A 57,671-nucleotide genomic window follows, 5' to 3' on the forward strand; every position below is an offset into this window, starting at 1 on the left:
GCAACCACTCAGGCAATTACCAATGTAACCGTCGGGACATATTGGGTAGAGCTTAAAACAGGAGACTGTGTGGTAAAACAAGTCGTGACCGTATATCCTTCCGAGCAGCCTGTGATTACCAGTGTAGATATTTCAAATACAACTGTTACGGTGTATGCTAACGGAGGCACTGCCCCTTACCAATATTCCATCGACGGAATTCACTGGCAGACTTCCAATGAATTTAAAAATGTACCGAGAGGAGACAGCCAGATTTACATCAAAGATGCCTATAACTGCGACCCGATTACCATTACCATCGTAGTTCCGAACCTGATCAACGTGATCACGCCGAACGGAGACGGAGTAAATGATGCGATTGACTATTCTGCACTGGCCGGCAAAAAGAATTTAATATTCAATGTTTTCGACCGGTACGGAGCTAAAATCCATGAAGCCGACAAATCCAATAAATACCGTTGGGACGGTACAGTAGGCGGAAGAAAAATCCCAACAGGAAGCTACTGGTATTCTGTTTCATGGAATGAAAATGACAAGAAAAATACCCCGTTCACATATTCCGGCTGGGTACTTGTTAAAAACAGGGATTAAATATAAATAACCATTCCACATACTTAAAAGGATCACTCCAATAATCTGGAGTGATCCTTTTTTTCATGTTAATTTAGCGTAAGATATTTCGCTTTAACCTTATTTAATTCGTATTCTATTCTTAAATTTGTGATATGAAGAATTATTTAGAAGCGTTAAGCAGAAGATATTCCGTAAAGAAATTTAATCAGGAAACCGTTCCTCAGGAAGTCCTTTATAACATTCTTGAGTCAGGAAAATTATCTGCAAGCTCTCTGGGTCTTCAGCCTTACAAAATTCTGGTTGTGGAAAGTGAAGCGATGAAGCAGAAGCTGATTCCGGCCTTTTACAACCCGTCACAGATTTCCACCTGTTCCCATCTGATTGTTATTGTTTCAAAAAAAACAGTGGAAGAGCAGTATCTCAACGGATACTTCAGGCATATCTCGGAAGTAAGGGAAATGCCGCTGGAAAATTTAGACCCTTTCAGAAACAGCATTGATCAGCACATTCAGAAGAACCGCGACGATATTTTCAACTGGGCAGAAAAACAGTCGTATATCGTTCTCGCTAACCTGATGTATGCCGCCGCCATTGAAAATGTAGACACCTGCCCGATGGAAGGATTCCGCCAGGATGTTATTGAAGAAATCTTAGAAATCAATCCTGAAGTTGAAAAAGCAACTGTTACGCTGGCTTTAGGCTACCGTTCGGAGGAAGATCATTTCCAGCACCTGAAAAAAGTAAGAAAACCAGACGAAAAATTGTTTAAATTTATTTAATTTAGACGTTTGTACCTAAAGCAAGCATAATGATAAAAGCGGATGTATTAGTAATCGGTTCCGGGATTTCGGGACTTTCCTACGCCATAAAAATTTCTGAGCAGTTTCCGGATGCCAAAATAATTATCGTAACCAAGTCTGATGAAGATGAAAGCAATACCAAATATGCACAGGGCGGGCTTGCGGTAGTTACAGATTCTAAAAACGATCATTTCAACAAACATATTGAAGACACGATGCGTGCCGGAGACGGTGAAAGCAAACGCGACGTGGTGGAAATGGTGGTAAAGGAAGCTCCGGCCAGGTTTAATGAAATTGTGGAATGGGGTGCTAACTTCGATATGAAAAACGGAGAATTCGCTTTGGGAAGAGAAGGCGGACATACTGAAAACAGGATTGTCCACCATAAAGACATCACCGGTTTTGAAATTGAAAGAGCGTTGCTGGAAACAGCCAATAAAAGTGAAAATATTGAGATCCTGGACCATCATTATGTGATCGATATTATTACCCAGCACCATGTTCCGGGGAAAGAGCTCAACGAAGGAGACATCCATTGCTACGGTGCCTATATTTTAGATGAAAAATCTAAAAAAATCAAAAAGATTACTTCCAAAATAACAATGGTGGCCACAGGCGGAGCAGGCCATGTCTATAAAAATACCACCAACCCTACCATTGCAACCGGAGACGGCATCGCTTTCGTGGCAAGAGCAAAAGGAAAGGTTTCCAACATGCAGTATTACCAGTTCCATCCTACTGCACTGTACAGCAAGATAGACGGAATGCTGTTCTTGATTTCTGAAGCTGTACGCGGGGACGGCGCCAAGCTGAGAACAAAAAAAGGCGAAAAATTCATGCATAAATATGATGAGCGCGAAGAACTGGCCTCCCGCGACATTGTAGCAAGAGCAATTGATGCGGAAATGAAAGTGACCGGTGACGAATATGTAGGGCTGGACTGTAAAGAAATGGATCAGGAAAGATTCCTTGAACATTTTCCGAATATCTACAGGAAATGCAGGGATGAAGGGATTGACCCCTTCAAACAGCTGATCCCGGTGGTTCCGGCCTGCCATTATCTGATGGGCGGCATTGAAGTGGATAGGGACGGACAGTCTTCCATAAGAAATCTTTTTGCCGTTGGAGAGTGTACCAATTCCGGACTTCACGGAGCTAACCGACTGGCTTCAAATTCATTATTGGAAGGCCTGGTTTTCGGACACAATGCTGCAATGAAAACCGTGGCTCTCTTACATGAGAACAACTTCAACTTTGATGACCTGAAAGCCGTGCCGGAATGGAACGAAGAGGGTATGAAGATCATGGATGAAATGGTAATCATTTCTTATCTGAGAAAGCAGCTGCAGGAAATGATGAGTGACCTGGTGGGAATTGTAAGAAGCAACCGCCGTCTGAATATGGCTTTACAGAAGCATCAGGAAATTGCTGCTGCCGTGGATGAAATTTACCACTACTCAATCCTTTCCCCGCAGTTATCGGAATTGAGGAACCTAACAACCGTTGCCCACCTCATCATTATCCAGTCTATGGAAATGACAGAAAACAAGGGTGCATTTTACAATAAAGATTTAGTTTAAAAGCATACAATATGAAAAGACCGGCATACGTAACCGATAAAGTTTTAAAACAGTTCATCAAAAATGCTTTGGAAGAAGACATTCAGGATGGCGACCACTCTACCCTTTCCACCATTCCTAAAGATCTTGAACAGAGCGCAAAGCTTCTGGTAAAACAGGACTGTATTCTGGCCGGGTTAGAACTGGCTGAAATTATTTTTAAAACATTTGACAAAAACCTGAATGTTGAAACTTTCGTAAAAGACGGTGACGCAGTGAAGGTCGGAGACATTGCTTTTACCGTAACCGGAAGCGCGAGGTCTATCCTTTCCACAGAAAGGCTGGTACTGAACTGCATGCAGCGGATGAGCGGAATTGCCACCCTTACCCATGACTGGGATTCAAGACTGATAGGAACCAAAACCAAGCTTTTAGATACCAGAAAGACCACGCCTAATTTCAGGGTCTGTGAAAAATGGGCAGTGGCCATCGGAGGCGGAACCAATCACCGTTACGGGCTTTATGACATGATCATGCTGAAAGACAACCATATTGATTACAACGGAAGCATTACCAATGCCGTGAAAATGGCTAAAGATTATATCAAAAAAAATAAAAAGAAGCTGAAAATAGAAGTGGAAACCCGGAACCTGGAGGAAGTGGAAGAAGCGATGAAGGCAAAGGTAGACAGGATCATGCTGGACAATATGGATATCCCGACTATGGTAAAGGCCGTAAAGATGATCAACGGTTCATGTGAAACCGAAGCTTCCGGAGGAGTTACCCGCGAACACCTGAAAGCAATTGCTTCTACAGGCGTTACCTACATATCTGCAGGGGCACTAACGCATTCTGCCCATAATATGGATTTAAGCCTTAAGGCCGTTAAATAACGTTAGATTTTCAATAAAAATAAAGTGTTTTTGTTAAAAAATCAATAATGTGATTTTTTTCATATGAAATCTTAAATATTATTCAATGCATTGTAAATCAATTTATTGAACCTTATTAAGATTCTTTAAAAATTAACATAAAGTTAATATTAGTTAAAATTTATTTCCTCAATTTTGCAGAAAATTTAATCTAACTATTACTAACGATTATGAAATTAATCAACAAATCAATGCTAACTGCGATAATTACCTTATCCACAGCTAGTGTTTATTACGCACAACAGGTTCAGGATACTGCTGATACAAGATCAAGGGATATCGAACAAGTTGTAATTGCTGGAGTTGCTGATATCGCTAAAGACAGAAAAACTCCTGTTGCGGTTTCTACAATTAAAGAAGCACAGATTCAGGAAAGAATCGGTAACCAAGAACTTCCTGAGATTCTTAATACTACTCCATCAGTGTATGCTACAAAATCCGGAGGAGGTTTTGGAGATTCTAAAATCAACATTCGTGGTTTTGCTCAGGAAAACATTGCAGTAATGGTAAATGGTGTTCCTGTAAATGATATGGAAACGGGTGCAGTATACTGGTCTAACTGGTCTGGTCTGTCTGATGTAACCTCTGCCATGCAGGTACAAAGAGGTTTAGGATCTTCAAAATTAGCAATTGCATCTGTTGGAGGCACAATGAATTATATTACCAGAGCTGCAGATAAAAGACAAGGAGGAAAAGTATCTTTAGGTGTAGGTAATGAAGGCTTTTTAAAGACTGTATTTTCTTACAATACCGGTAAATCTGCTTCAGGATGGTCATCATCTTTCCTTATGGGAAGAACGGCTGGTGCCATGTATGCTAACGGTACAGATTTCGAAGGATACAACTATTATCTTGCTGTTGGTTACCAGCCAAATAAGAAACATGATTTCCAGTTTACTATTACCGGAGCTCCTCAATGGCACAACCAGAGAACAACCTCTTCAACAATTCAAAATTATATCCGATATAATAAAGATAACGACGGAACTCCTAACAGAAGATACAATGCAGATTGGGGCTTCAGAGATGGTGAGCAGTTATCAAATAGGGTAAACTATTATCATAAGCCTGTTCTGTCTCTTAACTGGGACTGGAATATGAGTGAGAAATCCAAATTAAACTCTGTAGTATATGCATCTTTTGGTAGAGGTGGCGGTACGGGAGATATAGGTAGGATCCGTACAGGTGTAGGAAATAATACCGCAGGTGTTACAGGTTTTGTAACTCCGGAAGGTCAGATTGATTATGATGCTATTTTCGCAGGAAATGCTGCCGTAAACGTAAATGCTCCTGCTACAGCAGCACAAAGTACATTGGTAAGAAGATCATCAATCAACTCTCATAACTGGTTTGGTGCAATCATCAGCTTTAATCACAAGATCAACGACAATATCAACTTTACAATCGGTACAGATAACAGATATTATTACGGATACCATTATCAGATAGTATCAGATCTTTACGGAGCTTCCGGATATAAAGACAATACTAATAAAAATTTCTTTACTGCCCCGAATAATATCTATACAGTTACGCCAAGAGTTGTCTCTAATGTATTCTCTCCAAGGCCAACAGGAAATCCTTTCGGGGGCAAGCTGAACAACAGCGAAGATAAAATCGGGTATGATAACGACGGTGAAGTACTATGGTACGGAGGATTTGGTCAAATTGAATATTCTAATGACAAGCTTTCAGCTTTCGTTTCAGGAGCACTTTCTAACCAGTCATTCCAAAGAATTGACCATTTCATTATTGACGGAGTTTCTTTATTGAACGGACAGCAGGCAGGTTACAGAAACACTTCTGCTACCAATAGCCCAATTGTACAGCCTACAGCTTCTAACCCAGCATTAAATACTAAAACTGGCTTTAAAGATATCTTAGGTTATAATGTAAAAGCAGGTGCTAACTATAACATCAATGATAATCATAATGTATATGCAAACATTGGTTATTATTCTAAGCAGCCGTTCCTGAACGCAGTATATCCAAACAACAAAAACTACTTGAACCCTAATTTAACAAACGAAAAAATATTCGGCATTGAAGCAGGTTATGGTTTCCGTTCTACGTTCGTAAATGCAAATCTTAATGTTTACAGAACATCTTGGGCAGACAGGTTCCAAAGAAGAGGCGGTCTTACACAGAACTATCCAGATCCTACAAATCCAGGGTCAACCATTACTACTAACCAGGCTTATTCAAACATTCAGGGAATTACAGAAATTCACCAGGGTGTTGAGTTAGAACTGACTGCTAAACCTCATAAAATGCTGGAAGTATTTGGTATGGTTTCATTAAACGATTACCATTATGAAGGAGATGCAGAAGGGAATATTTTTACAGAGAATAATGAGCAAATCGGTTCAGACTCTCAAAAACTTTTCTTAGACGGTGTAAAAGTTGGAGGTACAGCTCAGACAACATTAGCCGGAGGATTCAATTTTAGACCAACTGAATGGTTCTCTTTCGATGCAACATACAGAGGTGTTAAAGATTTATATGCAAACTTAAATGTGCTAAACTTCAGCAATGAAGTTTCACAAAACAGAGGTTCATTACTATTACCGTCATTCGGTTTGGTAGATTTGGGAGTTACTTTTAAAGTTAAACTAAAAAACCCTAGTCAATTCTTTACGCTTAGAGGTAATGTTTATAACTTGTTAGATAAAACATATATTGCAGAATCTAATACAAATATCCATGCTGATGTTTCTTCTAAAACAGAATATGCTGCTCTAAACCCTACTCGTACCCCTGCTCAGATTGATACTGATTATGCACTCTATCAGGCAGCAGGTAACTGGAATGGTATCAACCAGCAAAACCAGGTTTATTTCGGATTCGGAAGAACATGGTCTGCAACATTATCTTTCAACTTCTAATAAAAAACATTAGATTTTATTACATATCCATCCCGGCTTTTCGCCGGGATTTTTGTTATATTTGCGTATTAGAAAAAAAGAAAATAGATTATGGATTTTTACAAGATTTTACTGAATGCACATAAAGGAATCGGATATTTGGAAATTCTTTTGGTGACCTTATTTGTTATTGCCCTTTTAACAACCATGTTCGGGTTCAGCGGAAAAATAAATAAGTTCCTGAAAAAGATTACCCTTTTCACCATGATCTTCTTCCATGTTCAGTTTCTGGCCGGTATTGTTTTACTGCTGGTATCGCCGGGCGTAAAAGCAGCCCTGTCTTCCGGAACACTGATGAGTGACTCATATTCAAGGTTCCAGTATGTGGAACATCCGTTTTCTATGCTGATTGCTGCAATCCTGATGACTGTAGTTTACAAAAAAGTAAAAGTCAACCCTACCCTTTCTTTAACGGTAGTGATTATGGGACTGATTGCTGTCAGTTTATTCGCATATGCTTTCCCTTGGACCAGAGTCTTCGGGGCATAAATATATTAACATAAACAATTTTAATTATCAATGAAAGTAGCTGTAGTAGGTTCAACAGGAATGGTTGGCCAGGTTATGCTTAAAATTCTGGAAGAAAGAAACTTCCCTGTCACAGAACTGATTCCCGTAGCCTCCGAGAAATCCGTAGGTAAAAAGGTGAAGTATAAACAGGAAGAATTTACCATTGTAAGCATGAAAGACGCTATAGCTGCCAAACCTGATATTGCCATCTTTTCTGCAGGTGGATCAGCTTCACTGGAGTTCGCGCCGCTTTTTGCAGAAGCAGGCACCACTGTAATCGACAATTCTTCAGCCTGGAGAATGGATCCTGATAAAAAACTGGTGGTTCCCGAGATCAATGCCGATGTTTTAACCAAAGAAGATAAGATCATTGCCAACCCGAACTGCTCTACCATTCAGTTGGTTATGGTATTGGGGCCGTTAAACAAAAAATATGACCTTAAAAGAGTGATTGTCTCTACTTACCAGTCTGTAACAGGAACCGGTAAGGCGGCAGTAGACCAGCTGAACGCAGAAATCACCGGAGACGATTCCGTTTCCAAAGTGTATCCTTACCAGATTTTTAAAAATGCACTTCCGCACTGTGATGTTTTTGCTGACGATGATTACACGAAAGAAGAGATTAAACTGATGAAGGAACCTAAGAAGATCTTAGGTGACGATACATTCAATCTGACCGCCACTGCAGTAAGGGTTCCTGTGCAGGGAGGCCACTCGGAAAGTGTAAACATTGAATTTGAAAATGAATTCGACCTTGATGAGGTAAGAAAAATCCTATCTGAAACTCCGGGTGTCGTGGTGATGGACAATGTAAAAAATAATGAATACCCGATGCCGCTGTATTCCGAAGGAAAAGATGAAGTATTCGTCGGAAGGATCAGGCGGGACCTCTCACAGCCCAAGACCCTGAATCTCTGGATTGTGGCTGACAATCTGCGGAAAGGCGCCGCAACCAACGCGGTACAGATTGCAGAATACCTGGTAGCAAACAACTTAGTCTAAACTAACAAAAATAAAAAGAGTCTCAGCATTGAGATTCTTTTTTTTATCAAACCTTATGAACAGGCAGGAAACTCATAAAAAAGATAAAATAGGCTTTCAGAAACTGATTGCCGCATTCGGGATGATCCTCTTTGTCGGAAAGATCATCGCCTGGAAAATGACCGATTCTGATGCGGTATTTTCCGATGCAATGGAAAGCATCGTTAATGTCATCAGTGCCTTTATGGGGCTGTATTCCCTATATCTGGCTGCAAAGCCTAAAGATAAAGACCATCCGTACGGCCACGGAAAAGTAGAGTTTGTAACGTCCGGTATCGAAGGTGCCCTGATTGCCATTGCCGGCATTATGATCATCTATGAAGGCATCAACAGCCTTGTAGTGGGAAAAGTTTTAAGCCAGCTCGACTGGGGGATCGCCATTATTGCCGCCACAGCAGTTATCAATTACTTTTTAGGGTATATTTCCATAAGAAAAGGGGAACAGGAAAATTCGCTGGTGCTCATTTCATCCGGAAAACACCTTCAGTCGGATACCGTGACCACACTTGGAGTGGTAATCAGCCTTATTGTTGTTTATTTCACTAAAATCTATTGGCTGGATTCTGTAGTCGCACTGATCTTTGGGGTATATATCATATTTGTAGGCTATAAAATCGTCCGCAAATCACTGAGCGGGATTATGGATGAACAGGACCGCGACCTTTTAGACCAGATCATCAAAATCCTGGAAGAAAACAGGAGAACCGAATGGATTGACGTCCATAACATGAAAATCCAGCAGTTCGGTGCTTCCCTGCATATTGATGCCCATATTACCCTTCCCTGGTATTACAGCCTCCGCGATGCACACAATGAAATGGAAAAGATGATCCTTCTTCTGGCAAAAAACATCAACAGGAGTGTCGAGTTTAATTTCCACATGGATGACTGTAAGCCGATTTCCTGTGCGATCTGCAGGATTTCAGACTGCCCCGTCCGCGAACAGGATTTTGTAAAAAAAGTGATCTGGACACCGGAAAATGTTACCTACTGGGATAAGCATACGGCAGAGTAACAAAAAAATGTTACATTGGTTTAAAGGAAATTGCAGATCAGCTGAATGTCGACAGAGCAACCTATGCCAATTGGGAAAATCAAATGTTTGATACGAAATCCCAATATATTCCAAAGTTAGCAGATATTTTTGCTGTTGAAATTAAGGAATTATTTAAAGAGGAAAAGACTTTTCATATTTCAAACAGTACTTTCTATGATTGAGCAGGAATACTTGTTTTTTAATCTGTCAGACAGGAAAATAGCTTAAAAAATAAGTTCGAAGATCTTATTAAAACCTTGGCAAAATAATTAATAATTTGAGATTACGTTAATTACAAGCGTAAAATCTTAGGCATAAGCAATACTTATATCGGTTTTATTTAAGCATTAATGCTTTATCGGTTTCCAGAATATTATTACCGTAATCTTTGAAATTTGTTTGAAATTTCTTTACTATTGTTTTAGGACTTAAGGTAGAAACATTTCCTTTATCGTCGCCTATTACATATTTCATTCCACTGCTCTTCAGTTCATAAAAGGGATCATCATAATAATTCTGCATGATTTTTTGAAAATCCTGCCAACTTATTTTTTGTCCGGTGCGGGGAATAAAGAAATCACTTTTTATTACGTTTCTCAATTGCATTAAGTTAAAATCATAATCCAATTGTGCATCTGAGATTTTAACAATTAATCCGGGTAGTCCGTTGAAGATATAAGGTCCTTCATGTAGATCTACAGACTCTGCAAACCAAGCTGTCCAATGCCTTCCGCCGTAGTCTACTTCTGCCTTCTGACAATACAGATCACCAATCTTTTGTTTCTCATTTACAATTTTCCAATCCAGTTTGTCATCAATAGATATAAAAAATCTGCTTCTCATTGTCGAAGTAATAATTATTTTTTGAACGTCTCCGGTTTCTAAATTTTTTTTCACAAACAAATCTGTAATAAAAAACATATTCCGTCCTAATCCTAAACCTGATTTCTCTATTAGTGAATCTGATTTTCTTTCTAATTCCGATCTGAATATAGACTGTTTCCCATAAATATCTAAGTAAAAGGTATTGGACACCAAACTGTCTTTATTTTGATTCGGCCTGAATTTAAGTTCATATAAACAGGTTATATTCTGACCATACAGTACGTTACTTATCCATATTAATAACCCGAAGATGAGTTTTTTCATTTTACAAATTTTAATAAATATTTTTACTTAAATAACTGATACATGACATCAGTTATCTTTTACAGTCATTTCAGGCAAGCTGTCGTAATACTACCGTCTGGTCCTGTTGTCACACACATGCTACAGCTGAGGCCATACTGCTCGCAAACACCGTTCCCTGGTTTACAGGCATCTTCACAGCCTACTCCATAATCAGACTGAAGTTTGCTTCCTGCAATAACCCTAATGCTTTCTCTGGAAAGTTTTTTAAATGTTTCATAAACAAAGTTTAGATTGTTAACGTAACAAACCTAAATATTTTAAACAAACAACATTATAAAGATAATACAATAAATTTTGTCAGTTAATTTAATATTTAATCAACATAACCATTTATTATTCAAATAATTAAACAGATACTCCTTAAAATAAAAAAAAATTAAATAACCACTTTATTTTTTAAGAAAATATTTCTTTTCTTTTTGATTTATTCATTATTTCTGCATTATTTTTTTCCGGTAATAAAACATCGGAATAATCAGCAGTAAGATCAAAGGCTGGATGACAAACCTCCGCATGTAAAAGGAAAAAAGGTAACCGGTATCGAAACGGTCATAGATACAGTACAGGTAAATGGGTAAAGTGATGGCAAAGATAATCAGCATTAATACGGCACCTTGAATGGTCCATTGTTTATTTTTAAACCAGAAATGAAGGATCAAGCAGGAGAAAAATAAATTCAGGACAAACCTGAACAGATGGCCGGCGATTAATTTGCCCCATTCAAAATGCGGAAAAGGCATATTTTTATCTGCTTCATGAAAGTAGCTGAGGAAAGGATCATAGAAGATCCTGTATTCAAGTGCCCTTACCCCAATGAGTCCGAAAACTCCGGCGATGACCAGAAACCAGCTAAGAATTCTCATTTTTTAAGGCAAAAAATTTAATCCATACCAGCCAGAGAACCACTACGGTTCCATAAATAACAGCCGGGAAAACATAATCGTGGGAAACTTTACTGTAAGATTTATAATCTATCACTACGATATTAAGCCCGATAATTCTCAGTACATTCATCACATACAGCAAAATAAGCCCGGCCAGTACAAAAGCGAACGTTTTTTTTCCTTTATAAAAAGCAAAAACAAAAGCAACAAAAAGGATCATAACCGAAACGGCATTACAACCTTCTACCAGCCGGGTAGGATATTCTTTGTTCATATAAAAATAGACCTGTTCCCCTTTTACATCATCATACAGCTGGGTAGGATATCCCAAATAATTCTGAATATCCATCACCTGCGCAGCAATCGTTCTTGAAAAAGGATCCAGTCCCTCATGCTGAAAACGGTTCAGGTAAAACTGATATGCCAGAAGCAGCACCACATAAATGATGATAAAACGCAGCAAAATACCTAAAACAGGTTTGAAATCCTTTAACATATGGCAAAGATAAAGATTACAGCGTAAATTAGTATATTTGTTTCGTCTATGAATGCTGAAAACGCCAAACGATTTTTTGAATGCTCTACCGGTACAGAAACCTCTGAATGCATTACCTTAGCGCAAAGCGGCTCTGCAAGGGTTAATTTTCTGGCTGCAGCCGATGGCAAAAAATACATTATTACCTACAATGAGAATCTTCAGGAGAATGAAAGTTTTTTATATTATTCCGGAATTTTCTCAGATTTACACCTCAACACCCCCGGAATTATATCCATCTCCGACGACCGGAAAATGTACATTCAGGAATTTTTAGGAGCGCACACGCTTTCGGAAGTCATTGAAAGAGAAGGCCTGTCTGTTCATGTAAAGTCCCTGGTGAAGCAGACACTGGAAAAACTGTATCAGCTTCAGGCTTCAACGGAAAATAAAATAGATTTCAGCAAAACGTTTGAGTATGAAAGCTATGATGAGCTCCCGGTAACCCACGATCTGTATTACTTCAAAAATTTTATAGCCGATGTACTGGAACTTGAATACCATAAGTCTGCTTTACTGAAAGAATTCAAAGAAATTGTCAGCCTTATCGAAAACCTCAAACCAAAAGGAATCATGATCCGTGATTTTCAAGCCAGAAATATCATGGTGAATGAACAAAATGAAGTTTCCTTTATCGATTATCAGTCGGCCATGAAAGGCCCGCTGATGTATGATGTGGTTTCTTTTCTTTTTCAGGCGAAAGCCAACTTTCCTGAAGCCTTTAAAAATGAAATGCTGGAATTTTACATAAAACAGTTTGATCAGGAGGAAATTCAGCATCAACTAAGAAATTCGGTGGATCCGGTTAAAATGATGCGGTTCTTACAGGTGTTGGGCGCTTACGGTTTCAGAGGCCTTGTTCAGAAAAAACAGCATTTCCTGGCAAGCATTGAAAAAGGGATTGAAAATATTACAGAATTTATCCGGACATGGGAAAATATGAAAGATTATCCTGAACTGACAGGGATCATTCAACAGTTAAATCTGGAGAAAACAAAATTAAAAATTGAAGTAATTCTGAACCATTAAGATTATTTTAAGCTGTTAAGAATATTAAGATTTATGACCAAGAAAGAAGTTACACAATTATCTTATGTAATTACAGGCTTTGCAATCAAAGTCCATAAAGTGCTTGGTCCCGGTCTGCTTGAAAGCATATACGAAGAATGCTTAAAAATAGAACTAATTAAAAATGGTTATGATGTAAAACAGCAGCTTTATTTTCCAATAAATTATGAAGGCGTTGAAATAGAAACGAAATTAGTTGTTGATTTACTTGTAAACAATTGTATTATAATAGAGCTAAAAGCAGTTGAAGAAGTACTCCCTATTCATGAAGCTCAATTATTAACTTACATGAAAGTTTTGAAAAAGCCTCAAGGTTTATTGATCAATTTTTTCACAAATAATATCACAAAGTCTTTAAAACCTTTTATTAATGAATATTTTAAAGAACTTCCGGACTAAGATTTTGATTTATACTCTTAAAACTTAAATAAACCTCAACGGTTCAAAATAAAAACAACAGAATATGCTACACATCGACATACACAGTTTTTCATACAAGAAAGGAGGAATTCCAAAAGACGACACCGGGAACGGAGGCGGATTTACCTTTGACTGCCGCGGAATTTTAAACCCTGGAAGAGTGGAAGAATATAAGATCCAGACCGGAAATGATATCGGGGTCCAGGAATATCTGGAAACCAGAACCGATATGCCTAAATTTTTAGAGCTTATAAAAAGCCTGGTTTCTATCAATATCGATAACTACCTGGAAAGAGGGTTTGAAAACCTGCAGATCAATTTCGGATGTACGGGCGGCCAGCACAGATCGGTCTATTCCGCAATCAAAATCACGCACTTCATTGAGGAAAAATACGGTGACCGGGTGGAAATCAGCCTTCACCATGACGAACAGCATCAACTTAATCATAAGTAATAAGTAACAGGCAATACGTAATATTTTTAACTTCGTTAATTATTTTATTGTCTGTACATTATTACACATCACCAATTAATTACTTACCACCCATACTATATGAAGGCGCTTATTTTCGCAGCAGGAAAAGGAACCCGGCTGAAACCTTTTACCGATCATCATCCTAAAGCACTGGCTAAGGTGAATGACGTACCGCTTCTGGAAAGGAATATCAAATACCTGAAGAGTTTCGGGATTACAGATTTTGTAATTAATATCCACCACTTCGGAAACCAGATTACAGAATTCTTAAAGCATAATAATAATTTTGGGTGCCGGATAGAAATTTCAGATGAATCTGAAGAGCTGCTGGAGACCGGTGGCGGCCTGGTTTTTGCCAGAAGATTCCTGGATCACGGGGAAGATTTTCTGATCCTGAATGCTGATATTTTAACGGATCTTAATATCACAGACCTGGTTAATTATCATAAAAAGATAAAAGATTTCGCTACATTAGCCGTTTCGGACCGTGAAAGTTCGAGAAAACTCCTTTTCAATGATGATCTGGTTTTAAGAGGCTGGCTGAATGTACAGACAGGGGAACAGAGGCTTGCAGAATTCAACAAAGGTTTTAAACCGTTAGCTTTCAGTGGAATCCACTGTATAAACCCTGTTATTTTTGATAAGATAAAAAGGACGGGCAACTTTTCTGTCATGGAAGAATATCTGGACCTGATGCATACCGAACTTATCCACGGTTTTGTGCACGACAGTATTTTTATTGATGTAGGAAAGCCGGAATCCATCATAAAAGCCGAGCAATATTTTAAATAATTTTTACAATGGGAATGGAAGGAAGCAGAGACGAAAGTCTGGTAAATCCGGAACTTGAAAGCAATGAAATCAGACTGCATGACAGCCTGAGGCAGAAAACCTGGGATGAGACCATTATGAAAGACAGCTGGATGGTTTTCAAGGTAATGGCAGAGTTTGTAGACGGCTATGAAAAACTGGCTAAAATAGGCCCCTGTGTTTCCATTTTCGGTTCTGCAAGACTGCAGCCGGAAAGCAAGTATTATGAAATGGCTGTGGAAATTGCAGAAAAGATCACAAAAATCGGTTTCGGAATCATTACCGGCGGCGGGCCCGGAATTATGGAAGCAGGAAACAAAGGCGCTTTCAATGCACAGGGAAAATCCATCGGACTGAATATTGACCTTCCTTTTGAACAGCATTTTAATCCTTACATCAACCGGGCTTATTCTATGAACTTTGATTATTTTTTCGTGAGAAAAGTGATGTTCATTAAATATTCTCAGGGCTTTGTGGTGATGCCGGGCGGATTCGGGACGCTGGATGAGCTTACAGAAGCTTTAACGTTAATTCAAACCAATAAAATCGGGAAGTTCCCGATTGTCCTTGTCGGCTCGGAATTCTGGGGCGGACTGCTGGACTGGTTTAAGGCAACACTGCTTAAAGAAAAAATGATTAATGCCGATGATCTCAATCTTTACCGTGTGGTAGATACCGCAGATGAAGCGGTTGCCCATATCAAGGCTTTTTACGACAAGTATTCCGTTAATGTAAATTTTTAATGGCATGTTATTTGTCACTTCTAACTAAACAATCATGATTGTAAATCTATTATTTAAGATGAAAAAAATTTTATGTATCACAGGGATTTTAACACTTTTTGTGTTAATGAGTTTTGCATATGTAGACTTTTTCTCTTCAATGACCAAAGTGGATTATATTGACGGAAGCAAAACATTGAAGTTCACCACAAAAATGAATACCAGTCATATTTCCGATGCTATAAAGATCAATCCGAATACAGCCGGATTTGAGGCAGAAGTAAAAAGATACGTAAACAATAATTTTGATGTGTATGTCAATGGCTCGCCGAAAACAATGACCTTCACCGGCAGTCAGGTAAGCGGAGAAACTGTATGGGTATATTTTGAAACAGGAGGTGTTTCGGATATCAATACCTTAAAAATTAAAAATACCATCCTCCTCAGTTCTTTTCCCAAGCAGATTAACCTCGTTAATATTGCCTATAAAGGCAGCCAGAAAACAATGAATTTCCAAAGGGGAAAAGAAGTAAACGAAGCTTCTTTCTAAAAAAGTTTAACAGATTATAGAAACCACTGCTGACGCGGTGGTTTTTTTATTTATTGCTGTAAAAATAAACGGGCTGCCTAAAAAAGACAGCCTGTTTATTTTGTATAGAGAATCTGCAGATTAATTTGCAGAAATATAAAAGCAACACCATCTGAATACCAATGACTTATTGGACCTAAATTAGGAGAGGCAGGCAAATAATGATCTGATCCGTTTTTAGCTTTATCGTTATAGACAGAAATTCTGCCAACACCACTTTCTTTAAATGCATAGAAGGCTACTCCCATATACACGTTCCAGTAAGATGACGGCTGTAAACTACTTGCTCAGGTATATATTCTCTTAAATATCATTACAACCACACACAATAAATAAAAAGGGTGAGAAAAATCTCACCCTATAAATTGTTTGTTGAAAAGCTGGCCGCTATTAATAGGCAGTGTCTCACTAACTATGTAAGTTAAAAAGTTATTCTCACCGAATCACCAACCATTTCAGCACGTTACTGTATTTTGGATATTTAAAGCTTTTTATTGAATCTGAATATTGTCTAACTGGACAGTAGTGGTAACCCCGCTTCCGCTTCCGGTATATTCAAATAAAATAAATCCGTTACCTGTCAGTGTAGGGGGAATAATGTATGTTCCTGCCGGAGCTAATGTTCCGTAACCACTAGCAGGAACTTGAGGAATTGTAAATGCTGATGTAATATCTGTTTTTGTAGCCTGGGTAACATCTCCCAGAGGAGTATAGTTGGTAGTATAATATACTTTTAACGCATTCCCGTTCCAGAACCCAACATTAACGTCAAATTTCAAAGTATTTGCTGCAGTAAAATCAACAGGAACAGCGAAATAAGTCACATATTGTCCAGTCCCTGAATTAGCACCTAACTGAATATACTTATTATTGTTAAATGTCTTTAGCTGCCAATATCTGTTCCCTAATATGGGATCATTTACATATTTGGGATATAATTCCAGATTGGCAGGTGAAGCTGGATAACTTTCAAAGTTTTCAAGGAAAGAACCTGTATAGGTAATTGCTGTACCGCCTTTTGGAGGTGTTGCATCTACTCTTGTTCCCGTAAATTTAATATCAGAAAGGCTTCTGATCAACATTTGCCAAGTAGAGTTATACCTGCTCACTACAAATGTAACATTTCCGTTTCCTGCAGGCAATAACTCTCCTCCTGTCTTAAAGAATCCGGAATTTCTGATAACAGCAGTGTTCCCTAATTTATCTTCAATATTTCTGTCTGTATCTAAGCCTTGTCCGCCTGCATCATAATCTAGGAACTTTTTAACAGTAGGATAAATTTCCGCCAAATTAAACTGTACATCCGGAACTGTAACCAATGTATTAATAAGATTGGGATTTTTTGCATCAGCCAGCGAAGCAAGCTGGGTAGGAACAATAGTCTGGATATCAAGACCATTTCCACCACATACACCGGAAACATATCTCCCTACAAGGGACTGGGGAATTCTGCCGATGGCAAAAACCGGATCCACAGATCCTAGTTTAACAGTTCCTCTGTCAATTCCTAATCGCAGGCCTTTAGCATTAATCCTGATATGAGATCCAACCGGAAAATCCGCAAAATTACTTGCTTTGTCAACCTCTATTTGTAAGCCTACTGTAGGATTTACAGTTTTATCCTGAAAAGAAATAGTTTTATAGAAATTACCCTGTTCATCTGAAGAAATAATATACCCGTCAAAGATCTGATCCGTAGTAATAAGCTTAAATCCTGTGCTCGGAACCTGAGCGGCAAAGTCTGCCATAGACATCGTAGGTTCAGGAAATTTATTGGAGCATTCGAAAGGCGGTGTTTCCCACTCGTCATTCTTCACACATGAAGACATTACAGACAGTATTCCTGCTGCCAAAAATGTTGTTTTTAAAAAGTTAATGATATTTTTCATATGAATTTTATTTTTATTAGAATCTGAATTGCATGTTTACAAAATAAGAACGTCCCTGCGTATACCAGTATTTCGGCCCGAAAGACGGTGTCGGACTATAGTAATCAGTAGCAAAATCAACTGCTTTTGTTTCTCTGGTCTGCTCAAATCCTCCTGTAATGTATCTTCTGTTATTCAAAATATTATTAACAGATGCTGTTATTAATATATAATATTTACCGAATACGAAAGACTTTCCTGCATTAGCATTCAGGAAAAATGCTGAAGGAAGTTTTACAGGCTTCAGCATATCCCTTACACTATCTTCCGTAAGTCCGACATAAGGAGCATTCGTATTTGGATTCGTGATGAAATTTTGAGTTCTAAGAGCCGGCGCCGGATCCAGGAAGTTATCATCAAGATAATTCCAGTTCGCTCCTACCCACCAATACTTCGGATTATTATAACGCATTCCCAGTGAAAATGCCTGTTGCGGGGTTCCGCCTTGTTTATAGTTTTTAATATAAGCTTTTCCGAATGAAGTAACGCTGCTGCCTGAAGCATCAGATACCAGATAGACATCCGGGTTATTACGATATACAAATTGTCCGTAGCTGGCTAAACCCTGTACAGACAATGTAGGTAAAACTTTTACATCAACACCCAGTTCCGCTCCCATATTTCTTTTCTCAACATTAGACATCACCTGGGTTACAAATGCACTTTGGACCTGAGAGACCGTTCCATCCGGATTTGTATTATTGAGCTGAATACCATCTGCAAAGAATCTCTGAACATTGGTTTCATTTTGCGTATCAACCAAATAGCCTGTAGCCCTTAATTTAATAAAAGGCGTACTTATCACATAGCTTAAATCATTTGCGGTGTAAACCGTACTTTTAATATTAGGATTAACCAAAGCATTAACCCTCGGGTTGATAAACAAATCTTCTAAAAAAGGTGCCTGATTATACATTGCTCCGTTATATACAAGGAAGTTTCTTCCGTTGATACGGTATACAACCTGCCCTTTTAAACCGAAATTCCAGAAGTTGAAATCTTTGCTTTTTCCATAAGAGTTTTCATATAGATAATGCTTAAATAAACCTTCTCTGTCTGAGGAAGAATATCCTGCCAATGCTGATACAAATACATCAAAGTTTCCTGTTGAAAATTTCAATCCCGGATTTACTTTTGCTTCCTGCCTTCTAAGGATATAATTATACGTCATACGCTCACCAACGTCAACACGAACATCAGAATCGAGGGTATTATAATATCCGTTGGAACCTGGCTTAGCCGATTCTTTAAAAGGATCAACATTGATGGCAAAGTCACCCCCTAACAGATCTTTCATTTCGCGATAAAGCTCAGATTTGTAATTCTGATAAGAAAGATTAAGAATAAATTTGGTACGGTCATTAAAGTTATAAGTATAGTGAGTTCCTGCATTAAAAATTTTATCATCACTTACATCATCCACTAAATATACCAATGAGCGGTTACCATTTAACCCATAAAGACGGAGCGTTTCATCTCTTCTGTTTATATCAAATTTCCGGTTATTGTCATAAAGCCTATTCCAGTTAATTTGAGTAACATTCGGATCTCCGTTTACCCAGGCATTTAACTTTACATTATAATCATCAATTAAAGAATTGAATTCGCTGGGGTCAACTTGTGGATTGTTAGTACTGTTGTAAATAATACTATTAACAGAGAAACTTGGTAAATTTCTGTAATAGGTTGGAGAAGGGTTTGTAACACCATTCCAGTCTAAACGGGATCCTTTATCTTTACCGAACTGATAAGATGCAGTAGTCCATAAACTGGAATTTTTATTAATTTTCCAGAAATCCTGAAGCTGAAAAATCGGCTGAAAACCCCTTCTTACTCTTTCACTTCTCTTTTCACCATCTTGCCAGCCCCAATATGAATTATAATGGACCCCTCTGTAATCATATACTTCCTGAGTACTTGGGCTAGCAGTTGATCTTCTGTAAGGAGAACCTATAAAGTTCAGAGTCATGGTATGCCGGTCACTGAATTTTTTTTCAATTCCTAAATATGTACCATAAGCATCATAAAAGGTACCTTCCTGAATTCCTTCTTCTGCCCATCTTCTTGCTGCCATTGCTGTAAATGCCCATCCTTTTTTACTCATTCCAGAGCTGTATCTTAAAGATGTTCTGTATGAATAATTCCTGTTTGTTAAGGATTGTGTGAACTGAAATCCTTTTCGGTAATCACTGGCTTTTGTATTCTTATAAATGACACCGCTGTTGCCGCCAAAAGCATATTCGGAAGGAGAATGGTTAGATGCAATTTCCGGATATCTTGTAATTTCATTAAGCCCTCCCCAATTAGAAAAATCAACGTTTCCATTGTCAGATTTCACCATAGATACACCGTTCATCATCGTCTCTCCGGATCTGCCATCAATGCCTCTCGGCCTGAACCAATAAAATCCAAGATCGAATGCTGCGATTCTACTGAATACATCCTGAGAAGATTGTAGCAATCCAACCGTAGAAACCTGACTTCCTGCTTCATCGTCATCCCCGTCACTATCAATAATTGCCAAGCCCTGATCTGCGCTTGTCAATGCAGAATAAAGAGTAATGGTCCCTAAATCCTTTCTTTTCTCATTGTCCAATACGTCGAACTCCGTTACCTTGGTCTCGTAATTCGGTTTCGTAATCACAATCTGATAATGCCCCGGCATCAGGTCTACGAACTGGAAATATCCGATTTTGTCAGCCGTTACATCATTGTCTTTCCCTTTAAGATCTACTTCTGCCCGTTCAACAGGCTTGCCGTCCGCATCCTTAAGATATGCAGAGACGGTAGTCTGTGCAAAATAATAAGAGGCTGGAAGCAAAGTAAATAAAGAGACTAATGATAGTTTTTTAATCATGAGTTATATTTATTTTTAAACACTTTTTGTCGTTAATTCTCAACAGTTTAAAAGTTGGGGAGGCAAATTTAGGCAAAATTTGGAATTTACAACCTCTTTAACATTATTTTTTCTTAACATTGCAAACTTTTAAGAATGATTATGTAAAAATAACCATCTACCATACTTTAAATTTACAAATATTTAAAATGAGATAAATTAAAAAAGGGTAAATTTGCAGATTAAATAATATTAATACAACTCTAAGATAATGAAGAGATTTTCGGGTCTATTTGCCGTCCTTTTTTCGGTAATGGCATTTGCGCAACAGCAGGGAAAACTGAGAAAAGTAGCCACAGTAGGTTTTTTAAATGTAGAAAACCTTTGGGATACCATCCGCTCTGCAGATTATATTGACGGCACTAAAGATATAAACAATCCTGCCTTCCACAGAAGCATTCCTATGGATTCAATTAAATTTCTGGAAGCTGAGAAACATGACGGTCCATGGAGTGACGGAGCCTTAAAAGATAAAAAAGCAGTGAGATACCAAAGCGGATCGGAAGAGTTTACTCCGAAGAGTGCAAAAAACTACAATACAAAGATTTACAAGGCAAAACTTGCTAATGAAGCCAAAGTAATCTCTGAAATGGGCGCCCAGTATACCAAAACAGCTCCTGCCGTTGTCGGATTAATTGAGGTTGAAAACAGACAGGTAATTGAAGACCTGATTAAAGAGCCGGCCCTTAAAAAATACGATTACGGAATTATCCATTATAATTCTTATGATTACAGGGGAATTGATGTTGCCTTGATCTATCAGAAAAGAAGATTTACTCCGACACACTCTTTAAAAAAGGAACTTAAAGTTTTTGGTGATGACGGAAGAAGGGAATACACAAGGGATATCCTGGTAGTAACCGGTTTTCTCGATAATGAAAAGGTAGCTTTCTTCATGAATCACTGGCCTTCGAGAAGAGGCGGTGAAGCAGCATCCCTTCCTAAAAGAAATGCAGCCGCAGCTTTATTGAAACAACAGATGGACAGTGTAAGAGCAGCAGATCCCACAACAAAACTGTTTGCAATGGGTGACTTTAATGATGACCCGGTAAGCTCAAGTTTAAAAAATCATTTAAAAGCCCAGGCAAGCCCGAAAGATTTAAGTGATGTAAATCCTTATCTTAATCTGATGTATCCTTTATATAAGAAAGGCGTAGCTTCACTGGCTTATCAGGATGCACCGAACTTATTTGACCAGATTATTGTTTCTAAGAATTTAGTTTCAGATCAGGTAACAAAAGAATATTCTGTGTATAAAGCAGAGGTTTTTGCCCCGGCCTATCTGGTGAATAAAGAAGGGAATTATAAAGGCTATCCTTTCAGATCCTGGAATGGCGACCAGTTTACCGGCGGTTACAGCGACCACTTTCCGGCATTTGTCGTTCTTCAGAAAGAACCATAAATTTAAGGCACTCATTTTGAGTGTCTTTTTATATAAATTTATGCGTATGAAAAATTTAATCTTATTGCTGGTGGTTTCTTTTTTATCCTTCAGCTGTACGGCACAGACTGTACCGGCTCCTAAAGCTGACCAGGAGAAATCCGAGATGAAGCCTTCAAAAAATGAAGACGGCGAATGGGACCTTACGGTTATTGACACCCAGTTTGATTATTTTCTGAATGCCGTTGCCAAGCCGGTAAGCCAGTATTCCGAATCTTTTCTGAGAAGCAGAAATACGTTACTGGTCACCGAATGGAACTCCTATTATTCTTCCGGACGGTACAGGAATGTGATTGAATCATCCATAGATTACAATCCGAGAGAAAACTATGGTTTGAAATTCGAATATAAGCTGTACCAGGTTTTTGCCTATGTGAACTGGAAATACGGCTTAAGGATGAACGGGCTTTCCGGAAGCGATACAACACGATACTAAAAAAAGGTTCAGAATATTCTGAACCTTTTTAATTTTTTATAACTGTATAAAAACTATTTGTTAAATAATTCCTCTACTTTATCCCAGTTTACCACATCGAAAAATGCAGCTACGTAATCAGGTCTTCTGTTCTGATAGTTTAAGTAATAAGCGTGCTCCCAAACATCCAATCCTAAAACAGGCGTTCCTTTAGCATCCGCTACAGGCATTAACGGGTTGTCCTGGTTTGGTGTAGACGTTACAGCTACAGAACCGTCACTGTTCTTTACCAGCCATGCCCATCCTGAACCGAATCTTGTTTTGGCAGCTTCAGAGAAATCAGCTTTGAATTTCTCAAGACCTCCGTAATTTTCAAGAGCCGCTTTTACATTTCCTACAGGCTCTTTACTTCCGCCAGGCGTCAGGATTTCCCAGAATAGAGAGTGGTTGAAATGACCGCCTCCGTTATTTCTTACAGCAGGCTTATCAGTACCGGTCTGGCAGATTTCTTCAATGGTTTTCCCTTCTAATTCTGTTCCTTCAATGGCTTTATTTAAATTGTCGATATAGGCCTGGTGATGTTTTGTATGGTGGATTTCCATTGTTTTCGCATCTATTGTCGGCTCTAATGCATCGTAAGCATATTCTAGTTTTGGTAGTTCGAATGACATAATTTTATTTTTAATGTTATTACTCAAATTTAGCCATATTTTAACCGAAACTCAAAGAATGTGTATTATTTTAATAAATCTTTAACATAGAAAGATTAAGTATTTTGAAAAACTCAACATGAATACGGAAGATAAGCTAACGACCAGCAGGTATAATGCTATACGATCTGTTCACAGTGAAATTTATATTCTAGGCCATTGGAAAATAAATGTACTTATTCAATTCCAAATCTTTCCAATAAAAAAAGCGCGGACTGGTAAGTCTGCGCTTTTTATTTAACAAAATTAAATCAATTATTTATTCATAGACATCAGGAACTCTTCGTTATTGAGTGTTCCCCTGATGTTTTTATTTACAAACTCCATGGCTTCAATAGGATTCATTTCAGAAAGGTATTTTCTTAAAATCCACATTCTCTGGGAGGTTACTTCATCTAAAAGAAGATCGTCTCTACGCGTACTGGAAGCGACCAGGTCAATAGCAGGATAAATTCTCCTGTTGGCAATCTTACGGTCTAACTGAAGTTCCATGTTACCCGTTCCTTTGAATTCTTCAAAGATTACTTCGTCCATTTTAGAACCCGTATCGATAAGCGCCGTTGCAATAATCGTCAGAGATCCTCCTCCTTCAATTTTTCTTGCTGCCCCGAAGAACCTTTTAGGTTTATGAAGCGCGTTAGCATCCACACCACCGGAAAGTACTTTCCCGGATGCCGGTGTTACGGTATTATAAGCTCTGGCCAATCTCGTGATAGAATCCAGCAAAATCACCACATCATGGCCGCATTCTACCATTCTCTGGGCTTTTGCAAGCACAAGGTTGGCTACTTTTACGTGTTTATCTGCTGCCTCATCAAAGGTAGAGGCGATAACCTCTGCATTGACGCTTCTTTCCATATCGGTAACCTCCTCAGGACGTTCGTCGATAAGAAGCACCATCATATATACTTCAGGGTGGTTTGCTGCAATAGAGTTGGCGATATCCTTCAGCAACATGGTCTTACCCGTTTTAGGCTGGGCTACGATCATGGCTCTCTGCCCTTTTCCTATCGGTGCTATCAAATCAACGATTCTTGTTGACATCGTAGCATTATTTCCTGTCAGGTTAAATTTTTCTTCAGGGAAAAGCGGTGTTAGATATTCAAAAGCAACACGGTCTTTGATGAATGCAAGATCCCGTCCGTTTACTTCCGTAGGTTTCAGTAAAGAAAAATATTTCTCTCCTTCTTTCGGAAGCCTTACAATTCCTCTTACCGTATCCCCGGTTTTTAGGCTGTAATTCCTGATTTGCGCCGTGGAAACATACACGTCATCAGGTGAAGAGATATAACTGAAATCTGATGAACGTAAAAATCCGTAATTATCAGGCAATATTTCCAAAACACCTTCAATGCTCACCATTCCATCAAAACTGAACTCTTTTTTCTGTTCCTGATGCTGGTTTTGATTTTGATTTTGGTTTGGGTTGTGATTCTGATTCTGTTCCTCACCTCTTTCAGAATGCTGCTGTTGCTGCTTATTCTGATTGGGATTTTGGTTCTGGTTGGGATTCTGATTTCTGTTCTGGTTTCCGTTGTTATGCGGATTGTTGTGCTGCGTTCTTTGAGGCCTTGCCTGAGGCTGGGGAGTATTCGGCTTCTCTTCTGCAGGAGCAGATTCCTGGGATTCTGTATTTTTAGGAGCTTCTGTTTTCTCCTGTGGAGCTTCAGGGTTTCCTGTGTTTGGAGGAGAAACTCTTTTCCTTTTTCTTTTGGCAGCCGCTGCTGAATCTTCTGCAGCTGCAGCCGGTTCTGCTTTCGTATCCTCTGCTTTCGGTGCTTCAGCAACAGGTTCTTTTACTTCCTCTGCTTTTTCCTCTGTCTCCGTTTTCTGCTCTGCCGGAGCTTTCGTTTCTGTCTTTGGCCGGGGAGCCGCTTTTCTAGGAGCCGCTTTTTTAACAGGAGCCTTTACAGGTTTTTCTGCAGGGGCTTCCTCAGTACTGGTACTGGTTTCGGTTGTGCTGAAATAATCTTTGGCAACCTTGGGATTTGAAGCCTGAAAGTCAAGAACCGCAAAGATTTTATCATTCTCATTGCTGTTTCTTGCAACTTTAACGCCCAAATCCTTTAAGATTTTAGTCAGTTCCGTTACGGATTTTGACCTTAACGTTTCAATGTTAAACATATGTATGTAAAAAATGTAATTAATTGTGAGTAAGAAAAGTAAGTCCGGTGACTTTTATTTTCAAGTACATTGTATAATGCAAATCTACACTTATTTTTGAATTGTGCAAAATTTATGCTACTTTTGCCTAGATTAAATATTCAATGTTACAAAGAATACAGACCATATGGATTTTTTTGGCAGTTTTGGCTGCCGTATTTCTGTTTGTCACAGGGCAGGATGTGATTATTTCTGATCAGTTCCCTGTTATGAATATCGCCTGTGTAGCACTTGTTTTAATTGGATTACTGAGCGTATTCAGTTACAGGAACAGAAAAAGACAAATTTTGCTGAATACCGTCAGCATCATTATAAACGTTTTGTTGATTGGTGTATTGGCGTACTGGTTACTTAACTTATCCGGAGGAATTGAGTTTCCTGAGAAGGGTATTGAGCCGGTTTTCCCATTGATTGCGGTGATTTGTTTGTGTATTGCAAACCTATACATCAAAAAAGATGAGAGGCTCGTAAAATCTGTAGACAGACTCCGATAGCCTTACAACGATTTTTTGAGTAAGAACAGCTTCTTTTAAGGAGCTGTTTTTTTGTTTTAAATTCCCGCAGATGTTTACAGGTGCTCATGTTATATTTTTAAATTTAAAAACTAAATATGCGTAATCATCCGTTAAATCAACATAATCGGCGGGAGAAAAAGGAAAAATAAAATTTCAGTGCAACATTTCCGTTAAAGATGCGACAGATTGTTTATAAATTTATCCAAATGAAAAAATTTACCTACCTTACATTTTCACTGTTCTCCGTTTTTGCTTTTTCACAGCAGGTTTCTGAAGAGAGAATTAAAACCGTACTTTCAACATTAGCTTCCGATGAAATGAAGGGCCGTGAAATCGGGACTGCGGAAAATGACAATGCCGCCAATTATATTGCTGTGCTTTTTAAAGAAAACAACCTGGAATACTGTACCGGAAATTCTTACCTGGTGCCGTTTGATTATAAAGGAAAAACAGTGTATAATGTCTGTGGGGTTAAGAAAGGAAAAACAGATAAATTCCTGGGGTTTTCAGGACATTTTGATCATATCGGGACAAGCAAAAAAAGCGGTGACAACATTTATAACGGAGCAGATGATGATGCCAGCGGAATTACCACGCTTACCGGGATCGCCGATTATTTCAGGAATCAACAGCCGGAATTTTCCATGGTATTCATGGCTTTTAACGGCGAGGAAAAAGGAATGCTGGGCTCAAGAGCAATCTCTAAAGATCAGAATTTAGATAAGATCTATAACAATATGACTGCCCTTTTTAATTTTGAAATGGTGGCTACAGAATCGGCTTTCGGGAAGAATGCTTTATATATGACCGGTGACGGGTTTTCTGATCTGGATGAGCTTTTTAACCAGAACGCTGCCAACGGCCTGAAAATCAACCCTGATCCTTATGTTGCCCAGCAGTTGTTTTACCGCTCGGATAATGTAAGCTTTGTAAAAAAGAAAATCATTGCCCACTCTTTTTCAACAGTTGATATGACGAATGCAAACCACTATCACAATGAAAGCGACGATATACATATTGTGGATTTTGCCAATATGACGCAGATCATCAATAATTTCGGTAAAACACTGGAAAAATTAACGCCAAAGAATTTTTCACCGAAGTATAACGATAAAGTAAAACTGGATTAGAAACGTCTGATCTATTAATTTTCCTTATTTTTGTCTGATTAATCTAAAATTTAATGAGTTATTATAAACGAGCGATAGACAACATATTACCTTACAAAAAATCTATTGCAGCCGGTATTTTCTTTAATATTCTTTACGCTTTATTCAACATTGTTGCCATGCTTTTTTTCATGCCTGTCTTGAATATCCTTTTTGATAAAGAAACTAAAAAAATTGAGTCCAAACCCGTTTATGAAGGGATTTCAGGCGCCGGCACATTTCTTAAAAACACTTTTAATTATACCATCCAGCAGCTGCAGATTGAAAAAGGCCCGGAATATATCCTTCTGATTACCTGTATATTATTCATCACCATGTTTTTTTTAAGAAACATTTTCAGTTACTTATCAGAATTTTACCTTACGTTTTCAAGAACCGGTGTTTCCCGGGATTTCAGGATCAAGCTGCATGATAAGATTTTAGAGCTGCCGGTATCATTTTTCACCAATTCCAGAAAGGGGGATGTGTTTGCGAGGATCACATCGGATGTCGGTGAGGTGGAGTCCAATATTTTAAACAGTTTAATTGATATCATCCGTTCGCCTATCGTTATCATTATTACGATGGGATACCTTTTATATTCCAATTTCCAGCTGACGATCTTTACATTAATTGTTTTCCCGATTATGGGGACCTTAATTTCGATTATCGGTAAAAGCCTGAAGAAAGACACCGGCGAAGCCCAGAATGAGCTTGGAAAAATGTATTCTTTTGTGGATGAAACGCTGGTAGGATTAAAAATCATTAAAATTTTTGATGCTTCCCCGCAGATTAAAAAAAGATTTGATGATGTCCTCAACAGAATCAGGCACCTTTCTTTACGCCTGTTTAAGAAAAAAGCCCTTGCTTCTCCTGTAAGTGAGCTTTTGGGAGCCATTACCATAGGGATGATCGTCTATTTCGGCGGTCGGCTTGCGATCCAGGGAAAAGGCCTGTCCGGAAGTGAATTCATAACGTACATCGCCTTATTCTACACTATTTTACAGCCTTTAAAAGCTTTGTCGTCCGCTATATCCAATCTTCAGAAGGGTGAAGTTTCCGCCAAAAGGATTTTTGAAATCCTGGATGCGGACTATCACATCAGGGAACTGAAAGATGCCAAAGAGATCAGAGGGTTCGAGAAAAATGTTGAATTTAAAAACATTACGTTCGGATATGAGGAAAGGGACATCCTTAAAAATTTCTCCCTGTCAATTCCCAAAGGCAAAACAGTTGCTTTAGTTGGGCAGAGCGGCAGCGGAAAAAGTACGATCACCAATCTTATTACCCGTTTTTACGATGTAAATGCCGGCGAAATCCTGGTAGACGGCGAAAACATAAAGAATATAAAGCTTTCGAACTACAGAAAGCTGTTCGGGTTGGTAACGCAGGATAATATCCTGTTTAATGATACCATCAGGAACAATATATCATTGGGTAAGCCGAATGCACCGCTGGAGGAAATCCAGGCTGCGGCTAAGGTGGCAAATGCACATGACTTTATCATGGACCTTCCGAACCAGTACGACACCAATATCGGAGATGCGGGCGGGAAACTGTCCGGCGGCCAGAAACAGAGGATTTCCATTGCAAGGGCGGTACTGAAAAACCCTCCGATCATGATCCTTGATGAAGCAACTTCTGCCCTGGATACGGAATCTGAACGATTTGTTCAGGACGCCCTGGAAAAAATGATGGAGAACAGGACTTCTTTAGTGATTGCCCACCGGTTGTCAACCATTCAGAAAGCCGACTGGATTGTGGTCATGGAAAAAGGAAAAATTGTAGAACAGGGAACCCACCATGAGCTGATTGCCACAAGAGGCATGTATCATAAACTGGTTGAACTGCAGAATTTCGATTAAAAGTTTTTAAAATAATCTGAGACAGGAGTATTCTAGAGGGTTAAAGCCTGACAGGAATACTCTTTTTTAGTAAAAAAGATTAGTACAAAGCAAAAATAAGCAAAACGGTTAAAACCGTTTATATACAATGTTTTATAAAACAGTAGTCTTAGTTTGGCGCTCGGTGTCTGATAGGTTTTGGTCTTAAAAGAACAAAAAGTGATATTCCATACCGCAAGGCACACATTTGGAACAATGTTTTTAACAGAAGGTGTTCCTCTGGAAAGCATGAATAAAATGATGGGGCATAAGAATATTTCGACGACGCAGATCTATGCGAAAATCACCCGTCAGAAAATTAGTAAGGATATGGAGTTGGTTTCCCAAAAATTTTCCGCTATGGAAAACGCATTTGTAACATGGCAATCAGAGCAGGATATTAAATCACAAGATTTGGTTTGTACAGACGACAAAATTGATATTGATTATCCTTTTTAATAACCTTGCAAGTATAATTTTTTAAAAACTGATATTTCAAGAGTAGAATTTATCTTTTCTGCTCTTGATTTCCCATTAACTATTTCTGATGTAATTAATCGAAAAACTCCAGACTATGTCAATTGAATGATTGTCTAAATTCCAACGGCGATTTATTGATTTTGCTCTTGAATAATTTGCTAAAGGATTGCGGATGTTCAAATCCTAATTGAAATGCTATCTCTTTGACTGTTAATTCTGTTGTGGTGAGAATATCTTTCGCTTCATCTATTATCCTATCTTGAATAATTTGTTGGGTGGTCTGACCGGTCAATTGTTTTAGGCAGTCACTTAGATATTTAGGAGACAAATTCATTTGCCTGGCAAGATTGGCGACATTTGGCAATCCATTTTCCGAACTGCATAGAATAGATTTTTCAAGGATATCACAGAATTTTATCAAAAGCTCGCTATTTATCGTTTTTCGGGTAATGAACTGACGATTATAATATCGATTGCAAAAGGTTAATAATAAATCCAGATATGATATTACGACATCCTGACTAAATAAATCTATCGCTCGATTATACTCCTTCTCTATCTCTGTAAATATCCCCTCCATACTTTGTTGTTCCTCTTCGGATAATATCAAAGCTTCATTTACTGCGTATTCAAAGTAACCATAATCTTTTATCTTCTGGCCCACAGCATATTGTCGAAAAAAATCGGGATGGACATACAACACCCAACCCGCCGTTGCAAACTTAAAATCCACATCAATAATGCTAATTTGCCGAGGTGCAAAACAAGAAATAACCCCCTCATTAAAATCAAATGTGTTCTGCCCATATTGTATTTTACACGGGTTTTCTGTTTTCAGTGTAATCTGATAAAAATCAGTAATTAGACGTGTTCTTTCTGAGATTTGTATTTCTGGAAAATCTTCGAAACGGATCACACAAAAATGAGGATGTTTTGGTTTTGCCATTCCCAAAAAATCGCAGATCTGAGTTATTGATTTTATGTAGAGGTTTCTTGGTTCCTGCATCTTGTAAATTTACAAATTATTACTTATCGTCTTACGGTAATTATTCCCAATCCACTTGGCAATCATTGCATTGGGTATCAGTGATGAGATTTTCATTCTAATTCGGTTTTTGTGTCCAGAAATAATAAAATGTTTTTTCTTCTCCAAAGCGCTTAAAGTCTCCTCAGCAACTTCTTCAGGTGTTTGCGATGAAGAATTACTATAGTTTGAACCCATAGCCTCCGATTTTCTATTGTCCAAACCTGCCGCACTGTTGAAATTGGTACGGGTGAGACCTGGACATACCAACATTACATGTATTCCGTAAGGTTTGTATTCCTCTGAGAGCGCTTGCGTAAACGACCTGACGAAAACTTTGCTGGCTGCGTAAGTCGCCATATAAGGGACTGGCATAAAAGCCGTCATTGATGAAATATTAATAAGATAACCTTTCCCATTTTTCTTCATTTCGGTTAAAAACACATGGGAAAGTGCAACCAACGAAGCAATATTAAGCTGGATTAGATTTAATTCTGTTTGCAGATTGATATCTGTAAATTCACCACTAGAACCAATCCCAGCAACATTAAACAGCATACCAATTTCCAGCTCTCGTTTCCGTGTTTCAGTAAAAATTTCTTGTCCGGAACCTATTAATGATAGATCTGCAGCGATGAATTGAACATCGACTTTATACCTTCCCATAAGCGACCGGGATAACTGGTCTAATTTCTCTGCATTGCGGGCTACCAGAACCAAGTTATGTTTTTTATAAGCCAATTTATTTGCCAGTGCCTCTCCAATTCCGCCAGATGCCCCTGTAATTAATACATGTTCCATAAGTACTCCATTATTTTTTACAAAGTTCAGTTAGAAAAATTTAAAATACGTGTTCAGATGTCGGGTGATTGTATGTGGATATCGGTTTTGTTATCGCATAGATCATTTCCTCAATGCCTTTTTTACGTGCTTCCACTACAGTTTTTATTCAAGAACCGGTATGCTGTTTTGTTCCATTTCAAGAGCAAAGGTATTTCCGTGTTCTTAACGCAGGAACCTTTTTATACGCGTGAAACGAAACAAAGCATACTCGGGCTCTTTAGACGAATAAATCAAGGGAAAATCAGAACAAAATTAATAACGCAAAAAAAGTAGAAATCATGAACATTACAGGAAGACTGAGTCTGCCAAAATTTGCGGTTTAATGTTCTTAAAAAAATCAATTTCTTGCTGCTCATCTGCAAATCTCACCTGCAACACCCTCGCTTTTACATCACACAGCATTTCTTTCAGAAAGAGGGTCATTTGGTATGCCTCATCCGCTGTTTGCACTATTTGAGAAGATAGTTTATCTTCCTGATGATTAATTTGTGATAATATTTTTTTCGACACAATTTCCATAGCATAGTCGTTTTAGGAGTTACCAGTATTTGTTTCGGCATTACACCTATTGTTGATGTGTCAAAATTTGTAAACAATATTATAACCAATATCACAGTTCCCTCCAGTGTGGGAAATTTTTTAAGAATTTTCTATTTGCAGTATTGATTTACAAGGTAATTGAATTAAAACAAATGCAATAAGCACCATTACTAAATCGTTACCAATAAAGTACCACACTCTTGTAAACTACTATTTATTAGGCACTTTTGGCAAAACTAATCTTTTTTATATAAAAGAAGCCTAGTCGTATGATATCATTTTATCTGACTCAACAGCATTGTTATTTTCCCTGATATTTTTCTGCATACTTTCCGTCATTTTCTTCATGCTGATGTCAATCTTCTCCCCTTTTTCATTTGCATTTACATAGCCTATATTCCTCGACTTTACTTCTGCATAGGGATCTTTATAAAAATCCATCTGTAGTTTTGTAAATATATCCCAGGTAATTTCTCTTTTGGGCTTAAGGTGAGGAATCCGGCTCAGGTTCTTTTTGATTCTGACCAGTTCAAAATTAAAATCATGGGCTGTATCTGAAATTTTAATAATCAAGCCAGGCAATCCGCTGAAAACATACGGCCCGTCCTGTATAGGAATTTCCTGAGTAAACCAGGCTGTCCAGTCTCTTCCTCCATATTTCAGTTCTGCTTTCTGACAGTTAAAATCACCTATTTTTAATTGATCATCGGTAATGTTCCAATCCGGGTTTCCTACCGGTAAAGAATAAATATCACTGAAAACAGGGGTGGAAATAATTCTAATCACTTTTCTTTCCTCTAATTTTTTCTGAGTGTAATACTGGTGATTATAAAATATTTTAAATCCCAGGCCATATCCCGTTTCCTGAATCAAAGAATCTGAACTTCTATCATATTCTGAACGGAAAACCGATTCCTTATCTGCAATATCAAGATGAAAAAGTTCATTTTTAAAATATGCTTTACCGGAATTCGGCCTGTATTTCATCTCATAGATAAAAGAGATATCCTGGGAAAAAACATGGCACACAGACAGATACAGACAGGTAATAAAAAGTATTTTTCTCATGGGTAATCCTGAAGCAAAATTATAATAATTAAATGCGGGATACATTACTGCATCCCGCATGGTATCAATATTTTTACAGCAGAGGAAAAGCTGTAAACAACATTTCATATATTGCTGTAAATTATTTCTTAATGATTTTATGGCTAAATTCTGTTCCTCCCTCCAAAAGGATGTTCAGCAGATAAGTTCCGGCAGGATAAGAGCTAAGATCAATTTTTGACTGATCCGTTTCAGCAATTTTTCGTCCGTCAACAGACAAAACGGTAACATGCTTCACTTTCTTTTCTCCTTTAATCATTACATAGTCAGTAGTAGGATTAGGATAAATAGAAACATCGGTGGTGGAAACATCTTTCACAGATAAGACCTGGCTCTGGCTCTGCATATACATGGAAAGTACAATTTCGCCACTCTGTCCATAAAATACCGCTGTAGGCACTTCATATTTAAGTGTATGGTTTCCTGCAGACAGGGAAGCTACGGAGAAGCTTCTGATAGGCACGGAATCTCCCGGGCACCAGTTGTTCCAGCTGGTCCACCATGCTGCGCTTTGTGCATTGTATCCGTATATCCCGTTTGGCTGGGTGTTGTACATCCTGTACGGCTCACAGGATTTTCCGCCCGGTGTAAAGTTCATCACCTGCGCATTATCTAAAGAAATAAGATTCTGTCTGCGTACATATTCTTCGCCGTTATTGCCTGCCCCGTGCGGACTGGTGACAATAAAAAACTTAGGATTGCCCGCCGTCTGTGTAAGGTTGAAATTAACCAGTCTAACAGTCTGCCCGGTAACATCTGTATTGTTATAATTGTTAAGTGTACTGGAATCAAGCAGGGGCAGTACGGTATTAAAGGTATTGCTGACAGCAGGGTCATTTGAGGTAACAAAAGTCAATGTTCCTGCAAAGACATCGTTTCTGTTGGCGCATCCTGCCACCTGCGTATTGGCAGCATACGGAACTCCGAATACGTCAAGCTCTACCCATATATCATAAGCACTTCTCAAGACAGTATTGCTGAAAACAGAATACAGGTTATTGACCTCATAAGTATACGGAACTTCAGTCGGCGTGATGTTCTTATTCATAAAAGGAGTGATATACCTGCCGATTTCAAATCTTTTGATCTGGGTGTCACTCATGGTATAAGAAGCCTGTCCTTTTGGTACTAAGGCAATATGTACGCCTCCGATCCTGTCATAATTGTCACACAGGGCTCCGATGGTTACATTCATCTGTATTTTATTCTGGAAGCTGTTCAGTTCTGCATCCGTCAGTTTCCTGGCGTACCTGGAATTGGCAAGCCTGATGACATTGGAAGGGACAGGCTGGGAAACGTTGGCTGCATACCCGTCATAAAAAACAATCTGTGAAAATACATTGATGCTGGTCTGTGCATTAAACAGGGATGAAGCAATAAATAAAGGAAGTAAAAGTTTTTTCATGGACAATTAATTTATATATTTTGTTTTAAAAAAGATAAATATATAAATTATCATTCAATTTACACCCATCAAGTCTAAAATATTCTTATACTTTTTACCGTTTATGTTAATTATCTATAATGTGTCATTTTGAGACAAAAAAAAGAACAGCATCTGCTGTTCTCTTATATGGTGTAAATTTATCTGATTTTAATCTTCCTTCATGCGTGCAATGATATCAAGCCCGCCTTTTGTAATATCTCCGATTTTGCAGACAATCTCCGTATCCAAAGGCAGGAAAACATCCATTCTTGAACCGAATTTAATAAATCCGAACTCATGTCCGGCCTTTGCATCATCCCCTTCATTACAGTAAAAGACAATTCTTCTGGCCACATAGCCTGCAATCTGCCTGAAGACCACTTTATGATGGGTTAAGCTTTCTACGGCTATGGTTGTCCTTTCATTATCCGTAGACGATTTTTCATGCCACGCCACCAGGTATTTTCCCGGATGGTACTTTTTATAAATCACTTTCCCGGAAATCGGATACCTGCAGATATGAACATTTAAAGGAGACATGAAAATGGAAACCTGAATTACCTTTTCTTTAAGGAATTCGTTTTCCTCAACTTCCTTAATCATCACCACCTTTCCGTCAACCGGAGCAATAACATTTTCTTTGTGCTCAAGAATATCACGGTTGGGAACCCTGAAAAACCAGAATACCAGGCTGTACACTACCAATAACGGCAGAATGATCATCAGCGACCACATTTCAAGAAAATAAATAGCCAGTGCCCCCACAATAATAAATAAAATAGTGGCAACGGTAATGGTTCCTTTTGATTCTCTGTGTAATTTCATGAGACGAGATTATATAAATTTTTCTAAAATAAAGTACAAATATACGACAGGCACGCAGATTAAAAAACTATCCAGACGGTCTAAAACACCTCCATGTCCCGGAAGGATATTTCCGCTGTCTTTTACTCCGAAGTTTCTTTTCAGCTGGCTTTCCACTAGATCCCCTGCAGGAGCGAATGCGGCAACCAGGAATCCTACCACCATCCAGTTTCCGCGCAGTTCAGGCTGATAATGTTCGATAAAATAAGATAAAACCAGGGTCAGGATAACGCCGCCGATATAACCTTCCCAGGTTTTCTTAGGCGAAATTTTAGGAGCCATTTTATGCTTTCCGAAGGATTTACCCGTAAGGTATGCAAAAGTATCACTGCTCCAGATCAGAATAAACAGGAACAGGACTTCCAGGGAAAACCGGTCATCAAAGCTTGAAAACTTAGGAAGACCCAGGGCAAAACTGAACGGAAGCGCTACATAAATAACGGTAAAAATAAGTTTCCCGCTGTCATAGTAGAGTTCGTTCGGATATTTAAAAAGCGTAACAACCGCAATAACAATTAAAAGAATGGCAAGAATTTCACTGATCCTGAAATCAAAGAAGAAATCAAAATGGAAATACCTTTTGGAAAAAACGTAAAAAATGAAGGCGATTAGAGGGAGAACGACCCATTTTTCGTAGCCGTCCCCGAATTTCATAATCTTAACACATTCCCAGGAACCGACGCCCAGCAGAAGTGTGATCAAACCGTAGTATAAATATTCCTGCTTTACAAGACCCGGAGAAATCCCGTTGATCAGTTGAGCTCCTATTGGAGTTGTGCAGAGAATAATGATGGCAACATACACAATTCCGGAAAGGGTTCTTTGAATAAGATTTTTGTCCAAGATATTAAATTTAGAGTTGATGCCTAATCTTCAAGCAGCAATAAAAAAAGTTTTGGGTTGGTGGTGGAAGAAGTATCCATTTTCGATTGTCCGCCGCTGATCGAAGTCAGGTTTTTGATATTTCCGTTTCTCTTTATTTTTCCCATGGCGTCATTCAGATTACTGACAATCTGTGAAACATTGGCCATGATGATAATTTTATTCGGCAGCCTTGAAGAATGGTAGTGAAGAATATTGTTATGGGAAAGCATAATCCTTCCGTCATAAGCAATCAGGTATTCACAGGTAATAAAGCTGGCATCGTTTGCACTCTGAAGCTCGGGAGAATACGGTGCTTTTACCACATTCAGAAAATTCTGAAGATCTTTATCCCAACAGAAAAGATTGCTGATCCCTTCTATCTTGATGATCTGGTTTAAAGTCTGCAGTGCCTCCGCTTCATCTGCACAGTAATTAAAAAAGCCTCCTGAATGCGTAAACAACTGCGCAAACTTATAGTCAAGATCCGCATTTTTCAGTGAATCCCCTAATTTTTCCAGACTTTGCTTTTCCTCTTCTTCAGACTGGCTGGTAAGTTTGCTTACAATTCTCTTGAATAAATTCAACTTAATTTATTTTTAATCATCTTTATACAAAAATATAAAAATTAATCAAAAAGGAATCTATAAACGTATGTATAAATATGAAAAAACCTGACAATTTAGAACTGTCAGGCTTAATACTATGTTTTAAAAGCGTTTTTAAAGCTGAGTCGGGCTGTCCGGAGCCTGAATTTCGCTTTCCCCTTCTTTACCTTTGATGATAATTTCTTCCTGGGGCTCTTTGGTAAGCGGAATGGTATTGGTTACCGGTTTCTCCGTTAATTCCGGATCCCAGGCTCTTTTCCCGAACACTTCTTCCAGATCTTCCCTGAAGATTACTTCTTTTTCAAGAAGCTTGGTGGCCAAAGCATCCAGTTTATCTTTATTATCCGCAAGGATCTGAACTGCCCGGTCATATTGGGTTTCAATAATTCCTTTAATCTCAATATCAATTCTCTTGGCCGTTTCTTCAGAATACGGTTTCCCGAAAGAATATTCAGACTGGCCTGAGCTGTCATAATAAGAGATATTTCCAATGTTCGGGCTTAATCCATAAATGGTAACCATAGCCTGGGCTCTCTTCGTTACGCTTTCAAGATCAGAAAGGGCACCTGTGGAAATATTATTGAAAATCACCTGCTCTGCCGCTCTTCCTCCTAATGTTGCACACATCTCGTCCAGCATCTGCTCTGTAGTCGTCAGCTGTCTTTCTTCCGGAAGATACCAGGCTGCACCTAATGAACGTCCTCTCGGAACAATTGTTACTTTTAAAAGCGGTGAAGCGTGTTCTACCAACCATGAGATCGTAGCATGCCCTGCTTCGTGATAAGCCACTCTTCTCTTTTCAGATGGTTTGATGGCTTTATTTTTCTTTTCAAGCCCTCCGATGATACGGTCTACCGCATCAAGGAAATCCTGCTTGTTTACTGACTCATGATTGTTTCTTGCTGCAATCAGTGCCGCCTCATTACATACGTTGGCAATATCTGCCCCGCTGAATCCAGGCGTCTGCTTGGCAAGGAACTCACGGTCTACGTTATCGCTCAGTTTGATTTTCTTTAAATGAACATCAAAAATCTGTCTTCTCTCATGTAATTCCGGAAGGTCTACATAAATTGAACGGTCAAAACGCCCGGCTCTCATTAAAGCTTTATCAAGGATATCGGCTCTGTTGGTTGCCGCCATAACAATTACGTTCGTATCTGTTCCGAAACCATCCATTTCAGTAAGGAGCTGGTTGAGGGTATTTTCTCTTTCATCGTTTCCGCCTGAAAAATTGTTTTTCCCTCTCGCCCTACCGATGGCATCAATCTCATCGATAAAAATAATAGCAGGAGATTTGGCTTTAGCCTGGGCGAAAAGGTCTCTTACCCTTGAAGCACCTACCCCTACGAACATTTCTACGAAATCAGAACCTGAAAGTGAGAAGAAAGGAACTTTAGCTTCACCCGCTACAGCTTTTGCCAATAACGTCTTACCGGTTCCCGGAGGCCCTACCAAAAGTACCCCTTTAGGAATTTTACCTCCCAGTTTGGTATATTTTTCTGAGTTCTTAAGGAAATCTACCACTTCCTGTACCTCTTCTTTAGCACCTTCCAATCCTGCCACATCTTTGAATGTCACCTGGATTCTTTCTTTTTCGTCAAACAGTTTGGCTTTGGATTTCCCAATAGAGAAAATCTGCCCTCCGGGACCGCCTCCGCTTCCCATTTTTCTGAAAAGAAGGAAATAGAACAATCCAAGAATTGCAATCCAAACCAATGCCTGAACAAGGAATCCCATTAAAGGGCTTTCCCCTTCTGCATAATCCTTAGCTGTTTTTACCGCAGGATTCTGCTGTTTCAAAGCATCAAATTTCTCCAGGAAAAGACGCAAATCCCCATATTTAAGGGTATAATCCGCCTTCGGAGTCATTGCCAGACCAGAAAACGGACTGGGTTTATCATCTTTTTTCACCGTAGCTGTTTTGGCAGCCTGTGTTAAAAATACGTCAGCCTTCTGGGCCTGTTTATCTATTAAAACTCTCTGGACCTTCCCCGCCTGCATCTCTCTGAAGAAACCGTCTTCATCTATAGATTTTGCATTGTTCTCACCCAAAAGGCTCGGAACAAAAAATAGCAAAAGCGCTATGATGGCAATCGGAAAAAACCAGTTAAATCCTTTATTGTTCATTGATCGTTTTTAAATTAATATTCATTTTCAATTTTGGTGATGACGGCGTCACCCCAAAGTTCTTCTATGTCATAATACTCACGGGTCTGCTTCTGGAAAATGTGCACCACAACGGAAACGTAGTCTACGAGAACCCACATGGCGTTTTCTGTACCTTCTACGTGCCAAGGCCGTTCCTTAAGCTCATTCCTCACTTTCTTTTCAATACTTCCGGCCAAAGCCGCAACCTGGGTGTTGGAATTCCCGCTACATATGACAAATGTCTCAGCTACAGAGTTTTCGATGTTGGAAAGATCAAATATCATGATATCTTCACCTTTTACATCTTGAATAGCTTCAACGATTTTATCTAATAATTCTTGTTTTTCTGCTGTTTTATTCATTAAAAAATACTATAATCTGCAAATTTATTGTTTTTCTTTTACTTTAGCCTTACTTTTAACCCCCGAAAGTCTTAAAGTTTTCTTAAATGAGTCAACTATTCTATATTAAAACATGTTCTTCTACTAATGACGAAATTTCAAAGGTTTTACTTTATGAAAATTCAGATTTTTTTGCAGTACATACATTTAATCAGACCGGAGGCCGGGGCCAGTATGGAAACGCCTGGTTATCAGCTGCCGAAAAAAATTTAGCGTATACGCTGGCGGCAAAGACTGAGAATTTTACACTGTCGGATTTTATGTTCAATTATTATACCGCAATCATCATCAGTGATTTCATTGCCAATCTGGCTGATACTGCCGTAAATATAAAATGGCCGAACGATATTATCCTTAAAAATAAAAAGATTGCCGGGATTTTAATTGAGAAGAAAAAGATCAGCGGGAACAACTATTTCATTATTGGTGCGGGTATCAATGTGCTTCAGGAAAAATTCAGTGAAATATCCAATGCCGGATCGCTGCTGACACAAACCGGGAAACCTTTCAGCCTTGAGGAAGTCGCGTCAGGCCTGAACCGCTTTTTAGTTGGAAAACTGAGGAATATCCCTTCAGAAAAAGAAATTATAACCCGTTTTAATTCAAATTTATTCCGCAAAGACCAGATCTCCGTTTTTGAACTCAATAAAACAAGACAGAATGGCATTATAAAAAATGCAGATGAAAAGGGTGAAATCTGGATTGATCTTGAAAATGACGGGCTGCGGTCTTTCTATCACAAAGAAATAAAGCTTCTCTACTGATTGGCTCTTCTGATATACAGATAGGCTGCAAGCGGAAAGAATACAATATTCGGGAACCACATTGCCAGTGCCGGAGACATGCTTTTGTTTTCTGAGACCACTTTTAAGGCTTCAAACGAGAATACAAAGACAAAGGCCAGTGAAATCCCCAAAGCCAGGTTAATCCCCAGTCCACCACGCTTTTTCTGCGAGGAAAGTGAAAGTGCCAGAAATGTCAGGATAACAATGGAAACAGGCATCGACGTCCTCTGATGAAGCTCATTTAAGTGAGCATTCAGGTTACTGTTTCCTTTTTCCGTTTCCCTGTTGATAAATTTTAAAAGTTCGGGCGTGGTTTTATTCTGTCCTAAAAGCTCATTGGGAAAGAGTTCATCAGGATCATGTTTATAGCTTTTCTTCAGGTCAAAACCGTTCGCTAATTTTTCGGTATCGTTTTTATTGATGGTCTTTTCCGTGTATGAATTCAGGACAAAATGTTTCTTAGCCTGGTCCCAGGATACATCAGAGGCTTTGAGTTCATACGTAAGCCTTCTGTTTTTATCGAACTTCTGATAAACGAATCCGGATCCTCTTTTCTCTCTTTTATTCCATGAATTGATAAAAATATATTCTGTTTTGCTCAGCTGTGCAGAAACGGGGGCCGTTCCTAAAACTTTTTCTTTATTGGCCGCATTGTAGGTATAAGCTTCCAGTTGGTTTTTCTGAATATTTGCCCATGGCAGAATAAAGTGATTGATCCCGAATGACAGGACAGCAATGAACAAAGAGGTAAGCAGATACGGCCTTGCAAAACGATGGAAACTGGCTCCGCTGCTGATAATGGCCACAATTTCCGTGTTATTCGCCATTCTTGAGGTAAAGTAAATGACTGAAATAAATACGAGAATGGAAAGAAAGGTCATGACCAGGTTAATGATCCAGAACGGATAGAAATGAACCAAGAAATACGTTAGGTTCAGTTTTGCATCAATCGCGGTTGCATTTTCAATTCTCGGGATTTTCTGCTGTACATCAATAACAAGCACGACTATAGACAGCAGGACCAGCATGAAACTGAATGTCCCAAGGTATTTCCTGACAATATAGCGGTCTACAATTTTCAGCATTATGCTTTATTTTGTGCGTTTTATTTTATTTATTTTACAGAATCCATTCTTCAGCAACTCCGTTATTTTAAAGCCTTTGACGGAGAACCGGCACTACGGACTTTTTCCATTCATAGAAATCACCTGCAATGATATGTTCCCTGGCTACTTTTACCAGTTCAAGATAAAATGCCAAGTTATGAATTGAAGCGATCTGTTTGGCCAGATATTCTTTGGAAACAAATAAATGCCTCAGATATGCCTTGGAATATTCTCTGTCTACAAAACTTGTTCCCAGTTCGTCCAGTGGCGAAAAATCTTTTTTCCACCTTTCATTCTTCATATTCATTACGCCTTTCCAGGTAAAGAGCATGGCATTCCTTGCATTTCTTGTCGGCATCACACAATCCATCATGTCAATTCCCAATCCGATAGATTCCAGAATATTCCATGGTGTACCCACGCCCATTAAATACCTCGGTTTTTCTTTCGGTAAGATATCCGTTACCTCATCGGTAATCCGGTACATTTCTTCTTCAGGCTCCCCTACGGAAAGTCCGCCGATGGCATTTCCTTCCGCTCCGGCTTCAGCAATAACCTCAGCAGAAATTTTTCTTAAATCCGAATACGTGGATCCCTGAACTATCGGGAAAAGCCTTTGTTTATGTCCGTATAGCTCCGGATTATTTTCTGTCCAGTCGATGCATCTTTTTAGCCAGCGGTGCGTAAGCTCCATGGACGTTTTTGCCTGGTTATATTCACATGGATAGGCTACACATTCATCAAAAGCCATGAAAATATCCGCACCGATCTGTCTCTGGATTTCCATTGACCTTTCCGGGGAAAACATGTGATAGCTTCCGTCAATATGAGACTTAAACCTTGCGCCTTCTTCAGACATTTTTCTGCTGCTCGCCAGCGAAAATACCTGAAAGCCTCCTGAATCGGTAAGAATGGGAAGATCCCAGTTCATAAATTTATGCAGACCTCCGGCTTCCTGCATCACATCCATCCCCGGGCGGAGATAAAGGTGATAGGTATTGCCTAAGATAATCTGGGCTTTTATATCGTCTTTCAACTCTCTCTGGTGAACGGTTTTTACACTGGCAACCGTTCCTACAGGCATAAAAATTGGGGTCTGGATCTTACCGTGGTCTGTGGTAAGCTCTCCGGCCCTTGCCTTTCCTTCCGAGGTTTTTTCTATATTAAAAAATTTCTGCATCTTACATTATCTTGCGAAACCCGGGACATTCCCGTCTTTCTTTAATTGATCCTTTACATATTGATCCGCCTTAGGATCTTTTTCCAATACGATTTCCTGTGCATCTTCAGCAATCCCGTTCATCTTTTCCGTAACGACATAATATTTGAAGCTTGCAATAAAGTCAGCGGGTTTTACCTTATGGGTTTTCAGGACATATCTTGTTCCGGCTTCCAGATTGGAATTCGGGTACATGAATGTGGCCTGGTCATTGATGGCAAGATCTGCCAAAATCTCAGCCATCTGGTCTTTAGGAACCAGATTTTCAGGCTTGTCAATATAGTTTCCTCCACAGGAAACCATAAAAATCAGAATGAAAACAAAGATTATTTTTTTCATAACCTGTTGATTATCGATTTCCATTTTAAATTTAACACTCCAAAAACGGCCTCATGGATAATGCCTCCGTTCATTTTGCTCTCTCCCAATATCCTGTTCGTAAAAATAATAGGAACCTCAACAATATTAAATCCTTTTTTAAAAGCACGGAATTTCATTTCAATCTGAAAACCGTAGCCTTTCAGCTTAACATTATCAAGCCCGATTTCTTCCAGAACGTTTCTCGAAAAGCAGACAAAACCTGCCGTTGTATCATGCGTGGGCAGTCCTAAGACAAACCGTACATATTTTGAGGCGAAATAAGAAAGCAGCACCCTGCCCATAGGCCAGTTTACTACGTTTACCCCTTTTGAATACCTCGAACCGACCGCCATATCCGCCTGTAAGCAGGCTTCATAAAGTTTAGGAAGGTCATTGGGATTATGGGAAAAATCGGCATCCATTTCAAAAATATAATCGTACTGGTATTCGATTGCCCATCTGAAACCGTGGATATAGGCTTTCCCCAAACCGTCTTTTACTTTCCTGACTGACAGGTGCAGGTGATGGGTAAATTTTTTCTGCAGATCCCTTACTAGGTCTGCCGTTCCGTCCGGAGACGAATCATCCACCACTAAAATATGAAAGTCATCTTCCAATGCAAAAACTGCGGAAATAATATTTTCTATATTTTCCTTTTCGTTGTAAGTAGGAATGATGACCAGCTTTTTCATTTCAGTGTGCAAAGATAGTTTATTTAACCTTTTTATTTTATACAAAATAATCTATAATTTTGCAAAAAATATTTCCGTTGCCACGATCACAACATTTTATCAACCAAATAAGAATCCCTGAAAATAACGACTGGGTCATCTTTATATTGCTGGGCTGTATCTTTCTGTATCTTTTTATGATGAACATCGTAGAAAGAGAGGCGAATATGAAAGATTTCCTGCTTCAAAAATATTTTGACGCCAGCAATAACCTGCCGAGCTGGGTAATTACCTCCTGCGTTATCTTTCTTACATTGTCGGTTTTACTCTCCCAATACATCCCTACGGTACCGAAATATGTAGCCGACCTGCAGATTCTGGGATATCAACTGAATAAATTCGGGTTCTGTTTACTTGCCGTTATGCTCTTTTATTTGATAAAATCTGGTCTTGGATTTTTATTTTTCCAAAGTATCGGTGACGGAAAAAAATGGACTGTTTTTTACTTTACCTCTACCAAATTTTACTTTATCCTGTCATTTTTATTACTCATTTTATGTGTAACCCACTATTATTTCCCGATCGACAGAAATAAAATGTTTTTATATTATTTAATGTTCTTTTCTATCGTGTTCATTTTCAAGGTTTTTTTCTATTTATTTCACAATAACAACATATTACCTGAAAAATGGTATTATAAATTTTTGTATATTTGCACGCTCCAAATAGCACCTCTTTTGATGCTTTGGAAATTATTATTTTTTTAATAAAGTCAATGATGAGAATAAAGTCTATTTTGGTATCTCAACCAGCACCTAGCGAGTCATCTCCGTATCTGGAAATTGCAAAGAAGGAAAAAATAAAGATTGATTTCCGTCCTTTCATCCATGTCGAAGGAGCTGACAACAAAGAACTCAGAACACAGAAAATTGATCTTACGCAGTATACCGGGATTATTTTCACGAGTAAGAATGCGATAGACCATTATTTCAGGTTAGCTGAGGAACTGCGTTTTGCGGTGCCTGATACAATGCGTTATATCTGCCAGTCTGAAGCAATTGCCAATTATCTGCAGAAACACATTGTGTACAGGAAAAGAAAGATCAGCTTCGGGGAAAAGAATTTCTCAGACCTGCTGCCTCTTTTTAAAAAATTCCCAAGTGAAAAATACCTGTTGCCGTCTTCGGATGTTTTGAGCCCGGATATTGTGAAAACCATGGAGGCCTCTAATGTAGACTGGAAAAGGGCAATTATGTACAGAACGGTATGCAGCGACCTGACGGATATCAACATTAAGGATTACGACATGCTGATTTTCTTCAGTCCGCAGGGCATCAAATCCTTACAGCAGAATTTCCCGGAATTTAAGCAGGAGGAAACAAAAATCGGTGTTTTCGGAACAACAACTTTAGCCGCAGCGGAAGAAGCCGGAGTAAAAGTGGATCTGATGGCACCAACAAAAGAAACCCCATCCATGACCATGGCACTGGAAAAATATCTTAAGACACTTCATAAGTAGTTTTAATTAAAATATATACTAACCGTCTTTTCATACAGGAAAGATGGTTTTTTTTTAATTAAATTTGAACAGAAATTAACAGGGAACGAAATGTCATAAGAACTTTTATTGATAAAGTATGATACAGACATTCGGTCCGGTTACCATAAAAATCTAAAATTCGGATGAAAGCTCCACAAGCAAAAAAAATAGAAAAAGTACTTGAAATACATGGCGACAGAAGGGTTGACCCTTATTTCTGGCTCAATGAAAGAGAAAATCCAGACGTCATCAAATATCTGGAAGAAGAAAATGCCTATGCAGATTTTGTAATGAAAGAGACGGAATCTTTTCAGGAAGAACTCTTCGAAGAAATGAAAGCCCGTTATAAAAAGGATGATGAATCTCTGCCTTATTTCTTTAACGGATACTGGTACATCGTGCGCTATGAAGAAGGAAAGGAATATCCTATTTTCTGCAGAAAGCACAAAAGTTTAGAAAATGAAGAAGAAATTATTCTCGATGTTAATGTACTGGCGGAAGGCGAGACCTATTTTGAAGTAGGAAGCGTAGCGGTGGCTCCCAATAACGAACTGTCCTCTTTCTCATCAGACAATGTAAGCCGGAGAATCTACACTATTAATTTTAAAAATTTATGGACCGGAGAGATCCTTCCTGATAAAATTGAGAACACGACCGGGAAAGCAGTCTGGGCCAATGACAACGAACATGTTTTCTACATCCGGAAAGATGAAAGCCTGCGTGCCTTCCAGGTATACAGACACAAACTCGGGACGGATACTTCTGAAGATGTCCTGATCTTCCATGAAGAAGATGATACTTTCGACTTAAATGTCTTCAAAACGAAATCCATGGAATATATTTTCCTGGCAAGTTCAAGCACCATTTCAGACGAGCACCGTTTTATCCCTTCTGATAATGTCTTTGCAGACTGGACGATTATTCAGCCGAGAATTGACGACCTTGAATATTCGGTAGAACATTACGAAGATGAATTTTATATTATCACGAATGCAGATGATGCGTTTAATTTTAAAATTGTAAAGACCAAAATCAACAATTGCGGAATGGAAAACTGGGTAGACGTTATCCCGCACCGTCCGGAAGTCCTGTTGGAAGGCTTTGAGATTTTTAAAAACTATCTGGTGCTGGAAGAACGGGAAGAAGGATTATTACAGATAAAAATTATCGATGAGAAAACCCAGGAATCTTATTACCTTCCGTTTTCAGATCCTACCTATACCGCTTACATTGGTGTTAACCTTGAATTTGATACGGAGATTCTACGTTATGGGTATACATCGCTGACACAGCCGAGCTCAACGTACGAATATAACATGAAGGAAAAAACCACCCAGCTCCTGAAACAGCAGGAAGTTTTAGGTGGGAAATTCTTACCTGAAAATTATGTTTCTGAAAGGATCTGGGCAGACTCCAGAGACGGTGAGGAAAGAATCCCGATTTCACTGGTGTATCATAAAGACACCAAAAAATCTGCGGATACCCCGCTGCTTTTATACGGATACGGAAGTTACGGGCATACGGTAGATGCCAGTTTTTCCAATGTAAGGCTGTCAATTTTAGACCGGGGGTTTATTTATGCCATTGCCCATATCAGAGGCGGAGAATATTTAGGTAGAGAATGGTATGAAGACGGGAAAATGCTGTTTAAGAAAAATACATTCTTTGATTTTATTGATGCCGGAAAATATCTGATTCAGGAAAATTATACTTCCTCAAAACACCTTTACGCCATGGGCGGAAGCGCAGGAGGATTACTTGTTGGCGCCGTAATGAATTATGAGCCTTCCCTGTTCAACGGAATTGTAGCGCAGGTACCTTTTGTAGATGTAGTGACGACCATGCTGGATGAAACCATCCCGCTGACCACCGGGGAATATGACGAATGGGGAAACCCGAATGATGAAGAATATTATCATTACATGAAATCTTATTCGCCTTATGACAATATAGAAGCCAAGAGCTACCCGAACATCCTGATTACCACAGGACTCCATGATTCTCAGGTTCAGTATTGGGAACCTGCCAAATGGACGGCAAAACTGAGGGAACTGAAAACAGATGACAATCTACTGGTTTTTAAAACCGATATGAGCGCCGGACATGGCGGGGCAAGCGGAAGATTTGAATCACTGAAAGAAGACGCACTGGAATATGCGTTTTTATTAAAATTAGAAAACAGAAAAGATGACTAACGACGCGGAATACTGGCAGAAAATACAACAGTTTTTTATTGAAAATTTTGATACTGAAAAAGATGCTCCCATTGAAACCTATTTATTTCTGATCGGGTTGCAGGAACTGGGCAGCGGACAGCAGAAATATACAAAGGACGATAAGGTCAATTTACTTCATATTGCAGTCTGCAGACTGCTGGAGCCCTTTGGATATTATAAGTTCTCGCATTATGACGATGACGGATATCCTCATTTTGAAGAAAAGGAAAAGCTTCCTGAACTCAAGCCCAATGAACAGCAGATCCTGATGAAAAAAGCAATCATCCAGTATTTTCAGGATGAAGAACTGATCTAAAAATAAAAATCGGAAAGTGATATTACACTTTCCGATTTTTTATTGTTTACTTTTCCATTAAAAGCTCTTTTAGCTGTTTCAGCCCGGTGGTAAAGCCTTCCTCAAATCCCATTTCAAGAATCTTTTTCATTTCGTCCTCAGACTGAAAGTGAATATTCACCGTTACTTTGGTACCTTCTTCCACCCCTGTAAAACCGATCAGCCATTTTACCTGCGGGAAACTTTCATCCGCATTTCCGTCCTCATCACAGAAAGCATCAGTGGCATCAAAACTCCGGTGTTCCGTAATCTCACCATATTTTATCCGGGCATAATGTTTTTCACCATCCGGTCCTGCCATAGCATACAGCCACACTCCGCCTTCATTAAAATTCTGGCTTACGGTTTCGCATGTCCAGGGTTTCGGGGCCCACCACTGATCCAGCAATGCCGATTGGGTGAAATAATCCCAGACTCTGGGAACATCAGTATCGTATACAGTCATGACATAGATACTGTTGGCGTTAAAATCTTTGTTGAAGATAAGATCAGATTCCATATTGATTGATTATTTATTTGATGGTGATTTATTATGCACTGAATAATTCTATGTATTAAAGATAACTAAAAGTTTAATAAATAAATGTTAAAAAACACTCTTTTAAGAAAAATTACACAATTTTATGGTTCATTTTTTGTTTAGCAAGTCATAAAATGATTAATTTTAACATTATCTTTCTTAAAAAATTATAAAAAACACTACATGAATAATAAGTTCATTCCGATAATCTCCGTGTTCATGACAATCTCACTGATTGTTTTCGTAACGCTGCAGTTTTATTGGCTGAAAAGGTATTACGGAGCTTTGGATCAGGACTTCTCCTCCAAAGTCTATTCCGCTTTGGAAAATACCTCAAAAATCATAGGTGAAGTTGAAGTGGACAAGTACCTTAATATAGATAACAAAAATTTCAGGAACAATATTCTCGCCAGCAGCAGCCAGCCTTCTTTAACTGCCATTCAGCAGGTTGAGGACTCCGGCACACAGCGCCAGATTGTCTATTCGAAAAACATTATCGAAAAAAACCAGCTTCCGCTTTCCCAGAAAGGTGATTCCTTAAAACTGACCACCTTATACTCTGATGAAGCCGCCTATAAAATCAAAAGGGACACCACAAGCAGGGAACTTCTCACCGCCGACCTCAACCGGGATATTGAAAACGGCGATTATGCCATGAAGGAGTTCGTAAAGGTGAACGGCAATAATCTACCGATTACCAAAAGAGTGGACGAAAAAATCCTGGACTCTGTCATTACCAAAGAATTAAGGATCAGAGGAATTTCAGCAACATTCGGCTATGGGATCACGGATAAAAGCAATAAGCTGACCAGCGTTGTGAACAAGCTGTATAAGGATAAAAAAGACAACAATACCTACAGCTATCCCCTCTTTACGGATTCCAAAGAAAGAACGCTGTATACCCTGGCACTGGTTTTCCCGAAAAAGGAATATTCCCTGGCAATGAACAACTGGCCGATGCTTCTGGGGACTTTTCTCTCATTACTGACGATTCTGGGCATTTATATTATCTCCATTAATTATATGATGCGGCAGAAAAAGCTCGCGGAAGTAAAAACGGATTTCATTAATAACATGTCCCATGAGTTCAAGACGCCGCTGGCAACAATTTCTGTGGCAACCGATTCATTGGCCAATGATAAAATTGCGACCAATCCGGATAAGGTTAAGTACTATTCAGAACTGATCAAGCAGGAGAATTTAAGAATGAAAAAACAGGTGGAAAACGTCCTGAATATGTCTAAGCTTGAGAGGAATGAAGTCCGGCTGTTCCTGAAAGAAGCCAATGTGAGAGAGCTGATCAGAAGGACCACCGAGTCTTTCAACCTGATTATCCAGCAGAGAAACGGAACGCTTAAACAGGAATTCAATGCCACCAATTACATCTTTAAGATTGATGAATTCCATATTTCCAATATGCTGGTGAACCTGCTTGACAATGCCAACAAATATTCTCCGGAAGCTCCTGAAATTTCCATAAAAACAAGCAACGAAGGAAATTTATACGTCATTGAGATTTCTGATAAAGGAATGGGCATGGAAACCCAGAACAAGACCAAGATATTTGAGAAGTTTTTCAGGGAAGAAACCGGGAATATCCATAATGTAAAAGGACAGGGATTAGGGCTTTCCTATGTAAAAAAGATTGTAGAGCTTCATAAAGGGCAGATCATTGTAGATTCCCAAAAAGAAAAAGGAAGCACGTTTACCATAAAGCTGCCGATGGGTTAAACTGACGTAATCAATTAGATCAACCAAACTGAATAAGCAACCAAATAACAAATATAGAGAAGAGTGGCCCGTTCACTCCGATTATTAATTTTTAACTGAATAAATTATGAGCAACAGAATATTATTAGTAGAAGACGACCAGAGTTTCGGTGCCGTACTGAAAGATTATTTATCCATCAATAATTTCGAAGTAACACTCGCTGTAGACGGAGAACAGGGATTAAAGGAATTTACGGAGAACGAATTCGATATCTGTATTTTTGATGTCATGATGCCTAAAAAAGACGGATTTTCATTAGCAGAAGATGTTAAGAAAATAGATAAAAATACACCGATCATTTTCCTTACCGCAAGAAACATGCGCGAAGACATATTAAAAGGTTACCAGCTGGGAGCGGACGATTATATCACCAAACCGTTTGATACCGAGTTGCTTTTATATAAAATCAAGGCGATCCTCCAGAGAAGTTCTACACTGGAAAATGAAGAGCAGGAACAGTTCAAGATCAGCAATATTTTCTTTGATTCCATGCTGAGACAGCTGCGGGTAGGAGATAATGAATACAAACTTTCCCCGAAAGAAAATGAACTTTTAAAACTGCTGTGCATTCACAGAAACGATTTTATGCCGAGAGACCTGGCTTTAAGGAAAATCTGGAAGAAAGAAAATTATTTCACAGCCAGAAGTATGGATGTGTACATTGCCAAGCTGCGTAAATTACTGAAAGATGATGAAGGCCTGGAAATCATCAATGTTCACGGAGAAGGATTCAGGCTTTTGGTAAAGAATTAATACAGGAAATTAATAATCATCCGCATTATAATATAAGTTCTGAAAATAAAAATATAAGGCTGATTGCCATTATAAATATAAAATTAGCAAAGCAATTGAAAATGTTTTGCTAATTTTGTTTTTATATGAAAAATACACTTTTAGGCCTGATTGCCTTATCCATAGCAGCCATATCCTGCAAAAAAGATGAAAGAGCCACCTATTTAACGGAAGAAGCAGGCGTTCAGCAGCCAGCTGTGGCAGTAAACAATACGCCTAAAACCTCTCTTCTGGATCAGGCGGGGATCCAGACGGTGCAAAATTCAGGTTCAGCCACTGTAACCGCACCGGGAATGAATCCTGCTCACGGACAGCCGGGCCACCGGTGTGACATTCCGGTAGGACAGCCTCTGAGCTCCGCTCCGGCACAAACACCGCAACAGGGAACGCAAAATGTTAATGTAAATACCAATCAGGGCCAGACGATACAGATTGATCCTAATTCTCTACAGCCCGGAAAATTTACCGTAGACAACAGCGGAAAGGCAAAAACCGTTAAAACTGCAAAAGGGATGAATCCTCCGCATGGAGAACCGGGACACCGTTGCGATATTCCGGTAGGACAGCCTTTAAACAGCAAACCGGCACCTGTTGCTCAGCAGACCCAAGCCATAGCACAGAATACACCTCCGGCTCCCACACCGGCTCCTACAGGTGAAAAACCCGCATTAAATCCGGCGCATGGAGAGCCCTGGCATAATTGTGCCGTAAAAGTTGGTGAAGCTTTGCCATAAATTCCGTATTTTTGTACCAGTGAAATTATTTCAGATCATAGCTGTCATTTTCTGCATGGGGATTTTTTTAATTCCCAAAGACAACTTCTATGCTCAGAATTTTCAGGAAAACTGCTGTAAGGAAAACTCCGCCGAAGATTGCTGTATAGACAATCAGAAAGAAGGTGCAGAACACCAGCAGCATAAAAATCAGAAGCCGTCTTCCTGTAATAAGGAGACCTGCTGCTCTGTCTGCGTATTCTGCTACAATTTCATTGAAGCGCCGTTTTCCAGAAGCCTGCAGCTGGAAATATCCTATTACAAAGCCAATAAAAACTTACTCGATCAGTACGCTGATCCTTATATTTCAGACCGTTTAAAAGAAATCTGGCAACCGCCGAAAATAGGTTAATTCAAACAATTAGGTTCATTACACTTTAATGAACAGTTTTTATTAATCTAAATTTTAAACAAAAATGAAATTATATATTTCCAGGATTATTCTTGGTATATTCTTACTGTCTGCACAAATTATATTTGCCCAAAATCTTTCTAAAAATACATTCAGAGTAAAAGGAAACTGCGAGATGTGCAAAGCAAGAATTGAAAGCACAGCCCTGAAAGCAGGAGCTGAACATGCAGAATATTCTATTGATTCCCAAACACTGACACTGGAGACTGCCAACAGCACTTCTACAGATGACATCCTGAAAAAAGTATCTGAAGCCGGCCATGATAATGAAAAATTCAAAGCATCAGAACAGGCATATGAATCTCTTCCCGGATGCTGCCATTACAACAGAAACGGACAGCCGGTAACCACAAACGGACATGGACATCATTCAAAAAAAGAGAATGAATTTTATGTAAAGGGAAACTGTGAATCCTGTAAAGCCAGAATTGAAAAAACGGCCGTAAATGCCGGTGCAGACTTTGCCGAATGGAATGCAGAAAAACAGTCCGTTACTTTAGCTTTTGATCCGGCAAAGACTTCTTCGGATAAAATCCTGAAAAAAATTGCAGAAGCGGGACATGATAACGAAAAGTACAGATCCTCCGATACAACCTATAAAAACCTGCCTTCCTGCTGCCTCTATGACAGGGAAATCCCTTTTGGTGAACCCAATCCGAAAGTACATTCTGAAGAAGCTTCAGATTCCGGGCATGCAGATCATGCTTCAGCAGAAAACCACGGCAAAGATATCGAAGGCGTTACCGTAACAGGCTCCAAAGCCGCCACGTCTTTAAATAAAAAAGAAGCAGGCCTGGTCTTTAATATTGACCGTAAAGAACTTCTAAAAGCTGCCTGCTGTAATTTATCTGAAAGTTTTGAAACAAATGCTACGGTTGATGTTTCTTTCAGCAATGCCGTAACGGGCACCAAACAATTGAAAATGTTAGGCCTGGATCAGAAATATACAAGCCTGACAAAAGAGTTATTACCTGAAATCAGGGGTCTTGCCTCTGCTTACGGATTAAACTTTATTCCCGGAAGATGGATTGAAAGCATACAGCTGACAAAAGGTGGCAGTACGGTGACCAACGGCTATGAGAGCATAACCGGACAGATCAATACCGAATTGCTGAAAAACGCTGAAAAACCGGAAACTTCCTTAAATCTTTTTGCTGACTTCAACGGCAGGGCCGAGGCCAACATTACCAGTGTTTCCAAGATTAATGACCACTGGTCGCAGAGCTTCCTGCTTCACGGGAACGGAACATTCGGTGATACGGATATGAATGACGACGGCTTTCTCGACCGTCCGAAAGGAACCCAGATCAATGCTGCCTATTTGCTGAATTACAACGACCTGGAACACTCAGGACTCGGATCACATTTCGGAATCAATTTTATTAAAGACGAAAGAACTTCCGGGCAGACCGGTTTTAACAAAACTATTCCGCAGGATAAACAGCCGCTTTACGGGGTCGGGATTGATATTTCCAGGTTTCAGGTCTGGAATAAGACCGGTTATGTCTTCAAAGGCAAGCCTTACCAGAGCTTAGGCTGGATGAACCAGTATACTTTTCATCAGCAGGACAGTTTTTTCGGATTAAGGGATTATTCCGGGAAACAGCATACGTATTATTCCAACCTGATTTTTGAAAGCATCCTCGGGAATACCAACCATAAATATAAAGCGGGAGCCAGTTTTATGTATGACGGTTATGATGAAATGTACCTTGCCAATCAGTTTAAAAGAAATGAAATCGTTCCCGGTGCTTTTGCAGAATACACCCTTACCGGACTGAAATATACCTTAGTGGCGGGCGCAAGAGTGGATTTCCACAATCTGGCAGGCACACAGTTTACACCCAGGGTAAATTTTAAATATGACATCACGCCCCAGACTATCCTGAGACTGTCTGCCGGAAGAGGATTCAGGACGGCCAATGTTTTTGCGGAAAGCCAGCAGTATTTTGCCTCCAACAGAAGCATTCAGATTATGCAGAACGGTGGAAACATCTATGGCCTGAAACCTGAAATTGCCTGGAATTACGGAGCCAGCCTGCAGCAGGAATTTAAACTGTTCGGAAGAAAGTCTACAGTTGTTGCCGATTTCTTCAGGACAGATTTCCAGGATCAGGTTATGGTAGACCTGGACCGTTCGCCTCAGCAGCTGGCATTTTACAATCTGAACGGAAAATCTTTTGCCAATTCTTTTCAGACCCAATGGGATTTTATGCCTCTGAAAAATTTTGAGGTAAGGCTGGCTTATAAATATTATGATGTTCAGGCAGATTATCTGAACGGAAGGCGTGAAATCCCGTTTATGGCAAAAAACAGGGGATTTGTAAACCTTGCTTACGCCACCGATAAAAATAACAAGGGTGGATTCTGGAGCTTTGATACGACTTTAAACTGGATCGGGAAACAGAGGCTCCCTGACACTTCAACCAATCCGCAAGAATTCCGGCTGCCTGTGTATTCCGAATCCTACGCAGTTCTAAACGCTCAGATTTCCAGGAATTTCAATAAAAAAATCAGGATGTATCTGGGAGGGGAAAACCTTACTTCCTATTATCAGAAAAATGCAATCATAGATTTTAAAAATCCTTTCGGGAACTATTTTGACGGCGGTATGGTATATGCCCCGATTATGAAGGCCAATGTATATGTTGGTTTTGATGTGACATTTTAATTTGAATATGAGCAGGAAAGATTTAAAGCTTTAAACAAATTATTTTTAAATTAAAAGGAAAGCGTGGTTCCGTAATTTAATGTATTAAATCATGCTTTATTTTGATTATCAATATAATAACAGACAATAAAGTTTGCATATTTTGGAAACTTTCTGTAAATTTATGATGTGAATATTGTAGAGCTTTCAACCGGAAAGATTTTTCCGATAGAAATTTTGCCTTTAGAAAGTGCAGACTATAGACTATTATCCAAGAAAAGATATTTATTTGATTGGAAAGAAGAGAAAGAACAAAATATTTATAAATTAGTTATTAAAGAAGATAATGATATTTTAGGACTTATATCTTATGAAATAATTCCAAAAGAATTGAGAATTCATATCAGATTACTTACTGTCTCGGAAGAGAATAAAGGAAGAGATAAAAAATTTGATAAGATTGCCGGAAATCTAATTTGTTACGTATCCAAAATTGCTGTTAGAGAATTTGCAGAGATGGCATGTATTTCTCTCAAACCTAAAACATCAATTTATAAACATTACATGGACAAATACAAAATGAATATTACCGGTACAACTTTAAGTTTAGAAGTTCCCGAAATATTGAAATTAATTAAAGAATATGAAAGCGATTATTAAAGAAAATATTATTAAAAATGTTGAATTTGGTGTCGATTCAAGATATCAAGATAACAAAGAAAGAGAGTCTGATTCCATTTTATTAATGCAAGCACGCTTGGAAAGAAATAAAAATTTATCCAAGGAACAAATCATACGTGCTAAGCTTTTACAATTAAAATTACAAATGGAAAACTATATTAAAGCTCCTGTTAATGATAATCAAAATCATTTCACTAAATTTTTAGAAGCATATGTTGATACAATTTATTCTAAACGAAATGAATTTGCTAAAGATATAAACATCACGCCTATCCTATTAAGCCAGATTATCAATAATCATCGGGATGCTAATGAAGAATTTATTTTAAAGCTTATAATACATTCTGAAAAGGCTTTTAAAAAAATAGCGAGATTTGATAAAACAATATGGCATGAGATTTATTTTAAGGAAAAGATATTTAACACAATGTCTAATCCTGAAAAATGGCGCCCGAGAATAGAAAAACAAGTAAAACTTAATGCATCTTTTTAAGGACTAAATTACAAGCATGGTTTATTTAAAATCATGCTTTTTTATACCTTTATGCTAAAGTAAATGTATGTCACAGCAACTTATTTTTGAAGACCGTTACAAAAAGTTAGGTTTTGAAACTTTTTCTGAAAATAACTTCCAGGCTCTTAAAGAAAATAAATATAAATCTGAGATCAAGGTCTTCTATGTTCCTGAAGGATATGAACTGACCGTAGATTTCAGCCATTTTAAAATAGAAAAACCTTCTTTATTTTTCCTCACCAACCAGCATCTGCAGGTTGAAAAAGGAGCTGAAGAATCCAGCCTTTTATATTACAACAGGGATTTTTACTGCATTCAGATTCATGATAAAGAAGTGGCCTGTGACGGACTGCTTTTCCACAATGTTTTTGAAATTCCTTTTGTAGTGCTTGATGAAAAGGAAAATGCTGTTATTAAAAGTTTATTCCAAAGCATTAAACAGGAACTGGAATGGAAGGATTCTTCTGCGGAGGAAATGATCCGGACTTATCTTAAACAAATGATCATCCACGCTACCAGAATGTGGAAAAAGCAGAACCTGGACAACAATACCGTGAAAATTCCCGGTCATGAACTGGAAATTTTCCGTGATTTCAGCCGTTATCTGGAAATTCATTTCAGGGAAAAGCATAATGTTGCCGATTACGCGGGTCTGCTTCATATAGTCCCCAAAACACTGACCCATAAATTCAGGAATTTAAATCTGGAATCCCCGAACCAGCTGATCATCAACAGGATTTTACTCGAAGCCAAAAGGCTGCTGCTTTATACGGATAAGCCGGTCAAAGAAATCGCCTATGATCTAGGCTATGAAGATCCTGCGTATTTCAACCGGCTGTTCACAGGCAAAACCGGAAATACACCTGCAAATTTCAGGAAAATTATGTTTCGGGAAAAAAGTACAATATTTAGTTCTTTTTATCTAACGATTTGGAATAATATCTGCCATACATTTGTCTTATCAAAACAATACAACATTAAATAAATAATTAAATACAAAACATTATGAAACGTAACGCAACAGCCGTTTGGAACGGTACCGTAAAAGAAGGAAAAGGTCATTTAACCACACAGAGTACTACCCTGAACCAAACCCAGTATTCTTTCAACAGCCGTTTTGAAGAAGGTGTAGGAACAAATCCTGAAGAATTGCTTGCCGCAGCCCACGCCGGATGCTTTACGATGAAACTGAGCGCAGAACTTTCCCAGGCCGGGTTCACTCCTGAAGAATTAACAACAAAATCACTAATCACATTGGATCCAAGTGTCGGAAAGATTACAAAATCTGAACTGACATTAACGGCAAAAGTTCCGGGAATTTCTGAAGAAGAATTCCAGAAATATGCTAAGATTGCTGAAGAGGGATGCCCTGTAAGCGCAGCTTTCAATTTTGAAATTACATTAGAAGCTACTCTGGCCAACTAATTAAACTGAAAAAGGTAAAAATACATTTTGTTATTCATAGAATCTGAATTTATGATGGCTTCGGAATCACAGAATGGAATCTGATAATAATTAATCTGGGTTGTTCAACAGCTCAGATTTAATTTTAAAATAAAATATACCGATTGGTATATTTTTGTATATTTGCTGCAGTATTAATGTAAATGTCAAAAGCAGAAAAGACAAAACAATTCATCATTGAGAAAACAGCCGCTTTGTTTAACACAAAAGGGTATACTTCCACGTCTTTGTCAGACATTACGAATGCAACCGGACTGACAAAAGGAAGCATTTACGGTAATTTTGAAAACAGGGACGAGGTAGCCATTGAAGTCTATAAACACAATGTCGGAATGCTCAGAAAGAACCTTGCAGATGCATTCAGTCAGGAAT

At 38.7% G+C, this 57,671-nt stretch carries 56 protein-coding genes and 1 pseudogene (2 of these 57 running past the window's edge); 35 read left to right on the forward strand and 22 right to left on the reverse strand.

What is annotated here, in order from left to right; genetic code table 11:
* From ASE55_RS09455 to ASE55_RS09490, 8 genes are all read left to right on the forward strand, one after another.
* Positions 1-591, forward strand: the 3' end of a protein-coding gene (locus tag ASE55_RS09455; protein ID WP_056218378.1) for a T9SS type B sorting domain-containing protein. It extends 1,671 nt beyond the left edge of the window; the window shows 591 of its 2,262 coding nt (coding positions 1,672-2,262); its start codon lies beyond the left edge, outside the window; the stop codon is at positions 589-591.
* A 134-nt stretch (positions 592-725) separates the two neighbouring features.
* Positions 726-1,352, forward strand: a complete 627-nt coding sequence (locus ASE55_RS09460; protein WP_056218381.1) for an NAD(P)H-dependent oxidoreductase — start codon at positions 726-728, stop codon at positions 1,350-1,352.
* A gap of 29 nt (positions 1,353-1,381) precedes the next feature.
* Positions 1,382-2,953 (forward strand): L-aspartate oxidase, encoded by a 1,572-nt coding sequence (gene nadB / locus ASE55_RS09465; RefSeq protein ID WP_056218384.1) that lies wholly within the window; start codon positions 1,382-1,384, stop codon positions 2,951-2,953.
* An 11-nt stretch (positions 2,954-2,964) separates the two neighbouring features.
* Complete coding sequence (gene nadC / locus ASE55_RS09470; RefSeq protein ID WP_056218386.1) at positions 2,965-3,825, forward strand: carboxylating nicotinate-nucleotide diphosphorylase; 861 nt, start codon at positions 2,965-2,967, stop codon at positions 3,823-3,825.
* A gap of 209 nt (positions 3,826-4,034) precedes the next feature.
* A complete protein-coding gene (locus ASE55_RS09475) occupies positions 4,035-6,749 on the forward strand; it encodes a TonB-dependent receptor (RefSeq protein ID WP_056218388.1) in 2,715 nt (904 codons plus the stop codon).
* A 90-nt stretch (positions 6,750-6,839) separates the two neighbouring features.
* Positions 6,840-7,277 carry a hypothetical protein gene (locus tag ASE55_RS09480; RefSeq protein ID WP_056218391.1) on the forward strand — a complete coding sequence of 146 codons (438 nt, stop codon included), beginning with the start codon at positions 6,840-6,842 and terminating at the stop codon, positions 7,275-7,277.
* Positions 7,278-7,307: 30 nt separating this feature from the next.
* Complete coding sequence (locus tag ASE55_RS09485) at positions 7,308-8,300, forward strand: aspartate-semialdehyde dehydrogenase (protein WP_056218392.1); 993 nt, start codon at positions 7,308-7,310, stop codon at positions 8,298-8,300.
* 55 nt (positions 8,301-8,355) lie between these two features.
* Positions 8,356-9,354: a cation diffusion facilitator family transporter gene (locus ASE55_RS09490; protein ID WP_056218395.1), complete on the forward strand. Its 999-nt coding sequence runs from the start codon at positions 8,356-8,358 to the stop codon at positions 9,352-9,354.
* Between the two features lie 357 nt (positions 9,355-9,711).
* Here ASE55_RS09490 and ASE55_RS09495 read toward each other — a convergent pair whose 3' ends face one another.
* The 3 genes from ASE55_RS09495 to xrtF form a co-directional block, all read right to left on the reverse strand.
* Positions 9,712-10,524 carry a GLPGLI family protein gene (locus tag ASE55_RS09495; protein WP_056218398.1) on the reverse strand — a complete coding sequence of 271 codons (813 nt, stop codon included), beginning with the start codon at positions 10,522-10,524 and terminating at the stop codon, positions 9,712-9,714.
* A 473-nt stretch (positions 10,525-10,997) separates the two neighbouring features.
* Positions 10,998-11,429: an exosortase F system-associated membrane protein gene (locus ASE55_RS09500; RefSeq protein ID WP_056218402.1), complete on the reverse strand. Its 432-nt coding sequence runs from the start codon at positions 11,427-11,429 to the stop codon at positions 10,998-11,000.
* A complete protein-coding gene (xrtF, locus tag ASE55_RS09505; RefSeq protein WP_056218403.1) occupies positions 11,416-11,946 on the reverse strand; it encodes an exosortase family protein XrtF in 531 nt (176 codons plus the stop codon). The genes ASE55_RS09500 and xrtF overlap by 14 nt, the downstream gene beginning before the upstream one ends.
* Positions 11,947-11,994: 48 nt before the next feature.
* Between xrtF and ASE55_RS09510 the strand changes: the two genes are divergently transcribed.
* The 6 genes from ASE55_RS09510 to ASE55_RS09535 all read left to right on the forward strand — a co-directional run bounded on the left by ASE55_RS09510 (position 11,995) and on the right by ASE55_RS09535 (position 16,030).
* Entirely contained in the window at positions 11,995-13,014 is a 1,020-nt protein-coding gene (locus tag ASE55_RS09510; protein WP_056218406.1) for an aminoglycoside phosphotransferase family protein, read from the forward strand.
* A gap of 33 nt (positions 13,015-13,047) precedes the next feature.
* Positions 13,048-13,452, forward strand: a complete 405-nt coding sequence (locus ASE55_RS09515; RefSeq protein ID WP_056218408.1) for a GxxExxY protein — start codon at positions 13,048-13,050, stop codon at positions 13,450-13,452.
* A gap of 64 nt (positions 13,453-13,516) precedes the next feature.
* Entirely contained in the window at positions 13,517-13,927 is a 411-nt protein-coding gene (locus ASE55_RS09520; RefSeq protein ID WP_056218411.1) for an RNase adapter RapZ, read from the forward strand.
* Between the two features lie 99 nt (positions 13,928-14,026).
* Entirely contained in the window at positions 14,027-14,740 is a 714-nt protein-coding gene (locus ASE55_RS09525; protein ID WP_056218414.1) for an NDP-sugar synthase, read from the forward strand.
* Between the two features lie 14 nt (positions 14,741-14,754).
* Entirely contained in the window at positions 14,755-15,501 is a 747-nt protein-coding gene (locus ASE55_RS09530; RefSeq protein ID WP_056218566.1) for a TIGR00730 family Rossman fold protein, read from the forward strand.
* Between the two features lie 58 nt (positions 15,502-15,559).
* On the forward strand, positions 15,560-16,030 hold the full coding sequence (locus tag ASE55_RS09535) for a DUF6702 family protein (protein ID WP_238585030.1): 471 nt from the start codon (positions 15,560-15,562) through the stop codon (positions 16,028-16,030).
* 530 nt (positions 16,031-16,560) lie between these two features.
* Here the strand turns inward: ASE55_RS09535 and ASE55_RS09545 are convergent.
* Both ASE55_RS09545 and ASE55_RS09550 read right to left on the reverse strand, forming a co-directional pair.
* Complete coding sequence (locus ASE55_RS09545) at positions 16,561-17,958, reverse strand: DUF5689 domain-containing protein (RefSeq protein WP_056218422.1); 1,398 nt, start codon at positions 17,956-17,958, stop codon at positions 16,561-16,563.
* Between the two features lie 16 nt (positions 17,959-17,974).
* Positions 17,975-20,854, reverse strand: coding sequence for a carboxypeptidase-like regulatory domain-containing protein (locus ASE55_RS09550; RefSeq protein WP_056218425.1), 2,880 nt, complete (start codon positions 20,852-20,854; stop codon positions 17,975-17,977).
* Between the two features lie 250 nt (positions 20,855-21,104).
* On the opposite strand from ASE55_RS09550, the gene ASE55_RS09555 reads away from it, so the two are divergent.
* Together ASE55_RS09555 and ASE55_RS09560 are read left to right on the forward strand one after the other, a co-directional pair.
* Complete coding sequence (locus ASE55_RS09555; protein ID WP_056218427.1) at positions 21,105-22,295, forward strand: endonuclease/exonuclease/phosphatase family protein; 1,191 nt, start codon at positions 21,105-21,107, stop codon at positions 22,293-22,295.
* A 46-nt stretch (positions 22,296-22,341) separates the two neighbouring features.
* Positions 22,342-22,770, forward strand: coding sequence for a DUF6146 family protein (locus ASE55_RS09560; protein ID WP_056218430.1), 429 nt, complete (start codon positions 22,342-22,344; stop codon positions 22,768-22,770).
* Positions 22,771-22,823: 53 nt separating this feature from the next.
* On the opposite strand, the gene ASE55_RS09565 is transcribed toward ASE55_RS09560, so the two are convergent.
* A complete protein-coding gene (locus ASE55_RS09565; protein WP_056218432.1) occupies positions 22,824-23,420 on the reverse strand; it encodes a superoxide dismutase in 597 nt (198 codons plus the stop codon).
* 294 nt (positions 23,421-23,714) lie between these two features.
* On the reverse strand, positions 23,715-25,583 hold the full coding sequence (gene rho / locus ASE55_RS09570; protein WP_056218434.1) for a transcription termination factor Rho: 1,869 nt from the start codon (positions 25,581-25,583) through the stop codon (positions 23,715-23,717).
* A 143-nt stretch (positions 25,584-25,726) separates the two neighbouring features.
* Here rho and ASE55_RS09575 point away from each other — a divergent pair, with 143 nt between their 5' ends.
* The 4 genes and pseudogenes from ASE55_RS09575 to ASE55_RS09590 form a co-directional block, all read left to right on the forward strand.
* The gene (locus ASE55_RS09575; protein ID WP_056218437.1) at positions 25,727-26,116 is read left to right on the forward strand and encodes a DUF4293 domain-containing protein; all 390 of its coding nucleotides are present in this window, start codon (positions 25,727-25,729) and stop codon (positions 26,114-26,116) included.
* 227 nt (positions 26,117-26,343) lie between these two features.
* Positions 26,344-27,267 (forward strand): M28 family peptidase, encoded by a 924-nt coding sequence (locus ASE55_RS09580; RefSeq protein ID WP_056218439.1) that lies wholly within the window; start codon positions 26,344-26,346, stop codon positions 27,265-27,267.
* A gap of 53 nt (positions 27,268-27,320) precedes the next feature.
* Positions 27,321-29,150 carry an ABC transporter ATP-binding protein gene (locus tag ASE55_RS09585; protein WP_056218442.1) on the forward strand — a complete coding sequence of 610 codons (1,830 nt, stop codon included), beginning with the start codon at positions 27,321-27,323 and terminating at the stop codon, positions 29,148-29,150.
* Between the two features lie 180 nt (positions 29,151-29,330).
* Positions 29,331-29,546: pseudogene (locus ASE55_RS09590) on the forward strand (tyrosine-type recombinase/integrase); the annotation flags it as partial.
* A 199-nt stretch (positions 29,547-29,745) separates the two neighbouring features.
* Here ASE55_RS09590 and ASE55_RS09595 read toward each other — a convergent pair.
* From ASE55_RS09595 to rsfS, 10 genes are all read right to left on the reverse strand, one after another.
* Entirely contained in the window at positions 29,746-30,654 is a 909-nt protein-coding gene (locus ASE55_RS09595; protein ID WP_056218447.1) for a helix-turn-helix domain-containing protein, read from the reverse strand.
* 9 nt (positions 30,655-30,663) lie between these two features.
* Positions 30,664-31,473: an SDR family NAD(P)-dependent oxidoreductase gene (locus ASE55_RS09600; protein WP_056218450.1), complete on the reverse strand. Its 810-nt coding sequence runs from the start codon at positions 31,471-31,473 to the stop codon at positions 30,664-30,666.
* Between the two features lie 327 nt (positions 31,474-31,800).
* A complete protein-coding gene (locus ASE55_RS09610) occupies positions 31,801-32,034 on the reverse strand; it encodes a hypothetical protein (RefSeq protein WP_056218453.1) in 234 nt (77 codons plus the stop codon).
* Positions 32,035-32,316: 282 nt separating this feature from the next.
* Positions 32,317-33,231, reverse strand: coding sequence for a GLPGLI family protein (locus ASE55_RS09615; protein WP_082474400.1), 915 nt, complete (start codon positions 33,229-33,231; stop codon positions 32,317-32,319).
* A gap of 13 nt (positions 33,232-33,244) precedes the next feature.
* The gene (locus tag ASE55_RS09620; protein ID WP_056218458.1) at positions 33,245-34,567 is read right to left on the reverse strand and encodes a peptide-N-glycosidase F-related protein; all 1,323 of its coding nucleotides are present in this window, start codon (positions 34,565-34,567) and stop codon (positions 33,245-33,247) included.
* Between the two features lie 189 nt (positions 34,568-34,756).
* Positions 34,757-35,413 carry a phosphatidylserine decarboxylase family protein gene (locus tag ASE55_RS09625; protein WP_056218461.1) on the reverse strand — a complete coding sequence of 219 codons (657 nt, stop codon included), beginning with the start codon at positions 35,411-35,413 and terminating at the stop codon, positions 34,757-34,759.
* 9 nt (positions 35,414-35,422) lie between these two features.
* Positions 35,423-36,295 carry a phosphatidate cytidylyltransferase gene (locus ASE55_RS09630; protein WP_056218464.1) on the reverse strand — a complete coding sequence of 291 codons (873 nt, stop codon included), beginning with the start codon at positions 36,293-36,295 and terminating at the stop codon, positions 35,423-35,425.
* A gap of 23 nt (positions 36,296-36,318) precedes the next feature.
* The gene (locus tag ASE55_RS09635) at positions 36,319-36,900 is read right to left on the reverse strand and encodes an LUD domain-containing protein (protein WP_056218467.1); all 582 of its coding nucleotides are present in this window, start codon (positions 36,898-36,900) and stop codon (positions 36,319-36,321) included.
* A gap of 135 nt (positions 36,901-37,035) precedes the next feature.
* The gene (gene ftsH, locus ASE55_RS09640; RefSeq protein WP_056218474.1) at positions 37,036-39,048 is read right to left on the reverse strand and encodes an ATP-dependent zinc metalloprotease FtsH; all 2,013 of its coding nucleotides are present in this window, start codon (positions 39,046-39,048) and stop codon (positions 37,036-37,038) included.
* A gap of 14 nt (positions 39,049-39,062) precedes the next feature.
* Positions 39,063-39,431, reverse strand: coding sequence for a ribosome silencing factor (rsfS, locus tag ASE55_RS09645; protein WP_056218477.1), 369 nt, complete (start codon positions 39,429-39,431; stop codon positions 39,063-39,065).
* An 86-nt stretch (positions 39,432-39,517) separates the two neighbouring features.
* Here rsfS and ASE55_RS09650 point away from each other — a divergent pair, with 86 nt between their 5' ends.
* Positions 39,518-40,234, forward strand: a complete 717-nt coding sequence (locus ASE55_RS09650; RefSeq protein WP_056218480.1) for a biotin--[acetyl-CoA-carboxylase] ligase — start codon at positions 39,518-39,520, stop codon at positions 40,232-40,234.
* Here the strand turns inward: ASE55_RS09650 and ASE55_RS09655 are convergent.
* The 4 genes from ASE55_RS09655 to ASE55_RS09670 form a co-directional block, all read right to left on the reverse strand.
* Positions 40,228-41,337 carry an LptF/LptG family permease gene (locus ASE55_RS09655; protein WP_056218568.1) on the reverse strand — a complete coding sequence of 370 codons (1,110 nt, stop codon included), beginning with the start codon at positions 41,335-41,337 and terminating at the stop codon, positions 40,228-40,230. The genes ASE55_RS09650 and ASE55_RS09655 overlap by 7 nt on opposite strands.
* A gap of 70 nt (positions 41,338-41,407) precedes the next feature.
* Positions 41,408-42,541: a tRNA guanosine(34) transglycosylase Tgt gene (gene tgt, locus ASE55_RS09660; protein WP_056218482.1), complete on the reverse strand. Its 1,134-nt coding sequence runs from the start codon at positions 42,539-42,541 to the stop codon at positions 41,408-41,410.
* A 6-nt stretch (positions 42,542-42,547) separates the two neighbouring features.
* Complete coding sequence (locus ASE55_RS09665; RefSeq protein WP_056218571.1) at positions 42,548-42,919, reverse strand: DUF4296 domain-containing protein; 372 nt, start codon at positions 42,917-42,919, stop codon at positions 42,548-42,550.
* Complete coding sequence (locus ASE55_RS09670; protein ID WP_056218485.1) at positions 42,916-43,632, reverse strand: polyprenol monophosphomannose synthase; 717 nt, start codon at positions 43,630-43,632, stop codon at positions 42,916-42,918. The genes ASE55_RS09665 and ASE55_RS09670 overlap by 4 nt, the downstream gene beginning before the upstream one ends.
* Before the next feature lie 77 nt (positions 43,633-43,709).
* Here ASE55_RS09670 and ASE55_RS09675 point away from each other — a divergent pair, with 77 nt between their 5' ends.
* The 4 genes from ASE55_RS09675 to ASE55_RS09690 all read left to right on the forward strand — a co-directional run bounded on the left by ASE55_RS09675 (position 43,710) and on the right by ASE55_RS09690 (position 47,683).
* Complete coding sequence (locus tag ASE55_RS09675; protein WP_056218487.1) at positions 43,710-44,378, forward strand: DUF4271 domain-containing protein; 669 nt, start codon at positions 43,710-43,712, stop codon at positions 44,376-44,378.
* Positions 44,379-44,389: 11 nt separating this feature from the next.
* Positions 44,390-45,130, forward strand: coding sequence for a uroporphyrinogen-III synthase (locus tag ASE55_RS09680; RefSeq protein ID WP_056218575.1), 741 nt, complete (start codon positions 44,390-44,392; stop codon positions 45,128-45,130).
* Positions 45,131-45,294: 164 nt separating this feature from the next.
* Complete coding sequence (locus ASE55_RS09685) at positions 45,295-47,346, forward strand: S9 family peptidase (protein ID WP_056218489.1); 2,052 nt, start codon at positions 45,295-45,297, stop codon at positions 47,344-47,346.
* The gene (locus tag ASE55_RS09690; protein ID WP_056218490.1) at positions 47,339-47,683 is read left to right on the forward strand and encodes a hypothetical protein; all 345 of its coding nucleotides are present in this window, start codon (positions 47,339-47,341) and stop codon (positions 47,681-47,683) included. The genes ASE55_RS09685 and ASE55_RS09690 overlap by 8 nt, the downstream gene beginning before the upstream one ends.
* A gap of 46 nt (positions 47,684-47,729) precedes the next feature.
* Here the strand turns inward: ASE55_RS09690 and ASE55_RS09695 are convergent, their stop codons facing one another.
* Positions 47,730-48,221: an SRPBCC domain-containing protein gene (locus ASE55_RS09695; RefSeq protein WP_056218492.1), complete on the reverse strand. Its 492-nt coding sequence runs from the start codon at positions 48,219-48,221 to the stop codon at positions 47,730-47,732.
* Positions 48,222-48,425: 204 nt separating this feature from the next.
* On the opposite strand from ASE55_RS09695, the gene ASE55_RS09700 reads away from it, so the two are divergent.
* From ASE55_RS09700 to ASE55_RS09745, 10 genes are all read left to right on the forward strand, one after another.
* Positions 48,426-49,973 carry a sensor histidine kinase gene (locus tag ASE55_RS09700; protein WP_056218493.1) on the forward strand — a complete coding sequence of 516 codons (1,548 nt, stop codon included), beginning with the start codon at positions 48,426-48,428 and terminating at the stop codon, positions 49,971-49,973.
* A gap of 106 nt (positions 49,974-50,079) precedes the next feature.
* A complete protein-coding gene (locus ASE55_RS09705; RefSeq protein ID WP_027387661.1) occupies positions 50,080-50,766 on the forward strand; it encodes a response regulator transcription factor in 687 nt (228 codons plus the stop codon).
* Between the two features lie 125 nt (positions 50,767-50,891).
* On the forward strand, positions 50,892-51,539 hold the full coding sequence (locus ASE55_RS09710) for a hypothetical protein (RefSeq protein ID WP_056218496.1): 648 nt from the start codon (positions 50,892-50,894) through the stop codon (positions 51,537-51,539).
* A gap of 55 nt (positions 51,540-51,594) precedes the next feature.
* Positions 51,595-51,930 (forward strand): hypothetical protein, encoded by a 336-nt coding sequence (locus tag ASE55_RS09715; protein WP_238585031.1) that lies wholly within the window; start codon positions 51,595-51,597, stop codon positions 51,928-51,930.
* 64 nt (positions 51,931-51,994) lie between these two features.
* Positions 51,995-54,661, forward strand: a complete 2,667-nt coding sequence (locus ASE55_RS09720; RefSeq protein WP_056218501.1) for a TonB-dependent receptor domain-containing protein — start codon at positions 51,995-51,997, stop codon at positions 54,659-54,661.
* A gap of 168 nt (positions 54,662-54,829) precedes the next feature.
* Positions 54,830-55,300: a hypothetical protein gene (locus ASE55_RS09725; protein WP_056218503.1), complete on the forward strand. Its 471-nt coding sequence runs from the start codon at positions 54,830-54,832 to the stop codon at positions 55,298-55,300.
* Positions 55,284-55,814 carry a hypothetical protein gene (locus ASE55_RS09730; RefSeq protein ID WP_056218506.1) on the forward strand — a complete coding sequence of 177 codons (531 nt, stop codon included), beginning with the start codon at positions 55,284-55,286 and terminating at the stop codon, positions 55,812-55,814. Before ASE55_RS09725 ends, ASE55_RS09730 begins: the two co-directional genes overlap by 17 nt.
* A gap of 67 nt (positions 55,815-55,881) precedes the next feature.
* Positions 55,882-56,820, forward strand: coding sequence for a helix-turn-helix domain-containing protein (locus ASE55_RS09735; RefSeq protein WP_082474403.1), 939 nt, complete (start codon positions 55,882-55,884; stop codon positions 56,818-56,820).
* A 20-nt stretch (positions 56,821-56,840) separates the two neighbouring features.
* Entirely contained in the window at positions 56,841-57,260 is a 420-nt protein-coding gene (locus tag ASE55_RS09740) for an OsmC family protein (RefSeq protein WP_056218508.1), read from the forward strand.
* 182 nt (positions 57,261-57,442) lie between these two features.
* On the forward strand, positions 57,443-57,671 hold the 5' portion of the coding sequence (locus ASE55_RS09745; protein ID WP_056218511.1) for a TetR/AcrR family transcriptional regulator. Its footprint extends 377 nt past the window's final position; the window shows 229 of its 606 coding nt (coding positions 1-229); it begins with the start codon at positions 57,443-57,445; its stop codon lies off the right edge, out of view.

The organism is Chryseobacterium sp. Leaf201 (assembly GCF_001421435.1).
Lineage (GTDB): Bacteria > Bacteroidota > Bacteroidia > Flavobacteriales > Weeksellaceae > Chryseobacterium.

Bases quoted from the DNA above. Each gene is read 5' to 3' on its own strand.
- ASE55_RS09460 (WP_056218381.1), top strand. From the start codon at position 726: ATGAAGAATTATTTAGAAGCGTTAAGCAGAAGATATTCCGTAAAGAAA.
- nadB (WP_056218384.1), top strand. From the start codon at position 1,382: ATGATAAAAGCGGATGTATTAGTAATCGGTTCCGGGATTTCGGGACTT.
- nadC (WP_056218386.1), top strand. From the start codon at position 2,965: ATGAAAAGACCGGCATACGTAACCGATAAAGTTTTAAAACAGTTCATC.
- ASE55_RS09475 (WP_056218388.1), top strand. From the start codon at position 4,035: ATGAAATTAATCAACAAATCAATGCTAACTGCGATAATTACCTTATCC.
- ASE55_RS09480 (WP_056218391.1), top strand. From the start codon at position 6,840: ATGGATTTTTACAAGATTTTACTGAATGCACATAAAGGAATCGGATAT.
- ASE55_RS09485 (WP_056218392.1), top strand. From the start codon at position 7,308: ATGAAAGTAGCTGTAGTAGGTTCAACAGGAATGGTTGGCCAGGTTATG.
- ASE55_RS09490 (WP_056218395.1), top strand. From the start codon at position 8,356: ATGAACAGGCAGGAAACTCATAAAAAAGATAAAATAGGCTTTCAGAAA.
- ASE55_RS09495 (WP_056218398.1), bottom strand. From the start codon at position 10,524: ATGAAAAAACTCATCTTCGGGTTATTAATATGGATAAGTAACGTACTG.
- ASE55_RS09500 (WP_056218402.1), bottom strand. From the start codon at position 11,429: ATGAGAATTCTTAGCTGGTTTCTGGTCATCGCCGGAGTTTTCGGACTC.
- xrtF (WP_056218403.1), bottom strand. From the start codon at position 11,946: ATGTTAAAGGATTTCAAACCTGTTTTAGGTATTTTGCTGCGTTTTATC.
- ASE55_RS09510 (WP_056218406.1), top strand. From the start codon at position 11,995: ATGAATGCTGAAAACGCCAAACGATTTTTTGAATGCTCTACCGGTACA.
- ASE55_RS09515 (WP_056218408.1), top strand. From the start codon at position 13,048: ATGACCAAGAAAGAAGTTACACAATTATCTTATGTAATTACAGGCTTT.
- ASE55_RS09520 (WP_056218411.1), top strand. From the start codon at position 13,517: ATGCTACACATCGACATACACAGTTTTTCATACAAGAAAGGAGGAATT.
- ASE55_RS09525 (WP_056218414.1), top strand. From the start codon at position 14,027: ATGAAGGCGCTTATTTTCGCAGCAGGAAAAGGAACCCGGCTGAAACCT.
- ASE55_RS09530 (WP_056218566.1), top strand. From the start codon at position 14,755: ATGGAAGGAAGCAGAGACGAAAGTCTGGTAAATCCGGAACTTGAAAGC.
- ASE55_RS09535 (WP_238585030.1), top strand. From the start codon at position 15,560: ATGAAAAAAATTTTATGTATCACAGGGATTTTAACACTTTTTGTGTTA.
- ASE55_RS09545 (WP_056218422.1), bottom strand. From the start codon at position 17,958: ATGAAAAATATCATTAACTTTTTAAAAACAACATTTTTGGCAGCAGGA.
- ASE55_RS09550 (WP_056218425.1), bottom strand. From the start codon at position 20,854: ATGATTAAAAAACTATCATTAGTCTCTTTATTTACTTTGCTTCCAGCC.
- ASE55_RS09555 (WP_056218427.1), top strand. From the start codon at position 21,105: ATGAAGAGATTTTCGGGTCTATTTGCCGTCCTTTTTTCGGTAATGGCA.
- ASE55_RS09560 (WP_056218430.1), top strand. From the start codon at position 22,342: ATGAAAAATTTAATCTTATTGCTGGTGGTTTCTTTTTTATCCTTCAGC.
- ASE55_RS09565 (WP_056218432.1), bottom strand. From the start codon at position 23,420: ATGTCATTCGAACTACCAAAACTAGAATATGCTTACGATGCATTAGAG.
- rho (WP_056218434.1), bottom strand. From the start codon at position 25,583: ATGTTTAACATTGAAACGTTAAGGTCAAAATCCGTAACGGAACTGACT.
- ASE55_RS09575 (WP_056218437.1), top strand. From the start codon at position 25,727: ATGTTACAAAGAATACAGACCATATGGATTTTTTTGGCAGTTTTGGCT.
- ASE55_RS09580 (WP_056218439.1), top strand. From the start codon at position 26,344: ATGAAAAAATTTACCTACCTTACATTTTCACTGTTCTCCGTTTTTGCT.
- ASE55_RS09585 (WP_056218442.1), top strand. From the start codon at position 27,321: ATGAGTTATTATAAACGAGCGATAGACAACATATTACCTTACAAAAAA.
- ASE55_RS09595 (WP_056218447.1), bottom strand. From the start codon at position 30,654: ATGCAGGAACCAAGAAACCTCTACATAAAATCAATAACTCAGATCTGC.
- ASE55_RS09600 (WP_056218450.1), bottom strand. From the start codon at position 31,473: ATGGAACATGTATTAATTACAGGGGCATCTGGCGGAATTGGAGAGGCA.
- ASE55_RS09610 (WP_056218453.1), bottom strand. From the start codon at position 32,034: ATGGAAATTGTGTCGAAAAAAATATTATCACAAATTAATCATCAGGAA.
- ASE55_RS09615 (WP_082474400.1), bottom strand. From the start codon at position 33,231: ATGAAATGTTGTTTACAGCTTTTCCTCTGCTGTAAAAATATTGATACC.
- ASE55_RS09620 (WP_056218458.1), bottom strand. From the start codon at position 34,567: ATGAAAAAACTTTTACTTCCTTTATTTATTGCTTCATCCCTGTTTAAT.
- ASE55_RS09625 (WP_056218461.1), bottom strand. From the start codon at position 35,413: ATGAAATTACACAGAGAATCAAAAGGAACCATTACCGTTGCCACTATT.
- ftsH (WP_056218474.1), bottom strand. From the start codon at position 39,048: ATGAACAATAAAGGATTTAACTGGTTTTTTCCGATTGCCATCATAGCG.
- rsfS (WP_056218477.1), bottom strand. From the start codon at position 39,431: ATGAATAAAACAGCAGAAAAACAAGAATTATTAGATAAAATCGTTGAA.
- ASE55_RS09650 (WP_056218480.1), top strand. From the start codon at position 39,518: ATGAGTCAACTATTCTATATTAAAACATGTTCTTCTACTAATGACGAA.
- tgt (WP_056218482.1), bottom strand. From the start codon at position 42,541: ATGCAGAAATTTTTTAATATAGAAAAAACCTCGGAAGGAAAGGCAAGG.
- ASE55_RS09665 (WP_056218571.1), bottom strand. From the start codon at position 42,919: ATGAAAAAAATAATCTTTGTTTTCATTCTGATTTTTATGGTTTCCTGT.
- ASE55_RS09670 (WP_056218485.1), bottom strand. From the start codon at position 43,632: ATGAAAAAGCTGGTCATCATTCCTACTTACAACGAAAAGGAAAATATA.
- ASE55_RS09680 (WP_056218575.1), top strand. From the start codon at position 44,390: ATGAGAATAAAGTCTATTTTGGTATCTCAACCAGCACCTAGCGAGTCA.
- ASE55_RS09685 (WP_056218489.1), top strand. From the start codon at position 45,295: ATGAAAGCTCCACAAGCAAAAAAAATAGAAAAAGTACTTGAAATACAT.
- ASE55_RS09690 (WP_056218490.1), top strand. From the start codon at position 47,339: ATGACTAACGACGCGGAATACTGGCAGAAAATACAACAGTTTTTTATT.
- ASE55_RS09695 (WP_056218492.1), bottom strand. From the start codon at position 48,221: ATGGAATCTGATCTTATCTTCAACAAAGATTTTAACGCCAACAGTATC.
- ASE55_RS09700 (WP_056218493.1), top strand. From the start codon at position 48,426: ATGAATAATAAGTTCATTCCGATAATCTCCGTGTTCATGACAATCTCA.
- ASE55_RS09705 (WP_027387661.1), top strand. From the start codon at position 50,080: ATGAGCAACAGAATATTATTAGTAGAAGACGACCAGAGTTTCGGTGCC.
- ASE55_RS09710 (WP_056218496.1), top strand. From the start codon at position 50,892: ATGAAAAATACACTTTTAGGCCTGATTGCCTTATCCATAGCAGCCATA.
- ASE55_RS09715 (WP_238585031.1), top strand. From the start codon at position 51,595: ATGGGGATTTTTTTAATTCCCAAAGACAACTTCTATGCTCAGAATTTT.
- ASE55_RS09720 (WP_056218501.1), top strand. From the start codon at position 51,995: ATGAAATTATATATTTCCAGGATTATTCTTGGTATATTCTTACTGTCT.
- ASE55_RS09730 (WP_056218506.1), top strand. From the start codon at position 55,284: ATGAAAGCGATTATTAAAGAAAATATTATTAAAAATGTTGAATTTGGT.
- ASE55_RS09735 (WP_082474403.1), top strand. From the start codon at position 55,882: ATGTCACAGCAACTTATTTTTGAAGACCGTTACAAAAAGTTAGGTTTT.
- ASE55_RS09740 (WP_056218508.1), top strand. From the start codon at position 56,841: ATGAAACGTAACGCAACAGCCGTTTGGAACGGTACCGTAAAAGAAGGA.